Source organism: Streptomyces sp. NPDC058008, from assembly GCF_042886395.1.
Taxonomy (GTDB): domain Bacteria; phylum Actinomycetota; class Actinomycetes; order Streptomycetales; family Streptomycetaceae; genus Streptomyces.
Genome location: NZ_JBHVQX010000010.1, coordinates 1 through 57,671, shown reverse-complemented (window position 1 = coordinate 57,671; position 57,671 = coordinate 1). Strand labels below are relative to the sequence as shown.

Here is a 57,671-nt window from a genome sequence, read left to right as displayed (position 1 = left end):
CCGGACGATCGGGGGCATGTACGCCACCGTCAAGGAGATTCAGGACGACACGGTTCTCCTCGAGGTCGCGCCCGGCGTCCACGCCGTCTACGCGAAGAACGCCATCGGTGCCGTCCTGGACGACGCGGAGTACAACCGCATCGTCCACGGCGACGACGAGACCGAGGGCACGATCGTGCCCGACGACGCCTCCTCGCTCACCGACGGTGAGCCCGCGGCGGCCGGCGACGACGCGAAGATCGACCTGGGCAAGAAGGCCGAGGACGACGCCGCGCCGGAGGGCACCGAGACCGAGGCCGCCGAGGCCAAGGGCGCCGACGTCAAGGACGCCAAGGCCGACGGCGAGGGCGACGCGAAGTAGTTCCACGTACCCCGGACGCCGGATGCCTGCGGGTGTCCGGCGTCTCGCGGGCCGTGGGCCCTTCTGCGGGGTCGGGTCCCCACATCACTCAGTGGCCGCTCGGGCGCGCACCCGGCGCGGGGCGGTTGGACAGGGAGAAACGAAAAGGTGGCAGCACCGAAGAAAGGCCGGGGCTCAACCGGTGGACAGGGCAGGCCGGGCCGTGCCCTGGCACTGATCCTCATCGCCATGGTCGCCCTGACCGGCGGGATGTTCCTGTCCGGTCACACCACGCCCCGGCTCGGTATCGACCTGGCCGGCGGCACATCGATCACGCTCAAGGCGAAGAACCAGCCCGGTAAGCCTGACGCGATCAACGAGACCAACATGAACACCGCGGTCAGCATCATCGAACGCCGTGTCAATGGTCTGGGTGTCTCCGAGGCCGAGGTTCAGACCCAGGGCGCATCGAACATCATCGTCAACATCCCCAAGGGGACGAATTCGGCGCAGGCCCGGGAGCAGGTCGGCACGACCGCCCAGCTCTACTTCCGGCCCGTGCTGACGGTCACCGGCGGTGGACCGACGCCCGAAGGCTCCGCCAGCCCGTCCGCGAGCGGGTCCGGGACGCCGAGCGCCACGCCCAGCGCCCCGGAGACGGCCTCCGATTCGAAGGCGACGCCCTCGCCGAGCGCCACCACCCAGGGCCGCGCGGTCACCGACGGCCTGAAGAAGGACGCGACGCCGACCCCCTCCGCCGACGCCACCGGTGCGGCGGACTCCTCCGGCGCCCCCGCGGCGAGCGAGACGCCCGACGCCGCCACCGCGGCGCTCGAGAAGAAGTTCGCCGCGCTGGACTGCACCGACGAGAAGGCCCGCGTGGCGGCCGGCGACGGCGTCAAGCCCACGGACCCCACGGTCGCGTGCAGCTCCGAGGGCGACGCCAAGTACCTCCTCGGCCCGGCCGAGGTCTCCGGCACGGACGTCGACGACGCGAAGGCCCAGTTCGACCAGCAGCGCGGCATCTGGCTCGTCTCCATGGACTTCACGGACCAGGGTTCCAAGAAGTTCCAGACGATCACCAAGAAGCTGTCGGCGCAGCAGTCCCCGCAGAACCAGTTCGCGATCTCCCTCGACGGTGAGGTCGTCTCCGCCCCCCAGGTGAACCAGGCCCTCAGCGGCAGCGCCGAGATCTCCGGCAGCTTCGACCAGCAGTCGGCGGAGGACCTGGCCAACGTGCTGTCCTACGGCGCGCTCCCGCTGTCCTTCAGCGAGGACACCGTCACCACCGTCACCGCCGCCCTCGGCGGCGAGCAGCTCGAGGCCGGTCTCATCGCCGGTGCCATCGGGCTGGCGCTGGTCGTCATCTACCTGGTGGCCTACTACCGCGGCCTGGCGCTCATCGCCCTCCTCAGCCTGCTGGTCTCCGGCATCCTGACCTACACGATCATGGCCCTGCTCGGACCGGCCATCGGCTTCGCGCTGAACCTCCCGGCCGTGTGCGGCGCGATCGTGGCGATCGGTATCACGGCGGACTCGTTCATCGTGTACTTCGAACGCATCCGGGACGAGATCCGTGAGGGCCGCACCCTGCGTCCGGCCGTCGAGCGCGCCTGGCCCAGGGCCCGGCGCACCATCCTGGTCTCCGACTTCGTGTCGTTCCTCGCGGCGGCCGTGCTCTTCCTCGTCACCGTCGGCAAGGTCCAGGGCTTCGCCTTCACGCTGGGTCTCACGACCCTGCTCGACGTCGTCGTGGTGTTCCTCTTCACCAAGCCGGTCATGACGCTGATGGCCCGCACGAAGTTCTTCGGCGGCGGGAACCCGTGGTCCGGCCTGGACCCGAAGCGGCTCGGCGCCAAGCCGCCGCTGCGCCGCTCGCGCCGCGTCAACGCCCGTACCGACCACCCGAAGGAGGCGTGAGATGTCGCGACTCGGCAATCTCGGCGCCCGGCTCTACCGTGGCGAGGTCGGATACGACTTCATCGGCAAGCGCAAGATCTGGTACGGCGTCTCGATCCTGATCACCATCACGGCCATCCTCGGCCTGGCGGTCAGCGGCCTGAACATGGGCATCGAGTTCAAGGGCGGTGCCGTCTTCACCACGGACACCAAGGCCAAGGTGTCCGTCTCCCAGGCCCACGAGGACGCGGTCGCGGCCTCCGGCCACGAGGCGATCGTCCAGGAGCTCGGCAACGGCGGGCTCCGGATCCAGATCACCGAGGTCGACACCGCCAAGGCCGACCAGATCAAGACCCAGCTCTCCAAGGACCTCGGTGTCCCCGAGTCGAAGATCAACGCGGACCTCGTGGGCCCCAGCTGGGGTGAGCAGATCGCCAACAAGGCCTGGGCCGGCCTCGGCATCTTCATGGTCCTCGTGGTGGTCTACCTCGCCATCGCCTTCGAATGGCGGATGGCCGTCGCCGCGCTCATCGCGCTGATCCACGACATCACCATCACCGTCGGTGTCTACGCCCTCGTCGGCTTCGAGGTCACCCCCGGCACCGTGATCGGTCTGCTGACCATCCTCGGTTACTCCCTCTACGACACGGTCGTCGTCTTCGACAGCCTCAAGGAGGGCACGCACGGGATCACCAAGCAGACCCGCTGGACCTACAGCGAGATCGCCAACCGGTCGATCAACGGCACGCTGGTGCGCTCCATCAACACCACCGTCGTCGCGCTGCTGCCGGTCGCCGGTCTGCTGTTCATCGGCGGCGGTGTCCTCGGCGCGGGCATGCTGAACGACATCTCCCTGTCGCTCTTCGTCGGCCTCGCCGCCGGTGCGTACTCCTCGATCTTCATCGCCACCCCGCTGGTCGCCGACCTCAAGGAGCGCGAGCCGCAGATAAAGGCACTGAAGAAGCGGATCCTCGCCAAGCGGGCCGCAGCGGCGGCCAAGGGCGAGTCCGTCGAGGACGAGGGTGACGACCAGGCCTACGACGACGGTGACGCCGAGCCCGCCGGAGCGGTCGTCGGCCAGCGCCGGCAGCCCGGCGGCCACGGCCGGAGCCCGAGGAACCGGCGATGACCAGCACGAGTGTCACCGACGCGACCCGGGAGCTGATGCTCGGCCGGATCCGCGACGTACCGGACTATCCCAAGCCCGGAGTGCTGTTCAAGGACATCACGCCGCTGCTCGCGGACCCGGTGGCCTTCACGGCGCTCACCGACTTCTTCGCGGAGCTGTGCCGGCGGCACGGAGCCACCAAGATCGTCGGCCTGGAGGCGCGCGGCTTCATCCTGGCGGCGCCGGTCGCGGTCCGTGCCGGGCTCGGGTTCGTCCCCGTCCGCAAGGCCGGGAAGCTGCCCGGGGCCACCCTGGGCCAGGCGTACGAGCTGGAGTACGGCACGGCGGAGATCGAGATCCACGCCGAGGACCTGTCCGCCGACGACCGCGTCATGGTCATCGACGACGTCCTGGCCACCGGCGGCACCGCCGAGGCCTCGCTGGAGCTGATCCGGCGGGCCGGCGCGGAGGTCGCGGGGGTGTCGGTCCTCATGGAGCTCGGCTTCCTCGCCGGCCGCGCCCGGCTCGGGGCGGGGCTGAGGGGCGCCCCGCTGGAAGCGCTGATCACCCTCTGACCCGGGCCGCGGCGGCGCGGCACGTTCAGGGACGTACAGGACGGGTACCCGGGAACATCCGGGTACCCGTCCCGCGTTGTCAAGGGTTCCGCCCTCCCCGGGCGAGGACCTGCCCGAGGGTCGATACCATGGGCTTTCCGGTAGCCCGGATCCGTACGAGGAGCGCTCTTGCCAGACGAGGCCCAGCCAGTCTCCGCCCCGCAGCCCGAAGGGCCCGCGGCGGCCTCAGCCACGCCCGGGGAGACGCGGCCCGACGGGGAGGGCACGTCCGGCCCCGCCGGCGAGCACACGCGGGGACCCGCACCGGCTCCGGAGCCCTCGGCACCCGACGCCCCGGCCAAGCCCGCCCCGCCCCGGGGGGCGAAGCCGGCACCCCCTCCCGGGACGAAGGCCGCGCCGGCCCCCGGGACGAAGCCGGCCGCCCCGGCGAAGCCCGCCGACGGATCCACCGAGCCCAGGTCCCCGGCACCCGCTCCCGCCGCCAGGCCCCCGGCCCGGCCCGCCGCCGCTCCCGCGGCGGCGCCCGCCCGCTCCGGCGGCTCCTCGAGCCGGGTCAGGGCCCGCCTCGCCCGACTGGGCGTACAGCGCTCCAGCCCGTACAACCCGGTCCTCGAGCCCCTCCTGCGCACCGTCCGCGGCAACGACCCCAAGATCGAGTCGGCCACGCTGCGCCAGATCGAGAGCGCCTACCAGGTCGCCGAGCGCTGGCACCGGGGGCAGAAGCGCAAGAGCGGCGACCCCTACATCACGCATCCGCTCGCCGTCACCACGATCCTCGCCGAGCTCGGCATGGACCCCGCGACGCTGATGGCCGGGCTGCTGCACGACACGGTCGAGGACACCGAGTACGGCCTCGACACCCTGCGCAAGGACTTCGGCGACCAGGTCGCGCTGCTGGTCGACGGCGTCACCAAGCTCGACAAGGTCAAGTTCGGCGAGGCCGCGCAGGCCGAGACCGTGCGCAAGATGGTCGTCGCCATGGCCAAGGACCCCCGGGTCCTCGTCATCAAGCTCGCCGACCGGCTGCACAACATGCGCACGATGCGCTACCTCAAGCGGGAGAAGCAGGAGAAGAAGGCCCGCGAGACCCTGGAGATCTACGCTCCGCTGGCCCACCGCCTGGGCATGAACACCATCAAGTGGGAGCTGGAGGACCTCGCCTTCGCGATCCTCTACCCCAAGATGTACGACGAGATCGTCCGCCTCGTCGCCGAGCGCGCGCCCAAGCGCGACGAGTACCTCGCCATAGTGACGGACGAGGTCCAGGCCGACCTGCGCGCCGCCCGGATCAAGGCCACCGTCACCGGACGGCCCAAGCACTACTACAGCGTCTACCAGAAGATGATCGTGCGGGGCCGCGACTTCGCCGAGATCTACGACCTGGTGGGCATCCGCGTCCTCGTCGACACCGTCCGCGACTGCTACGCGGCGCTCGGTACCGTCCACGCCCGGTGGAACCCGGTGCCGGGGCGGTTCAAGGACTACATCGCGATGCCCAAGTTCAACATGTACCAGTCGCTGCACACCACGGTGATCGGTCCCAGCGGCAAGCCCGTCGAGCTCCAGATCCGCACGTTCGACATGCACCGCCGCGCCGAGTACGGCATCGCCGCGCACTGGAAGTACAAGCAGGAGGCCGTCGCGGGCGCCTCCAAGGTCCGCACCGACGTCCCCCGGAACACGGGCGGCCGGGGCCAGGACACCGTCAACGACATGGCGTGGCTGCGCCAGCTCCTGGACTGGCAGAAGGAGACCGAGGACCCCAGCGAGTTCCTGGAGTCCCTGCGCTTCGACCTGTCGCGCAACGAGGTCTTCGTCTTCACGCCGAAGGGCGACGTGATAGCGCTGCCCGCCGGCGCGACGCCGGTCGACTTCGCGTACGCCGTCCACACGGAGGTCGGCCACCGGACCATAGGAGCGCGGGTCAACGGGCGGCTCGTGCCGCTGGAGTCGACCCTCGACAACGGCGACCTGGTCGAGGTCTTCACCTCCAAGGCCACCGGCGCCGGGCCCTCGCGCGACTGGCTCCAGTTCGTCAAGTCGCCCCGGGCACGCAACAAGATCCGCGCCTGGTTCTCCAAGGAGCGCCGCGACGAGGCGATCGAGCAGGGCAAGGACGCCATCGCGCGCGCCATGCGCAAGCAGAACCTGCCGATCCAGCGCATCCTGACCGGCGACTCCCTGGTCACGCTGGCCCACGAGATGCGCTACCCCGACATCTCGTCGCTGTACGCGGCGATCGGCGAAGGGCATGTCGCCGCGGCGGGCGTCGTCCAGAAGCTCGTCCAGGCGCTCGGCGGCGAGGACGCGGCGAACGAGGACCTGGCGGAGAGCTCGCCGCCCTCGCACGGCCGCGGCAAGCGCCGGGCCAAGGCCGATCCCGGTGTCGTCGTCAAGGGCGTCGAGGACGTCTGGGTCAAGCTGGCGCGCTGCTGCACGCCCGTGCCCGGCGACCCGATCATCGGATTCGTCACCCGGGGCAGCGGCGTCTCCGTGCACCGCGCGGACTGCGTCAACGTCGACTCGCTCTCGCAGCAGCCGGAGCGGATCCTGGACGTCGAGTGGGCGCCCACCCAGTCGTCCGTCTTCCTCGTCGCCATCCAGGTCGAGGCGCTCGACCGGTCGCGGCTGCTCTCCGACGTCACCCGCGTCCTGTCCGACCAGCACGTGAACATCCTGTCGGCGGCCGTGCAGACCTCCCGGGACCGGGTGGCCACCTCGCGCTTCACCTTCGAGATGGGCGACCCGAAGCACCTGGGGCACGTCCTGAAGGCCGTACGCGGCGTCGAGGGCGTCTACGACGTCTACCGGGTCACCTCGGCCCGCCGGCCGTAGCGGCGCCCGTCAGGGGCGGTCCGGCCGGACCGCCCCTGACACCCGGCCCGGCAGACGCCGGTGCTCGCGCGTCCGCGCACCACGGCGGACCCGCGCAGGCCCGCGCTCCCCGTCGGCGTCCGGCCACGGGCAACGCACCCGGGGCGCGGGCCGTCCCCGGTGATCCCCACGGCAGCCGTCGGGCACGGCTCCTCGCCGCCGTCCACACGCGAGAGGGGCTTCCCGTACGCGGCGAAGCGCACGGAAAGCCCCTCTCGCGGCGGGAGAGCGCGGCTCAGCCGCCGAACTCCTCCAGGCCCTTCAGCGCCTGGTCCAGCAGCGCCTGCCGGCCCTCGAGCTCCCGGGAGAGCTTGTCGGCCCTGGCGTTGTTGCCCGAGGCGCGCGCCGTGTCGATCTGCGTACGCAGCTTGTCGACGGCGGCCTGGAGCTGGCCGGTCAGACCCGCGGCGCGTGCCCGCGCCTCGGGGTTCGTCCGGCGCCACTCGGACTCCTCGGCCTCCTGGAGCGCGCGCTCCACCGCCTGCACCCGGCCCTCGACCTTCGGGCGGGCGTCACGCGGGACGTGGCCGATGGCCTCCCAGCGCTCGTTGACGGAGCGGAACGCGGCGCGGGCCGCCTTCAGGTCCGTCACCGGGACCAGCTTCTCGGCCTCGGCCGCGAGCTCCTCCTTGAGCTTGAGGTTCTCGCCCTGCTCGGCGTCACGCTCGGCGAAGACACCGCTACGGGCGGCGAAGAACACGTCCTGGGCGCCGCGGAAGCGGTTCCACAGTTCGTCCTCGGCCTCGCGCTGGGCGCGGCCCGCCGCCTTCCACTCCGTCATCAGGTCGCGGTAACGCGCGGCCGTCGCACCCCAGTCGGTCGAGCCGGAGAGCGACTCGGCCTCGGTGACCAGCTTCTCCTTGACCTTGCGGGCCTCCTCGCGCTGGGCGTCCAGCGCGGCGAAGTGGGCCTTGCGGCGCTTGGAGAAGGCGGAACGGGCGTGCGAGAAGCGGTGCCACAGCTCGTCGTCGGACTTGCGGTCCAGACGGGGCAGCCCCTTCCACGTGTCGACCAGCGCCCGCAGGCGCTCACCCGCCGACCGCCACTGCTCGCTCTGCGCCAGCTCCTCGGCCTCGACGACGAGCGCCTCCTTGGCCTGCCGGGCCTCGTCGGCCTGCTTCGCCTTCTGGACCTTCCGCTCCTCGCGGCGCGAGTCGACCGTCGCGACGAGCGCGTCCAGCCGCTTGCCGAGCGCGGCGAGGTCACCGACGGCGTGGTGCTCGTCGATCTGCTGACGCAGGTGATCGATCGCCGCCGTGGCGTCCTTCGCCGACAGGTCGGTGGTCTTCACCCGCCGTTCGAGGAGGCCGATCTCGACCACCAAGCCCTCGTACTTGCGCTCGAAATAGGCCAGGGCCTCCTCGGGCGTGCCGGCCTGCCACGATCCGACGACCTGCTCGCCCTCGGCCGTACGCACGTACACGGTGCCCGTCTCGTCGACGCGGCCCCACGGGTCGCTGCTCACAGCGCCTCCTCCACCTGATGCATCGAGGAGGTTCACCCCCCGTGCATCGTCCACAGTTTCCTGGGGCGGGCAGCGCCCGCCCTGCACAACGCCAATCTAGGCGACCGGCCGCCCGGCTGTCCGCACTCAGCGCGGCTGAAATTCTCCGGTGCTCCCCGGGAACCCCTCGGCGGGCGGCCGTCCGCGGTGTCAGGCCTTGTCGACCGTCACCTTCTCGACCGTGACGGCCTTCTTCGGAGCACCGTCGCCCGCGCCCTCGGCGACGCCCGCCTCGGCGACCTTCTCGACCGCCTTGAGGCCCGCGTCGTCCATGGTGCCGAACGGCGTGTAGCTCGGCGGCAGTTTGGTGTCCTTGTAGACCAGGAAGAACTGGCTGCCGCCCGTCCCCGGCTGGCCCGTGTTCGCCATCGCGACGGTGCCCGCCGGGTATGTCACCGAGCCGTCGTCGCCCGCCTTGCCCAGCGCGGTCAGGTTCTCGTCCGGGATCGTGTAGCCGGGGCCGCCGGTCCCGTCGCCCTTGGGGTCACCGCACTGGAGGACGAAGATGCCCTCCGTGGTCAGCCGGTGGCACTTCGTGTTGTCGAAGTACCCCTTGTCCGCGAGGGCCTTGAACGAGTTCGTGGTGTGCGGGGTCTTCGCCGCGTCCATCTCGATGCCGATGTCGCCCTGGCTGGTCTTGAGCGCCATGGCGTACCGGGCCTTCTTGTCGATCTCCATCGCGGGCTCCGGAGCGCTGCTCTCGCTCTCGGAGGGCGACGCCGACGGGCTGGCGGTCGCGCCCGCCTCCGCGGTGGTCTTCGAGTCGTCGCCGTCGAGGGCGACGTACGCGCCCGCCCCGACGACCGCCACCACGGCCACGGACGAGGCGATGATCACCGTGAGACGCCTGGTCCTCCGGCGCGCTTCCTCCCGGCGCTGCTGCTGCCGCTCGAACTTCTCCCGGGCGAGCTGCCGTCGCCGCTGATCGCTGCTGACCACCGGATGGTCTCCTTGTACGTCGTGTGATCGGACCTGGAATGCCCGTACGGTATATGGGTTAGCTGTGGAATGAGGAGCGCCGGTAGTCTCTGGTCTGCCGCATTTCCCTTTTCGCGGCCCTCCCCGTCGGACGAACACTAAGGACGATCGTGCTCATTGCCGGGTTCCCCGCCGGGGCCTGGGGGACCAATTGCTACCTGGTCGCCCCCGCCGCCGGCGAGGAGTGCGTGATCATCGACCCGGGCCACCAGGCCGCCCAGGGCGTCGAGGAAGCGCTGAAGAAGCATCGGCTCAAGCCCGTCGCCGTCGTGCTCACCCACGGCCACATCGACCACGTCGCCTCCGTCGTCCCGGTGTGCGGTGCCCACGACGTCCCCGCCTGGATTCACCCCCGGGACCGCTACATGATGAGCGACCCCGAGAAGGCCCTGGGCCGTTCCATCGGGATGCCGCTCATGGGCGAGCTGGCCGTCGGCGAGCCGGACGACGTGAGGGAGCTGTCCGACGGTGCCGCGCTGAAGCTGGCGGGCATGGAGTTCGGCGTCGCGCACGCGCCCGGCCATACGAAGGGGTCGGTGACGTTCCGGATGCCCGAGGCCGCGGATGTCCCGCAGATCCTCTTCTCGGGCGACCTGCTCTTCGCCGGCTCCGTCGGACGCACCGACCTGCCCGGCGGCGACCACGCCGAGCTGCTCGAGTCGCTGGCCCGTGTGTGCCTGCCGCTCGACGACTCGACCGTGGTGCTGTCCGGCCACGGCCCCCAGACGACCATCGGCCGCGAGCGCGCCTCCAATCCGTACCTGCACGGACCGGACGCTCCCCGCCGAGGAATGTGACGAGAGAAAAAACCTGTGAGCACCTTCCAGGCCCCCAAGGGCACGTACGACCTGACCCCGCCCCGCTCCGCGACGTTCCTCGCGGTGCGCGAGGCGATCTCCTCGCCCCTGAGGAACTCCGGCTACGGCTACATCGAGACGCCCGGCTTCGAGGACGTCGCCCTGTTCGCCCGGGGCGTCGGCGAGTCCACCGACATCGTGTCCAAGGAGATGTACGCCTTCGAGACCAAGGGCGGCGACAAGCTCGCCCTGCGCCCCGAGGGCACCGCCTCCGTGCTGCGCGCCGCGCTGGAGGCCAACCTCCACAAGGCGGGCAACCTCCCCGTCAAGCTCTGGTACTCGGGCTCGTACTACCGCTACGAGCGCCCCCAGGCAGGGCGCTACCGCCACTTCTCCCAGGTCGGCGCCGAGGCCATCGGCACCGAGGACCCGGCCCTGGACGCCGAGCTGATCATCCTCGCCGACCAGGCGTACCGCTCCCTCGGCCTCAGGCAGTTCCGCATCCTGCTGAACTCGCTGGGCGACAAGGAGTGCCGTCCCGTCTACCGGGAGGCCCTCCAGACCTTCCTGCGCGACCTCGACCTCGACGAGGAGACCCGCCGCCGCATCGAGATCAACCCGCTGCGGGTCCTCGACGACAAGCGGTCCGACGTCCAGAAGCAGCTGACCGGCGCGCCGATGCTGCGCGACTTCCTCTGCGACGCCTGCAAGGCGTACCACGAGGAGGTCCGGGACCTGCTGACGGCGGCCGGCGTCGCGTTCGAGGACGACGAGAAGCTGGTCCGCGGCCTCGACTACTACACCCGCACCACCTTCGAGTTCGTCCACGACGGTCTGGGCTCCCAGTCCGCGGTGGGCGGCGGCGGGCGGTACGACGGCCTGTCCGAGATGATCGGCGGCCCCGCGCTGCCGTCCGTCGGCTGGGCCCTCGGCGTGGACCGCACGGTCCTCGCCCTGGAGGCCGAAGGCGTCGAGCTGGACATCCCCGCTTCGACCAGCGTCTACGCGGTGCCGCTCGGCGAGGAGGCGCGGCGGCTGCTCTTCGGGCTGGTCACCGAACTGCGCAAGGCCGGCGTCGCGACCGACTTCGCGTTCGGCGGCCGCGGCCTCAAGGGCGCGATGAAGAGCGCGAACCGCTCCGGTGCCCGCTACACGGTCGTGGCCGGTGAGCGTGACCTCGCCGAGGGCAACGTCCAGCTCAAGGACATGGAGTCGGGCGAGCAGGAGGCCGTGGCCGTCGGCGACCTGGTGGCCGTGCTCCGGGCCAAGCTGGCCTGAACCGGGCCGGATCGCCCGCCCCGCGTGCCCGCCCGGTCCCACCGGGCGGGCACGCCGCGTCTCAGCGCCTGCCGTGCCACCGGAAGGTCAGCAGGCACAGGACCAGCCCGCCCAGGCACCAGGCGCCCAGCACCAGCGCGATCCTGCCCAGTTCCCAGGCGCCCGCCTGTTCGAGCACGACGGCGGAGTCGGGCAGGAACACCGAGCGGAAGCCCTGGCACATCCACTTCAGGGGGAACAGCGCCCCGATGCCGGCCAGCCAGCCGGGCAGCTGGTTCACCGGGATGTAGACGCCGGAGACGAACTGCAGGACCAGGAAGGGCAGCACGACCACCGAACTCGCGCTCCGGCCCGACCTCGGCAGACTGCTGATCGCGATCCCCAGCAGGGCGCACCCCGTGATGCCGAGCAGGAAGACCCAGGCGAAGGTCAGCCAGCCGGCGACCTCTCCGGGAAGGGCGACGTCGAACGCCGTGACGCCGATCAGCAGGAGTACGGCCGCCTCCAGCAGACAGGTCACCAGGACCAGCCACACCTTGCCGAGGAAGTAGGCGGCGGCCGGCATCGGGGTGCCGCGCAGCCTGCGCAGCACCTTCTCGTCCCGCTCGATCGCTATCGAGATGCCCAGCGACTGGAAGCTCGTCGACATGACGCCCGAGGCGAGCATCGAGGCGACGTACAGCTGGGCGGCGGTGATGCCCGCGCCCTCGACGGCGCCGCCGAAGATCGACGCGAACAGTGTCAGGAAGACCACGGGGAACGCGAACGTGAAGATGACCTGGTCGCGTTGGCGGAAGAACTGCTTGAGTTCCAGCGCCCCGCGCAGCAGGCCCAGCCCCCAGGCCCCGGGCAGCGGAGCCGTGCTCCGCGCGGTGGCGTCCGTCGCGCTCACCGGTCCGCCGCCTGTCCGGTCAGCCGGAGGTAGATGTCCTCCAGGGTCGGGCGGGTGACGCGCAGTCCGGGTATCTCCCCGTCGAAGCGGCCGATCAGCCCGGCTACCGTGCGGGTCGGCGTCGCGGTGCGCTCCGAGCGGGGGCTTCCGTCCGGCTCCGTCCACGCGACGGTGGCCTCGGTGCCGAACCGCTCGCGCAGGGCAGCGGGTTGCCCCTCGGCGACGACGCGCCCCGCGGCGATCACGACGATCCGGCCGGCCAGCGCCTCGGCCTCCTCCAGGTAGTGCGTGGTGAGCACGATCGTCGTGCCCTCCTGGGCGAGCAGCCGCACGAGCTCCCGGAACTGCCGCCGGGCGGCGGGGTCGAACCCGGTCGTCGGCTCGTCGAGGAGCAGGAGTTCGGGGGAGCCGATCACCCCGAGGGCCACGTCCAGCCGCCGCCGCTGGCCGCCCGACAGTTCCTTCACCCGGGAGCCGGCCTTCCGGTCCAGACCGACCAGCGAGATCACGTCACCGGGGTCGCGGGGGCTCGGGTAGTACCGGGCGAAGTGCTCCACCGTCTCCCTGACCGTCAACTCGGCGGGAGCCGATTCATCCTGCCAGACGACCCCGATCCGGGAACGCCACCGGCGGCCCGCGGTGGCGGGGTCGGCCCCCAGCACGCGGACCGTGCCGTCGTCGCGGCTGCGGTGCCCCTGGAGGATCTCCACCGTGGTGCTCTTGCCGGCGCCGTTCGGCCCGAGGAGCCCGACCACCTCTCCGGGACGGATCCGCAGGTCGAGGCCGTCCACGGCGGTCAGATCGCCGTATCGCTTGCGTAGTCCCTGCACGTCCACCGCGAGTTCCGTCATGCCGGAGATGATCTCCCGGAGCACGCCGTTCCGGGCTCCACCCGGGCACACCTTTATGTCCATCGAACAGATGGGCCCGCCGCGGGTGCGGCACAATGACCGTGCCCGGCTGGCTACTCAGTGATGGAACGGCGATATGACGATGGCAGCGGTAGATCACCCCTCCTCCCGGCAGGACGAGGACCACGGGGACAGGACCTTCGGCGGCAGCCGCGCGCTCGCGCTGCTGCTGGTGATCACCGGCGCGGCCGGGCTGCTCGCCGCCTGGGTCATCACGATCGACAAGTTCAAGCTGCTGGAGGACCCCAGCTTCACCCCGGGGTGCAGCCTCAACCCCGTCGTCGCGTGCGGCAACATCATGAAGAGCGAGCAGGCGTCGGCCTTCGGCTTCCCCAACCCGATGCTCGGCATCGCCACCTACTCGGTGGTCATCGGCATCGGCATGGCGCTCCTCGCGGGTGCCCGCTTCCGCTCCTGGTACTGGCTGGGGCTCAACGCGGGCACACTGTTCGGCGTCGGCTTCTGCACCTGGTTGCAGTACCAGTCGCTGTACAACATCAACTCGCTGTGCCTGTGGTGCTGCCTGGCCTGGGTCGCCACGATCGTCATGTTCTGCTACGTCACCACGCACAACATCAAGCACGGCATCCTGCCCGCCCCGGCCTGGCTGCGGAACGCCCTCACCGAGTTCCACTGGGTGCCGCCGGTCCTGTGGATCGGGATCATCGGCATGCTGATCCTGACCCGCTGGTGGGACTTCTGGACCAGCTGACGCTCCCGGCGGTCCTGTCGGTGGGGTGGCATAGGCTTCCTGCGTGGAGCCCGACCTCTTTACCGCAGCAGCCGAAGACCGCCAGGAGAAGGACCCGTCCGCCAGCCCCCTCGCTGTCCGGATGCGTCCCCGAACGCTGGACGAGGTCGTCGGCCAGCAGCACCTGCTCAAGCCGGGCTCGCCGCTGCGCCGTCTGGTGGGGGAGGGTGGCGGAGGCCCGGCGGGACCCTCGTCGGTGATCCTCTGGGGCCCGCCCGGCACCGGGAAGACGACCCTGGCGTACGTGGTCAGCAAGGCCACCAACAAGCGCTTCGTCGAGCTCTCCGCGATCACCGCGGGCGTCAAGGAGGTCCGGGCCGTCATCGAGGGCGCGCGCCGCGCCACCGGCGGTTTCGGCAAGGAGACCGTCCTCTTCCTCGACGAGATCCACCGCTTCTCCAAGGCCCAGCAGGACTCGCTGCTGCCCGCCGTGGAGAACCGCTGGGTCACGCTGATCGCGGCCACCACGGAGAATCCGTACTTCTCGATCATCTCCCCGCTGCTGTCGCGCTCCCTGCTCCTCACCCTGGAGCCGCTGACCGACGAGGACCTGCGCGCGCTCCTGCGCCGGGCGCTGACCGACGAGCGCGGGCTCCAGGGCGCGGTGACCCTGCCCGAGGACGCCGAAGCGCATCTGCTGCGCATCGCGGGAGGTGACGCGCGGCGGGCGCTGACCGCGCTGGAGGCGGCGGCCGGGGCGGCCCTGGCCACGCAGGAGCGGGAGATCACGCTCACGACGCTCGAGGAGACCGTCGACCGCGCCGCGGTGAAGTACGACCGCGACGGCGACCAGCACTACGACGTGGCCAGCGCCCTGATCAAGTCGATCCGCGGGTCGGACGTGGACGCGGCGCTGCACTACCTGGCCCGGATGATCGAGGCGGGGGAGGACCCGCGGTTCATCGCCCGCCGGCTGATGATCTCCGCGAGCGAGGACATCGGGCTGGCCGATCCGACGGCACTGCCCACGGCGGTAGCGGCGGCCCAGGCGGTCGCCATGATCGGCTTCCCCGAGGCGGCGCTGACCCTCAGCCACGCCACGATCGCGCTGGCGCTCGCCCCCAAGTCGAACGCGGCCACGCTGGCGATCTCCGCCGCGCAGGAGGACGTGCGCCGGGGTCTCGCGGGCCCTGTCCCGGCCCACCTGCGCGACGGCCACTACAAGGGCGCCGCCAAGCTGGGCCACGCGCAGGGCTACGTCTACCCGCACGACGTGCCCGGCGGTATCGCCGCCCAGGAGTACGCCCCGGACGCCGTGCGCGGCAGGCGCTACTACGAACCCACGCGGTACGGCGCGGAGGCGCGCTACGCCGACGTGGCGGAGCGGGTCCGCGAGCGGCTCGGCCGTGCCGAGCAGGGCGGCCGGGCGTCGTCGTGACGGCGGCGGCTCAGCAGGCCGCCGCCTCGAAGAGGGTGTGCATCGCGCGGCGCAGCTCGCCGATGTCGCGTACGGGATCCGGAAACTCGAACCGCGCGTCGAAGCACGCGTCGCCGTCCTCGACGAACCGCACCCGCAGGCCGAAGCGGTCGACCGCGACCGGCACGGCGTCGAGCCGGTGCTCGGCGCAGCCGCACTCGCCGCGGTCGCCGAGCAGCGCGGACAGGGTCGCCATCTGCGCGCCGTGGGCGGCGTGCAGATGCTGGAGCAGTTCGGCCTCGTGGTCGACCAGCGGGTCGGCGACGGCGTCCCGGAAGTCCTCCGGTTCCACCTCCTCGAATCCCCACAGGTCGTCGACCGACGCCTCCCCGGTCTCCAGCCGCAGCATCATCCGGCCGGGCTGCGCCAGCCCGGGTACGGCGGTGAGCCACCCGGCGATCCGGGCGCGGCCGCGGATCCGGTGCGGTACGGACACCGGCGCGACGTCGGTGATCTCCAGCACGGCCGTCAGCTCGTCGCCCTGGGCGCGCGTCGCGGCCCGTACGACGGGGGAGTCGGCGGGGAAGCCGAGGAAGAGGTCCCCCTCGGGGCCGATGCTCCTGCTGTCGGGCATCAGCTGGTCCGGATGGATGACCGACAGCCCTGGTACGAGCAGCACGGCGGAGCAGGTACTCTGTACGAGAGTTCGTGTGCGCTCGGCTGCTGACGGCATCCGAGTGATTTCAAGCCCGCTGGGACGCGGCTGACCACGATCAGATCGGCCTTCCGTCGTAGCAGCACCTTCTGGTGTGCTGCCGCTGTCTGTGCTGTCCGTGACGTGTGTGGTGTTCCCAGGGCGAGACATGCGATCTCCTTGAGTAAGGTAAGCCTAACCTAACCTACAACGGAGGTCTGGAGAACGTGCCTAACCAGTCGCGTCCCAAGGTCAAGAAGTCGCGTGCCCTCGGCATCGCCCTGACGCCGAAGGCTGTCAAGTACTTCGAAGCCCGCCCCTACCCGCCGGGCGAGCACGGCCGTGGCCGCAAGCAGAACTCGGACTACAAGGTCCGTCTGCTCGAGAAGCAGCGTCTGCGTGCGCAGTACGACATCAGCGAGCGCCAGATGGCGCGCGCCTACGACCGCGCCCGTAAGGCCGAGGGCAAGACGGGCGAGGCGCTGGTCGTCGAGCTCGAGCGCCGCCTCGACGCCCTGGTCCTGCGTTCGGGCATCGCCCGCACCATCTACCAGGCCCGCCAGATGGTCGTCCACGGCCACATCGAGGTCAACGGTGGCAAGGTCGACAAGCCGTCCTTCCGCGTGCGCCCCGACGACGTCGTGCAGGTCCGCGAGCGCAGCCGCGCCAAGGTGCCCTTCCAGGTCGCCCGTGAGGGTGGCTACGACACCGACGGCGAGACCCCGCGCTACCTCCAGGTGAACCTGAAGGCCCTGGCCTTCCGCCTGGACCGGGACCCGAACCGCAAGGAAATCCCGGTCATCTGCGACGAGCAGCTCGTCGTCGAGTACTACGCCCGCTGACGCAGGCGCGGCTCTCAACCGAGCTCGGGCCCGCCCCTTCCCGTCGTACGGGAGGCGGCGGGCCTTCGCGTTTCCCCGGCCTTCCCCGCCGCCCCGGGCGCCCCCTCTGAAGGCGCGCCCCCGTCCTCGGCGCCGGTGCGGCCGTCCGCCGGAGCCACGCCGTCCCGCGCGCCCGCCCGGAGCGCCCGCGCCACCGCCGTCCCGGTGTCCAGACGGCGGCCCGAGCGCCGTCCGGTCTCGTACCGGGCGTCCCCCAGCTGCGCCCTCGCCCGCTCCTCGCACTCGGCCCTGGGCCTGCCGTAGTGGGCGGAGCCGAACAGCGGCAGGCCCACCGAGGGCCAGATCCGGTCCGCCGCCCCCTGCATCACCGCCGCCTCGGCCGCGTCGCCCTCGGCCGTGGTGACGAGGGCCAGCAGTTCGAGCGAGAGGACCGTGCCGAGCAGGTCGTCGAAGGTGTGCGCGATGGACAGGGACCGCTCCAGCAACCGGCGCGCCCGCCCGTGCAGGCCGGAGCGCAGCGAGGTGTACCCCAGGACGTACAGCGCGTAGGCCAGGGTCCACCGCTCGCCGTGGTCCTCGCAGACCTCACGGACCTCGTCGCAGATCGCCGCGGCCGATTCCAGGTCCCCGCGGAACGCCACGGCCATGCCGAGCTCGACCTGGGCCATCAGCACGTTGCTGTTCAGCTCGCCGATCTCCCGGTAGCGGCCGACCGCCTCGCGCAGCAGTTCCTCGGCGCGTACCGGGTCGTCCGTGACGATCGAGAGGCAGCCCGTGCGGTGCACGGCGTAGGCGACGGCGGTGGCGTCCCCCGAGCGCTCCCCCTCCTCCCGGCACTCCTGGAGGGCCGACACCGCGCCGGCCGGATCGCCCTGCAGCACCGCGACGTAGCCGAGCACCCACAGTGCCTTGAGCCGTGCGTGGTCGTACGGCGACTCCTCCTCCAGCACGTGCTCCAGCCAGTGGCGGCCCTCCGAGAGGCGCCCGCAGCCCACCCAGTAGAACCAGAGCGTGCCCGCCAGGTACTGGGCGAGGTGCACCTCCTCCGGGCTCTCCATCGAGCACTCCATCGCGCGGCGGAGATTGGGCAGCTCGTCCTCGATCCGGGCCGCGGCCTCCGCCTGCCGGGGGCTGAACCAGTCCAGTTCGCACCATGTCGCCAGCCCGAGGTACCAGTCCCGGTGCCTGCGGCGCAGCCGCTCCGCGTCCCCGGCCGCCCGCAGCCACTCGGCGCCGTACTCCCGCACGGTGTCCAGGAGCCGGTAGCGGCAGCCCGTGGCGGACTCCTCGCGCAGCACCACGGACTGCGCCAGCAGTTCGTCCAGTACGTCGAGCACGGCATCGGCCGGCAGCCCCCGGCCGCCGCAGACGTACTCGACGGCCTCCAGGTCGAACGGCCCGGCGAACACCGAGAGCCGGGCCCACAGCAGCCGTTGCCCGGGAGCGCACAGCTCGTGGCTCCAGCCGATGGCCGTACGCAGCGTCCGGTGGCGGGGGAGCGCGCTCGGACTGCCTCCGGTCAGCAGCCGGAAGCGGTCGTCGAGGCGGTGCAGCACCTGCTCCACGGACAGGGCGCGCAGCCGTCCCGCGGCGAGTTCCAGGGCCAGCGGGATGCCGTCGAGCCGGCGGCAGAGTTCCCGCGTGGCCTCCAGCTCGCCGCCGGCCGGCCGGAATCCCGGCCGTACCGCGCGGGCGCGCCGGGTGAAGAGTTCCAGCGCGTCGTCGTCCGTCATCGGAGCCAGCGGGAAGGTGAGTTCGCCGTCCACCCGCAGCGGCCGGCGGCCGGCCGCGAGCACCTGGAGGTGCGGCGCCCGGCGCAGCAGTTCGCGTACGAGCTCGGCGCACGGGCCGGCGAGATGCTCGAACCCGTCGATCACGAGCAGGAGCCGCCGCCGCGCGCAGTGCTCGATCAGCACGGTACGGGGCAGCCTGCTGGTGTGGTCGGTGAGCCCCAGGGCGCCGGCCAGCGCGTGTTCCAGCAGGCCGGGATCGTGGACGGAGGACAGCTCGGCCACCCACACGCCATCGCAGTACCGTTTCTCCACCAGGGCCGCGAGCCGCAGGGCGAACCGGCTCTTGCCGACGCCCGCGACCCCGGCCACGGTGACGAGCCTGGACTCGCCCAGGAGCGGAGCGAGTTCGGCCAGCTCGGCGTCGCGCCCCACGAAGGTGCTCAGCTCCGCCGGGAGGTTTCCGCGTACGGGAGCGGGCTCCGCGCCGTCGGGGGTGGGGGAGGGGGGCTGAGGGTGTCGCATGAAACACGCAGAGTACTGGCACATAAGCTCTCCGTACAATCTCCCCGCCCCGGGCCCCGCGCCACCCGCCCGTAATGCGGTACGGCGCGTGACGCCCGGCGCGATAGGCTCGGGGGACGACGATCGGCAGTGGCGGCAGGACGCGCCGGCCGACCGGTGACAGGCAGACACCGGCGGGGAGAGGTCCCCGCCGATGCGGGCGACGAGCAGAGAGCGGTGCACTGTGTCCGGTGGAGAGGTGGCCGGCATCCTGGTGGCTGTCTTCTGGGCGATCCTGGTTTCCTTCCTCGCCGTGGTACTGGTGAGACTGGCCCAGACGCTCAGGGCGACCACCGCGCTGGTGGCGGACGTGACGGAGCAGGCGGTCCCGCTCCTCGCCGACGCCTCCGCGACGCTGCGCTCCGCGCAGACCCAGCTGGACAAGGTCGACTCCATCGCGAGCGACGTCCAGGAGGTCACCTCCAACGCCTCCGCGCTCTCCACCACCGTCGCGTCGACGTTCGGCGGCCCGCTCGTGAAGGTCGCGGCGTTCGGCTACGGGGTGCGGCAGGCGATCGGCCGCCGCAACGCCGCCGAGCCGGAACCGGCCCGCCGCGCCTCGCGCCGCGCCGTGATCGTCGGCCGAACCGTGCCGTCCGCCCGCGACCGGAAGCGGAACGGCCGAAGCTCCCGCGGACAGAAGGACTGACGCAGCGATGTTCCGCCGAACCTTCTGGTTCACCGCCGGCGCGGCCGCCGGCGTCTGGGCCACCACCAAGGTCAACCGCAAGATCCGTCAGCTGACCCCCGAGAGCCTCGCGGCGCAGGCCGCCGACAAGGCGCTCGAAGCGGGCCACAGACTGAAGGACTTCGCCCTCGACGTGCGCGAGGGCATGGTCAGGCGCGAGGCCGAACTGGGCGGGGCGCTCGGCATCGAGCGGGCCGACGACCCCGGACTCGTCACCTACCGATCACTTCCCTACAACTCGAACAACCGGAATGAGGACCACTGATGGAGTCGGCTGAGATTCGCCGCCGCTGGCTGAGCTTCTTCGAGGAGCGCGGTCACACCGTCGTCCCTTCGGCGTCGCTCATCGCGGACGACCCGACTCTGCTCCTCGTCCCCGCGGGCATGGTCCCCTTCAAGCCGTACTTCCTCGGCGAGGTCAAGCCGCCCGCCCCGCGCGTCACCAGCGTGCAGAAGTGCGTGCGTACGCCGGACATCGAAGAGGTCGGCAAGACCACCCGGCACGGCACGTTCTTCCAGATGTGCGGCAACTTCTCCTTCGGCGACTACTTCAAGGAAGGCGCCATCGAGTTCGCCTGGGCGGCGCTCACGAACTCCCTGGAGGACGGCGGCTTCGGGCTCGACCCCGAGCGGCTGTGGATCACCGTCTACCTGGACGACGACGAGGCCGAGCAGATCTGGCGCGACAGGATCGGCGTCCCCGCCGAGCGCATCCAGCGCCTGGGCAAGAAGGACAACTTCTGGTCCATGGGCGTTCCCGGACCCTGCGGCCCGTGCTCCGAGATCAACTACGACCGCGGCCCCGAGTTCGGCGTCGAGGGCGGTCCCGCCGTCAACGACGAGCGGTACGTGGAGATCTGGAACCTCGTCTTCATGCAGTACGAGCGGGGCGCGGGTGACGGCAAGGAGGACTTCCCGATCCTGGGCGACCTGCCGTCGAAGAACATCGACACGGGCCTCGGCCTCGAGCGCCTCGCCATGATCCTCCAGGGCGTACAGAACATGTACGAGACCGACACCCTGCGCGTGGTCATGGACAAGGCCACCGAGCTCACCGGTGTGCGCTACGGCGCCGACCACGGCTCCGACGTCTCGCTGCGCGTGGTCGCCGACCACATCCGCACCTCGGTGATGCTCATCGGCGACGGCGTCACCCCCGGCAACGAGGGCCGCGGCTACGTGCTGCGCCGCATCATGCGCCGTGCCATCCGCAACATGCGCCTGATGGGCGCCACCGGTCCGGTCGTCCGCGAGCTCGTCGCCACCGTCGTCGACACGATGGGGCAGCAGTACCCGGAGCTGATCACCGACCGCAAGCGCGTCGAGACCGTCGCGCTCGCCGAGGAGGCCGCGTTCCTCAAGGCCCTCAAGGGCGGCACGAACATCCTCGAGACCGCCGTCACGGAGACCAAGGCCGCCGGCGGCAGGGTCCTGGCCGGCGACAAGGCGTTCCTGCTCCACGACACCTGGGGCTTCCCGATCGACCTCACCCTGGAGATGGCCGCCGAACAGGGCCTCTCCGTCGACGAGGACGGCTTCCGCCGGCTCATGCAGGAGCAGCGGGACAAGGCCAAGGCCGACGCCAAGGCCAAGAAGACCGGCCACGCCGACCTGTCCGCCTACCGCGAGGTCGCCGACACCGCAGGCGCCACCGAGTTCACCGGATACGCCTCCGTCGAGGGCGAGTCGAAGATCGTCGGTCTGCTCGTCGACGGCGTGCCCTCGCCGGCCGCCACCGAGGGCGACGAGGTCGAGGTCGTCCTGGACCGCACCCCGTTCTACGCCGAGGGCGGCGGCCAGCTCGCCGACCAGGGGCGCATCCGGCTCGACACCGGAGCCGTCATCCAGGTCCGCGACGTGCAGCAGCCGGTCCCGGGCGTCTCCGTCCACAAGGGCTCGGTCCAGGTCGGCGAGGTGACCGTCGGCGCCTCCGCCTACGCCGCCATCGACAACACGCGCCGCCGCGCCATCGCCCGCGCCCACAGCGCCACGCACCTCACGCACCAGGCCCTGCGCGACGCGCTCGGCCCGACCGCCGCCCAGGCCGGCTCGGAGAACTCCCCCGGCCGCTTCCGCTTCGACTTCGGCTCGCCCGCCGCCGTACCCGGCACGGTCCTCACCGACGTCGAACAGAAGATCAACGAGGTCCTCGCCCGGGAACTCGACGTCCAGGCCGAGGTCATGTCCATCGACGAGGCCAAGAAGCAGGGCGCCATCGCCGAGTTCGGCGAGAAGTACGGCGAGCGGGTCCGTGTCGTCACCATCGGTGACTTCTCCAAGGAGCTGTGCGGCGGCACGCACGTCCACAACACCGCCCAGCTCGGTCTGGTGAAGCTGCTCGGCGAGTCGTCGATCGGCTCCGGGGTCCGGCGCATCGAGGCCCTCGTGGGCGTGGACGCGTACAACTTCCTGGCCAAGGAGCACACGGTCGTCGCCCAGCTCCAGGAGCTGCTCAAGGGACGCCCCGAGGAGCTCCCCGAGAAGATCTCCGGCATGCTCGGCAAGCTGAAGGACGCCGAGAAGGAGATCGAGAAGTTCCGCGCGGAGAAGGTCCTCCAGGCCGCCGCCGGGCTCGTGGAGTCGGCCAAGGACGTACGCGGTGTCGCCCTGGTCACCGGACAGGTGCCGGACGGCACCTCGGCCGACGACCTGCGCAAGCTCGTCCTGGACGTGCGCGGGCGGATCCAGGGCGGCCGGCCGGCCGTCGTGGCCCTGTTCACCACGGCCAACGGCCGACCGCTCACGGTCATCGCCACCAACGAGGCGGCCCGCGAGCGCGGCCTCAAGGCCGGTGACCTGGTGCGCACCGCGGCCAAGACCCTCGGCGGCGGCGGTGGCGGCAAGCCGGACGTCGCCCAGGGCGGCGGTCAGAACCCGGACGCCATCGGCGACGCCGTCGCCGCTGTCGAACGCCTCGTCACCGAGACGGCGTGACGCCGGGCATGCCGCAGATGCGCCGTGGACGCCGACTCGCCATCGACGTCGGTGACGCGCGTATCGGGGTCGCCTCGTGCGACCCCGACGGGATCCTCGCCACGCCGGTGGAGACCGTGCCGGGACGCGACGTCCCGGCCGCCCACCGGCGGCTCGGCCGGATCGTGGAGGAGTACGAGCCGATCGAGGTCATCGTCGGCCTGCCGCGGTCCCTGGGCGGCGGTGAGGGCCCGGCCGCCGAGAAGGTCCGTGCCTTCGCCCAGGTGTTCGCCCGCGCGATCGCACCGGTCCCGGTGCGCCTCGTGGACGAGAGAATGACCACGGTCACGGCCACCCAGGGGCTGCGCGCTTCGGGCGTGAAGTCCAAGAAGGGCCGCTCCGTCATCGACCAGGCCGCCGCCGTGGTGATCCTCCAGAATGCTCTGGAGTCCGAACGGGCGTCAGGCAGTGCCCCTGGTGAGGGCGTCGAAGTGGTTGTCTGATCGCGATACGGTAACGTTCCGCGCGATGCGGCGGTGTTCGAACAGAGACCGCACAGCAAAGCGAAGAGACGGAGCGTCGTCTCGCGGCTCAAGGGGATCGATGACTGAGTATGGCCGGGGCCCCGGCTCCGAACCGTGGCATCCCGAGGACCCCTTGTACGGGGACCAGGGATGGGGAGGCCGGCAGGCTGCCCACGGCCAGGGCCAGTACGACGGCCAGCAGCAGCCCTATGCGCAGGACCCGTACGCCCAGCAGGGCTACCAGCAGGACCCGTACGGGCAGCAGCAGGAGCCGTACCCGCCGCAGCAGCATCCGCAGGACCCGTACGCGCAGCAGCAGTACCAGCAGCAGTACGGCGCCCCGCAGGCCCCGCACGACCCGTACGCGCCGCAGCACCCGCAGGACCCGTACGCCCAGCATCCGCAGGACCCGTACGCGCAGCAGCCGCAGCAGCAGTCCCAGCCGCAGTACGACGGCGGCTGGGACACCGGCCAGCAGGCGGCGATGCCGTACGGGGCGCAGCAGGCGCAGTACGGCGACACCCCCGGCGGCGGCTACGGCGAACAGGGCGACCACTACGGGACGCCCGAGGCCTACCCCCCGCCGCAGCCCCCGGGGCGCCGCGAGGAACCGCAGCGGCAGCAGAGCCCGGACTGGGACCCGGACGCGCCTCAGGAGGAGACCCACCCTTTCTTCACGGGCACGGACGAATCCTCCGAGAGACCCGGCACCCGCTCCCGGCCCCGTGAGGACGACGAGAGCGACGACGACCCGCGCGAGTCCCGCCGTGGCGGCGGCGAACGCCGGGGCAAGGGCAAGAAGAAGAGCCGCAACGGCTGCGCGTGCCTCGGTGTCGCGGCCGTCCTCGTCGGCGGCCTCGGCGGGGTGGCCTACCTCGGCTACTCGTACTACCAGAGCCAGTTCGGCGCGGCGCCCGACTTCGCGGGCGACGGCACGGGGTCGGTCGAGGTCGAGATCCCCGAGGGCGCCTACGGGAACGAGATCGCGAGCATCCTGAAGAAGGCCGGCGTCGTGAAGTCGTCGGGTGCCTTCATCTCCGCCCAGAACGGAAAGTACAAAGGGAAGTCCATCCAGGCCGGTGTCTATCTCCTGAAGAAGGAGATGTCCGGCGAGAGCGCCATGGCTCTGATGCTCAACCCGAAGAGCCAGAACGGACTGGTCGTTCCGCCCGGCACGCGCAACGCCGCCGTGTACGAGAAGATCGACACGAGGCTGGACCTCAAGCCGGGGACGACCGAAGAGGTCGCCAAGAAGAACGCCGGCAGTCTGGGTCTGCCCGCATGGGCAAACAACGACCCGGCCATAAAGGATCCGCTGGAGGGCTTCCTCTATCCGGCCACCTATTCGGTCGCCAAGGGGACGAAGCCCGAGGTCGTCCTGAAGAAGATGGTCAGCCGGGCGGATGCCGAGTACGCGAAGCTCGACCTGGAAGGCGCTGCCAAGAAGTACGACCTCGACGGCCCCTGGCAGGTGCTCACGGTGGCCAGCCTGGTGCAGGCGGAGGGACTCACCCACGATGACTTCCGCAAGATGGCGGAGGTCATCTACAACCGCCTGAAGCCGGACAACACGGTGACCAACCGTAAACTCGAATTCGACTCGGCCTTCAATTATCTGAAGAAGCAGAGCGAAATCAAGATCCTGTCGAAGGAGATCCGGACCAACGACGACCCCTACAACACCTATTACCACGCGGGTCTGACTCCGGGGCCGATCGGCAATCCGGGCGACGACGCCCTGCGGGCCGCCCTCGACCCGACGGGTGACGGGTGGATGTTCTTCATCTCGCTCGACGGAAAGAAGACCGACTTCACCAAGACGGCGGCCGAGCACGAGAAGCTCAACGAGAAGTTCAAGGAGCAGCATGACCTCGGCTGAGGGCCGTCGCCGGGCGGCCGTGCTGGGCTCGCCCATCGGCCACTCCCTGTCCCCGGATCTGCACCGGGCCGCGTATGCGGAGCTCGGCCTCCGGGACTGGTCCTACGAGCGCTTCGACGTGGACGAGGCGGCGCTCCCCGGCTTCTTCGAGGGGCTGGATCCCACCTGGGCGGGTCTCTCCCTGACCATGCCGCTCAAGCGGGCCGTCATCCCCCTGCTGGACGGGATCAGCAACACGGCGGCGTCGGTCGGGACGGTGAACACGGTGGTGTTCTCCGAGGGCGGCCGGCGGACCGGGGACAACACCGATATCCCCGGCATGGTCGCCGCCCTGCGTGAACGCGGAGTGGAGAAGGCGGAGTCCGCCGCCGTCCTGGGCGCCGGCGCCACGGCGTCCTCCGCGCTGGCGGCGCTCGCCGAGATCTGCACGGGCCCGGTCACGGCCTATGTCCGCAGCGCGGCGCGGGCCGACGAGATGCGCGGCTGGGGGGAACGCCTCGGCGTCGATGTGAGGACCGCGGACTGGGCCATGGCCGCCGAGGCCTTCCGCGCGCCGCTGGTGATCGCCACGACTCCCGCCGGTACCACGGACGCCCTCGCCGACGACGTCCCCGCGACGCCCGGCACCCTGTTCGACGTGCTGTACGAGCCCTGGCCCACCCGGCTGGCCTCGCGCTGGGCGGAGGCCGGCGGTCCCGTGGTCGGCGGCCTCGACCTCCTCGTCCACCAGGCCGTGCTCCAGGTGGAGCTGATGACGGGCTGCGCGGAAGCGCCGCTGGCGGCCATGAGGGCGGCGGGCGAGGCGGCGCTCGGCGGGCGGGGGCCGGACGCTCGCGCGTGACACGGGCCCCGCGTGGGGCGCGGTAGGGCGGCAGCCGGAGGGGCGGACGGGACGGAGGGTCCGCCCGCCCGCCGGCTTCCGGAAGGCCTAGGCGGCCTCGGACACCCAGCAGGTCTTGTACGTCACGATCGCACTGCCCTCCTTGTTCGCGATCTGGATTCCGATGCCGTACAGGCCCGCGTCGCTCTGCGCGGTCGTGTACCAGGTCCGGCCGCCGGGCGCGCCGCCGGAGTACGAACGCCAGCCCCAGTACTTGATCGTGCCGCTGTAGTTGCGGGACACGAAGCGGATCTCGGGGTGGTGGCCGTCCGAGGCGATGTCGAGGGCGGTCAGCCCCAGGTCGATCGAGGTCGTGGTGCCCTTGCTCCACCAGCGGTATCCCAGCTCACCCTCGGCGCCGCCCGACGTGCAGCTGATGTAGCGCCAGTCCGAGTTGCCGACCCCGGCGTGCGCGGTGCCTCCGAGGGTGACCGACAGGGCCAGTGCCGCGCCGAGGCTGAGCGGTATCAGGGATTTACGCATGCTGCACGTCCTCATAAATTGTTTACCGAAATTTCAGTGTCGCGATTCTTGCGTCCCCCTGATGAAGCGTCAAGCACGTTTTCTTCACTTGATGCAAATAGCATGCATGGTGCCTGAATCAGTAGTAGGTGAAGCTTTATCCGGCAGGTCTGTTGCGCCCGATGAGTGAGGACCGGTGCCCGATGGTCCTTTTGTGCTGAGCGGCGTGCGGGCCGGATTCTCCGTCCGGGCGGCCCCGTGACGCGTCCGTCTGCTGGACCGGCGGCGGGCCGGTCCCCCCGACCGTGGGAGGATCGGAGGCGGCGGGCCAGGGCCGCGCACCCGGTCGCGCCGTCGCAGTTACAGGCGCGAGCATGAGGAGCACCGTTGAGCAGGTTGCGCTGGCTGACCGCCGGAGAGTCGCACGGCCCCGCACTGGTGGCGACGCTGGAGGGTCTTCCCGCCGGTATCCCCGTCACCACGGAGATGGTGGCGGACGCGCTCGCCAGGCGACGGCTCGGTTACGGGCGCGGCGCCCGCATGAAGTTCGAGAGGGACGAGGTCACCTTCCTCGGCGGCGTCCGGCACGGCCTCACCATGGGTTCGCCCGTCGCCGTGATGGTGGGCAACACGGAGTGGCCCAAGTGGGAGCAGGTCATGTCGGCCGACCCGGTCGACCCCGACGTGCTGGCCGAGCAGGCCCGTAACGCCCCGCTGACCCGCCCCAGGCCCGGTCACGCCGACCTGGCCGGGATGCAGAAGTACGGCTTCGACGAGGCCCGGCCGGTCCTGGAGCGCGCCAGCGCCCGGGAGACCGCCGCCCGTGTCGCCCTCGGCGCCGTCGCCCGCTCCTACCTCAAGGAGACCGCGGGCATCGAGATCGTCTCCCACGTCGTCGAGCTGGCCGCGGCCAAGGCGCCCTACGGCGTCCACCCCAAGCCCTCCGACGTCGAGCGGCTCGACGCCGACCCCGTGCGCTGCCTGGACGCCGAGGCGTCGAAGCAGATGGTCGCGGAGATCGACCAGGCCCACAAGGACGGCGACACGCTCGGCGGTGTCGTCGAGGTGCTCGCCTACGGCGTCCCCGTCGGCCTCGGCTCGCACGTGCACTGGGACCGCAGGCTCGACGCACGGCTCGCCGCCGCGCTCATGGGCATCCAGGCCATCAAGGGCGTCGAGGTCGGCGACGGCTTCGACCTCGCCCGGGTGCCGGGCTCCGAGGCCCACGACGAGATCGTGGCCACCCCGGACGGGATCAGGCGCACCTCCGGCCGCTCCGGCGGCACCGAGGGCGGGCTGACCACCGGTGAGCTGCTGCGCGTCCGCGCCGCGATGAAGCCCATCGCCACGGTGCCGCGCGCGCTCGCCACCGTCGACGTGGTGACCGGCGAGGCGGCCAAGGCCCATCACCAGCGGTCCGACGTGTGTGCCGTCCCGGCCGCCGGGATCGTCGCCGAGGCGATGGTGGCCCTCGTGCTGGCCGACGCGGTCGCGGAGAAGTTCGGCGGCGACAGCGTGGCCGAGACCCGCCGCAACGTGCGGTCGTACCTCTCCCACCTCCAGATCCGGTGAGCGCCCCGCTGATCGTCCTGGTCGGCCCGATGGGGGTCGGCAAGTCGACCGTGGGCGAACTGCTCGCCGACCGGCTCGGGACCACCTATCGCGACACCGACGCGGACGTCGTGGCCGAGGCCGGCAAGTCGATCGCGGAGATCTTCTTCGACGAGGGCGAGGAGCGCTTCCGCGCCCTGGAACGCCAGGCGGTCCGGGACGCGGTCGCCGAGCACCCGGGTGTCCTCGCGCTCGGCGGAGGGGCCGTGCTCGACGCCACGACGCGCGGGCTGCTGGCCGGCCACCGGGTCGTCTACCTGTCGATGGACGTCGACGAGGCGGTGCGGCGGGTCGGGCTGAACACCGCCCGCCCCCTGCTCGCCGTCAACCCGCGGCGGCAGTGGCGTGAGCTCATGGACGCCAGGCGCCATCTGTACGAGGACGTGGCGGGCGCGACCGTCGCGACCGACGCCCGCACCCCCGACGAGGTCGCCCAGGCGGTCCTCGACGCAACAGGACTGCCGGACCGGACGGCCGCGGCCGTGCCGGACGGCCAGGAGAACCCCACGATGACCGAGCAGGGCACCACCCGTATCCAGATCGCCGGCACCGCGGGCACCGACCCCTACGAGGTGCTCGTCGGCCGCCAGCTCCTCGGCGAGCTGCCGAACCTCATCGGTGACCGGGCCGCGCGGGTCGCCGTCCTGCACCCCGAGGCGCTCGCCGAGACCGGTGAGGCGGTCCGCGAGGACCTCGCGGCCCAGGGCTACGAGGCCATCGCGATCCAGCTGCCCAACGCCGAGGAGGCCAAGACCGTCGAGGTCGCCGCCTACTGCTGGAAGGCGCTCGGCCAGACCGGCTTCACCCGCACCGACGTCATCGTCGGCGTGGGCGGCGGCGCCACCACCGACGTCGCCGGCTTCGTGGCCGCGTCCTGGCTGCGCGGGGTCCGCTGGATCGCCGTCCCGACGACCGTCCTCGCCATGGTCGACGCGGCGGTCGGCGGCAAGACGGGCATCAACACCGCCGAGGGCAAGAACCTCGTCGGCGCCTTCCACCCGCCGGCCGGGGTGCTCTGCGACCTCGCCGCGCTGGACTCGCTGCCCGTCAACGACTACGTCTCCGGCATGGCCGAGATCATCAAGGCGGGCTTCATCGCCGACCCGGTGATCCTCGACCTGGTCGAGGCCGACCCCCAGGGCGCGCGTACCCCCGCCGGACCGCACACCGCGGAGCTGATCGAGCGCTCCATCAGGGTCAAGGCCGAGGTCGTCTCCAACGACCTCAAGGAGTCCGGCCTCAGGGAGATCCTCAACTACGGGCACACCCTGGCCCACGCCATCGAGAAGAACGAGCGCTACAAGTGGCGCCACGGCGCGGCCGTCTCCGTCGGCCTGGTCTTCGCCGCCGAGCTGGGCCGGCTCGCCGGACGCCTCGACGACGCCACCGCCGACCGGCACCGCGCCGTCCTGGAGTCCGTCGGGCTGCCGCTCACCTACCGCGGTGACCAGTGGCCCAAGCTCCTGGAGAACATGAAGGTCGACAAGAAGTCCCGCGGCGACCTGCTGCGCTTCATCGTCCTGGACGGCATCGGCAAGCCCACCGTCCTGGAGGGCCCCGACCCGGCCGTCCTGCTCGCCGCCTTCGGGGAGGTCTCCGCGTGACGGCCCGCAGGGTGCTCGTGCTCAACGGTCCGAACCTCGGGCGCCTCGGCTCGCGTGAGCCCGACGTGTACGGGGCGACGTCGTACGCCGGTCTCGTGGAGGCCTGCCAGGTCCTCGGCAAGGAACTCGGCTTCGACGTCGAGGTCCGCGAGACCAACGACGAGGGCGAACTGATCCGCTGGCTCCACGAGGCGGCGGACGGTTCGGTTCCGGTCGTCCTCAACCCCGGTGCCTTCACGCACTACTCGTACGGGATGCGTGACGCGGCGGCCCAGCGCACCGCCCCGCTGATCGAGGTCCACATCTCGAACCCGTACGCGCGTGAGGAGTTCCGCCACACCTCGGTGGTCGCCCCGGTGGCCACCGGCACGGTGGCGGGGTTCGGCATCGGCTCCTACCGGCTGGCCCTGCGGGCCCTGGCCGGCGAACTGGCCGACTGACACCGGGCACTTCGCGCCTTCCCCGCCCGTTCACCGCGTGGCGGCCGGGGAAGGTACGGTTGCCGTCGACCAGCGCCAGTTGCCTGCACGAGACGGAGTGGCACCGGATGCAGCACGCAGTGGGGGCCCCGCTGCCGCCGCCCCACGGTCCCGGAAACGGACCGTGGACGCACCAGGCCCAGCACTCAGGCCACCCCGGCCCAGCGGGGCCGCCTCCTCCTCCCATGGCCCCCGGGCCCCAGCACGGGACGCCCGTGCCCCGACACGTCCCGGTTCCGCCGTCCAGGGAGACCACCGGGCACGTCCAGCTGCCGCCCGGCGGACCCGTGCCGCTGCCCGCGCCGCCCGCCGAGCCGGGGACCGGCGCCGCGACCCTGGCCGTGCTCCTGATCGGACCGGCCGGAGCGGGCAAGACCACGGTCGCCAAGCTCTGGGCCGGCCGCCGCCGCGTCCCCACCGCGCACGTCTCGCTGGACGACGTCCGTGAATGGGTCTGCTCCGGCTTCGCCGACCCGCAGGCCGGGTGGAACGACCACTCCGAGGCCCAGTACCGCCTGGCACGGCGCACCTGCGGCTTCGCGGCCCGTAACTTCCTGGCCAACGGCATCTCCTGCATCCTCGACGACGCCGTCTTCCCCGACCGGCCCGTCGTCGGTCTCGGCGGGTGGAAGCGCCACGTGGGTCCCGGGCTGCTCCCGGTGGTCCTCCTGCCCGGCCTGGAGGTCGTCCTGGAGCGCAACGCGGCGCGCAGCGGGAACCGCAGGCTCTCCGACGAGGAGGTCGCCCGGATCCACGGCCGCATGGCCGGCTGGTACGGCTCGGGCCTGCCGATCATCGACAACTCCACCTACGACGTCGAGACGACCGCGCGGGTCCTCGACGACGTCCTGGCGCGCTCCATAGCCAGCCCCCCGGCCTGGTAGCGGCCGTGCCGTTCCCGGTCGGGTGCGCTGACCGGGCGGGGCCCGGGACCCGCTCGTAGGCTCGGAAACATGTCAGAGGTGTACGCCGTCCGACGCGGGCTGCTGCGCGACCGGTTCGCCGCCGCCGGATCCGCGGCAGCCCTGGTCTCCCGCCCCGCCAACGTCCGCTATCTCGCGGGCGGGGCCCCGCCCGGCTCCGTGCTGCTGCTCGGTCCCGGCGAGGACGTCCTGCTCTGCCCCCGGGCACCGACCGGGGCCTCCGCCCACGGGCGCCCCGACGACCGGCTGCGGCTGACCGTCCTGCCCCAGCCCGACGGGGACCCGGTGGTGGCCGCCGCCGGCCTCGCCGGAAGCCGGAGCGCCGACTCCCTGGCCGTCGAGGAGCACGACCTGACGGTCTCCCGCCACCGCGCCATGGGCGCGGTCGCACCGCGTCTGCGCCTGCGCGACCTCGGCAGCACCGTCGAGCAGCTGCGTCTGGTGAAGGACGAGGAGGAGATCGCCTGCCTGCGGATCGCGGCGGAGATCACCGACCAGGCCCTGGGCGAACTCCTCGAATCCATCCTCGTGGGGCGTACCGAGCGCCACCTCGCCCTGGAACTGGAGCGCCGGCTGGTGGACCACGGCGCGGACGGACCGGCCTTCGCCACCTCCGTGGGAACGGGCCCGCACTCGGGGCAGGGCCGTCACCGGCCCACCGACCGCAGGGTCGAGGAAGGCGATTTCCTCTCCGTCTGCCTGGGGGCGAACTACCGCGGGTACCGGTGCGAGATCGGCCGGACGTTCGTCATCGGCACCAGCCCGGCGGACTGGCAGATCGAGCTCTACGACCTCGTTTTCGCCGCTCAGCGGGCCGGACGGGAGGCTCTCCTGCCCGGCACCGCCTACCGTGACGTGGACCGTGCCGCCCGCCATCTCCTGGACTCCGCGGGCCACTCGGACTGCCTCCCGCCGAGCACCGGGCACGGGGTCGGGCTCGAAATCGACGAGGACCCGCAGTTGGCACCGGCAGCCATGGGTAAACTGGACGCTTGCGTGCCGGTCACCGTCGAACCGGGGGTCCACCTCCCGGGCCGGGGCGGTGTCCGGATCGATGACACGCTCGTCGTGCGCCCCGAGGCGGACGGCGGACCCGAGCTACTCACCATTACGACCAAGGAGCTGCTCGCGCTCTAGGGGAACTCCTCGCGGAGGCTCCGGCGCGCATCCTTGGCCGTCCACCAGCTTCAGTCCAGGAGATTCCGCAACCGTGGCTTCCACGAACGACCTCAAGAACGGCCTGGTGCTCAAGCTCGACGGAGGCCAGCTCTGGTCCGTCGTCGAGTTCCAGCACGTCAAGCCCGGCAAGGGCCCCGCCTTCGTGCGCACCAAGCTCAAGAACGTGCTCTCCGGCAAGGTCGTCGACAAGACGTTCAACGCCGGCGTGAAGGTCGAAACGGCCACCATCGACCGCCGGGACATGCAGTTCTCGTACATGGACGGCGAGTACTTCGTCTTCATGGACATGGACACGTACGACCAGCTCATGGTCGACCGCAAGTCCGTCGGTGACGCCGCCAACTTCCTGATCGAGGGCTTCACCGCCTCCGTCGCCCAGCACGAGGGCGAGGTGCTCTACGTCGAGCTGCCCGCCGCGGTCGAGCTGACCATCAAGCACACGGACCCCGGTGTCCAGGGCGACCGCTCCACCGGTGGCACCAAGCCCGCCACGCTGGAGACCGACTACGAGATCGGTGTGCCGCTCTTCATCACCACCGGCGAGAAGATCAAGGTCGACACCCGTACGGGCGACTACCTCGGCCGGGTGAACAGCTAACCGTGGCTGCCCGGAACAAGGCCCGCAAGCGCGCCTTCCAGATCCTTTTCGAGGCCGACCAGCGCGGTGAGTCCGTGCAGACGGTCCTCGCGGACTGGGTACGGCTCTCGCGGACCGACGACCGTCAGCCGCCGGTCGGTGAATTCACGATGGAACTGGTCGAGGGGTACGCGCAGTACGCGGACCGGATCGACGACCTCATCGTCACCTACGCCGTGGACTGGGAGATCGACCGCATGCCGGTCGTCGACCGGAGCATCCTGCGGCTCGGCGCGTACGAGCTGGTCTGGATGGACTCGACCCCGGACGCCGTGGTGATCGACGAGGCGGTCCAGCTGGCCAAGGAGTTCTCCACGGACGACTCCCCGGCCTTCGTGAACGGCCTGCTGGCCCGGTTCAAGGACCTCAAGCCGAATCTCCGCCGGGAGCAGTGATCCTCCGGCGGCGTTGAGCCGAACGAAGGGCCCACGGTCGACACGACCGTGGGCCCTTCGGCGTACCGGGTCGGCCGCGGGGGAGCGGCCGGGGAACGACGCAGGGCCGGCGGGGATCCTGGAGATCCCCGCCGGCCCTGCGGTACTTCCTGGGAAGGGTCGGGTCAGCCCTCGTCGTGGGCGACCGCGCGGCGCGCGTCGGCGTCCAGCACACCCCAGCTGATCAGCTGCTCCGTGAGCACGGACGGCGACTGGTCGTAGATCACGGCCAGCGTGCGCAGGTCGTCCTGGCGGATCGAGAGCACCTTGCCGTTGTAGTCGCCGCGCTGGCTCTGGATCGTCGCCGCGTAGCGCTGGAGCGGTCCGGCCTTCTCCGGCGGCACGTGGGCCAGCCGCTCCAGGTCGAGGACCAGCTTCGGCGGCGGCTCGGCCGCGCCGCCGGGGGTCGTGCCGGGCAGGAGCTCCTGCACCGGAACGCCGTAGAAGTCGGCCAGCTCGGCAAGGCGCTGCACCGTCACGGCGCGGTCACCGCGCTCGTAGGAACCGACCACGACGGCCTTCCAGCGGCCCTGCGACTTCTCCTCCACGCCGTGGAGGGAGAGGCCCTGCTGGGTGCGGATGGCGCGGAGCTTGGCCCCGAGCTGCTTTGCGTATTCGCTGGACATAAGGCTCCCCGGACGCTGGAACATTCTGCGGCTGGGCCGCGTGGCTGGTAACTCACTGTGAGGTTACGCAGCGTTACTTGGCTGCGTCAAGCCGAAAGGTCCGGACTGCCACCTCCTGGGGGCGGGGCCAGGGCCTCGCGCAAGCCCTGGTAACGTGGATGACGCAATTTCGACGTCCTTTAACATCCGTCCAGTGAGGCGGAGAAGGAGGTCCGTTTCTTATGGACGCACAGCATGACCGGACCGGCAATGCGGCACGGCCCGTTCTCGAGGCCCCCGACATCGCCCGGGTACTGACCCGGATCGCCCACGAGATCGTCGAACGCGCCAAGGGCGCCGACGACGTGGTGCTGCTCGGCATCCCGACACGGGGGGTCTTCCTCGCCCGTCGGCTCGCCGGAAAGCTCGAAGAGATCACCGGCCGGAAGACGCCGGTCGGGTCGCTCGACATCACGATGTACCGCGACGACCTGCGGATGCGCCCCGCGCGTGCGCTCGGGCGCACGGAGATCCCCGGTGAGGGCATCGAGGGCAGTCTCGTCGTCCTGGTCGACGACGTGCTCTTCTCCGGGCGCACGATCCGCGCCGCACTCGACGCGCTCGGCGACATCGGACGGCCGCGCGCCGTACAGCTCGCGGTGCTCGTCGACCGGGGCCACCGCGAACTCCCGATCCGCGCCGACTACGTCGGCAAGAACCTCCCCACGTCGCTGCGGGAGACGGTCAGGGTCCAGCTCGCCGAGGAGGACGGCCGCGACGCGGTCCTGCTCGGCGTCAAGCAGCCCGCCCCGGCGGGCGAGCAGTAGCGGATTCCCCTTCCGTGCGCCCCTCCGGCCGCACGGCTGCTTCCGCACGCCCGCCTGCCTGATCCCTCCACCCTTCACGGAGACCCCCAGATGCTGCGCCCTCCCGGGGAGAACCCCCGGACCCCCCGTCACCTCATCTCGGCCGCAGACCTCACCCGCGACGACGCCGTCCTGATCCTCGACACCGCCGAGGAGATGGCCCGGGTCGCGGACCGGCCGATCAAGAAACTCCCCACCCTGCGTGGACGAACGGTCGTCAACCTGTTCTTCGAGGACTCGACCCGGACGCGGATCTCCTTCGAGGCCGCCGCCAAGCGCCTCTCCGCCGACGTCATCAACTTCTCCGCGAAGGGGTCGTCCGTCTCCAAGGGCGAGTCGCTCAAGGACACCGCCCTCACCCTGGAGGCCATGGGCGCCGACGCCGTCGTCATCCGGCACGGCGCCTCCGGAGCCCCCTACCGCCTCGCGACCTCGGGCTGGATCGACAGCGCGGTCGTCAACGCCGGTGACGGCACGCACGAGCACCCCACCCAGGCCCTGCTCGACGCCTTCACCATGCGCCGCCGCCTGGTCGGCCCCGACGCCGGGATCGGCCGGGACCTCGAAGGCCGCCGGATCACGATCGTCGGCGACATCCTGCACAGCCGCGTGGCCCGCTCCAACGTCCACCTGCTGCACACGCTCGGCGCGCACGTGACACTGGTGGCCCCGCCCACCCTCGTGCCCGTCGGCGTCGAGCGGTGGCCCTGCGACGTCAGCTACCGGCTCGACGACGTACTGCCGAAGTCGGACGCCGTGATGATGCTCCGCGTGCAGCGCGAGCGGATGAACGCCGCCTACTTCCCGACCGAGCGCGAGTACTCCCGGCGCTACGGCCTGGACGGCGAGCGCATGGCGCGGATGCCGGAACACTCCATCGTGATGCACCCCGGCCCGATGGTCCGCGGCATGGAGATCACCGCCCAGGTCGCGGACTCCGACCGCTGCACCGCCGTCGAGCAGGTCGCGAACGGCGTCTCCACCCGCATGGCCGTCCTGTACCTGCTGCTGGGCGGCTCCGAGACCGCCCTGCCGTCCGCCGCCGCCCGTACCGAGGAGAACAAGTAACCATGAGCAAGATCCTGATCCGCGGTGCGAAGGTCCTCGGCGGCGAGCCGACGGACGTCCTCATCGACGGCGAGAACGTGGCCAGGACCGGCACCGGCATCGAGGCCGGGGACGCCACCGTCGTCGAGGCGGCCGGCCAGATCCTGCTGCCGGGCCTCGTCGACCTGCACACCCATCTCCGCGAGCCCGGCCGCGAGGACTCCGAGACGGTCCTGACCGGTACCAGGGCGGCCGCGTCCGGCGGCTTCACCGCCGTCCACGCCATGGCCAACACCTTCCCCGTCGCCGACACCGCCGGTGTCGTCGAGCAGGTCTGGCGCCTCGGCAAGGAGTCCGGATACTGCGACGTGCAGCCCGTCGGCGCCGTCACCGTCGGCCTGGAGGGCAAACAGCTCGCCGAGCTCGGCGCCATGCACGACTCCGCCGCCGGGGTGAAGGTCTTCTCCGACGACGGCAAGTGCGTCGACGACGCCGTGATCATGCGCCGCGCCCTGGAGTACGTGAAGGCCTTCGACGGAGTCGTCGCCCAGCACGCCCAGGAGCCCCGCCTCACCGAGGGCGCCCAGATGAACGAGGGCGTCGTCTCGGCCGAGCTCGGTCTCGGCGGCTGGCCCGCCGTCGCCGAGGAGTCCGTCATCGCCCGCGACGTCCTCCTCGCCGCCCACGTCGGCTCCCGGGTGCACATCTGCCACCTGTCGACCGCCGGCTCCGTGGAGATCATCCGCTGGGCCAAGTCCAAGGGGTGGAACGTCACCGCCGAGGTGACCCCGCACCACCTGCTGCTCACCGACGAGCTCGTACGGACCTACAACCCGGTCTACAAGGTGAACCCGCCGCTGCGCACCGAGGCCGACGTGATGGCCCTGCGCGAGGCCCTCGCCGACGGCACCATCGACTGCGTGGCCACCGACCACGCGCCGCACCCGCACGAGGACAAGGACTGCGAGTGGGCCGCCGCCGCCATGGGCATGGTGGGCCTGGAGACCGCGCTCTCCGTGGTCCAGCAGACGATGGTGGACACCGGGCTGCTCGACTGGGCGGGCGTCGCCGACCGCATGTCGGTCCGCCCCGCGGCCATCGGCCGGCTCGAAGGACACGGCCGGCCCGTCTCGGCCGGTGAGCCCGCCAACCTCACTCTGGTCGATCCGTCATACCGTGGAGCAGTGGACCCCGCGGGCTTCGCCTCCCGCAGCCGCAACACTCCGTACGAGGGTCGCGAGCTGCCCGGCCGAGTGACCCACACCTTCCTGCGGGGCCGTGCCACGGTCGTAGACGGGAAGCTCGCGTGACAACACCTCACCCCAACCATCAGCTCTACCAGCTGGCCGCCGACCAGAGGTCGGCCGAAGTGACGGACTGGTCCGCCCGCATCAGCTGGGTCCTCGGTCTGGCCGTCTTCATCGCGTTCGTCTACTGGCTGATGCGCCAGGGATGGAAGTGGCGGGGGAGCCTCCAGTCCGGCCTGCCGCCGCTCGCGACGGCCCCCGAGGGCTTCGCGGACGACGAGGTACTGCTCACACTCACCGGCCGCTACCACGCCTCGACGACCGCCGGGCAGTGGCTCGACCGGATCGTGGCGCACGGCCTCGGCACCCGCAGCCGGGCCGAGCTGACCCTGACCGCGCGCGGACTCGACGTCATACGCCCCGGCGCGGCCGGCTTCTTCGTCCCGGCCGCCGCACTGCGCGAGGCCCGGCTCGACAAGGCGCTCGCCGGCAAGGTCCTCCCCGAGGGCGGCCTGCTCGTCATCACCTGGGCACACGGCGACCGGCTGATCGACTCCGGCTTCCGCTCGGACCGCGCCGCCGAACACCAGGCGTGGGTAGACACCGTCGCCCGCCTCGCCGGTACGCCCGGCGACCACCTCACCAGCACCACCACCAGCACGACGGAAGGCACCGCACGATGACGATCTCCACCCGGGGGGCCGCGAAGGCTCCCGCCGTACTCGTCCTGGAGGACGGCCGCTCCTTCCGCGGCCGCGCCTACGGGGCCGTGGGGGAGACCTTCGGCGAAGCGGTGTTCTCCACCGGCATGACCGGCTACCAGGAGACGCTGACCGACCCCTCGTACCACCGCCAGGTCGTCGTCATGACCGCCCCGCACGTCGGCAACACCGGTGTGAACGACGAGGACCCCGAGTCCGGGCGCATCTGGGTCTCCGGCTACGTCGTCCGCGACCCCGCCCGGGTGCCCTCCAACTGGCGCTCCCGCCGGTCGCTGGACGAGGAACTCGCCGAGCAGGGCGTCGTCGGTATCAGCGGCGTCGACACCCGCGCGCTCACCCGCCACCTGCGCGAGCGCGGCGCGATGCGCGTCGGGATCTTCTCCGGCAACGCCGTCCAGGACGAGGGCATGCTGCTCGCCAAGGTGCGCCAGGCCCCCGAGATGTCCGGCGCCGACCTCGCGGCCGAGGTCGCCACCAAGGAGGCGTACGTCGTCCCCGCGGTCGGCACCAGGAAGTTCACCGTCGCGGCGATCGACCTCGGCATCAAGGGCATGACCCCGCACCGCATGGCCGAGCGCGGCATCGAGGTGCACGTCCTGCCCGCCACCGCCACCCTGGAGGACGTCTACGCCGTCGAGCCGGACGGAGTCTTCTTCTCCAACGGCCCCGGCGACCCCTCCACCGCCGACCACCCGGTCTCCGTCATGCGCGGTGTGCTGGAGCGGAAGACCCCGCTCTTCGGCATCTGCTTCGGCAACCAGATCCTGGGCCGCTCGCTCGGCTTCGGCACCTACAAGCTGAAGTACGGCCACCGCGGCATCAACCAGCCCGTGCAGGACCGCACGACCGGCAAGGTCGAGGTCACCGCGCACAACCACGGCTTCGCCGTCGACGCCCCGCTCGACAAGGTCTCCGACACCGAGTTCGGCCGCGCCGAGGTCTCCCACGTATGCCTGAACGACCAGGTCGTCGAAGGCCTCCAGCTGCTCGACCAGCCGGCGTTCAGCGTCCAGTACCACCCCGAAGCCGCCGCGGGCCCGCACGACGCCGCATACCTCTTCGACCGTTTCGTCACCCTGATGGAGGGCCAGCGTGCCTAAGCGCTCCGATATCCAGTCCGTCCTGGTCATCGGCTCCGGCCCGATCGTCATCGGGCAGGCCGCCGAGTTCGACTACTCCGGGACCCAGGCCTGCCGCGTGCTCAAGGCCGAGGGCCTGCGCGTCATCCTGGTGAACTCCAACCCGGCCACGATCATGACCGACCCGGAGATCGCCGACGCCACGTACGTCGAGCCGATCACCCCCGAGTTCGTCGAGAAGATCATCGCCAAGGAGCGCCCCGACGCGCTGCTGCCGACCCTGGGCGGCCAGACCGCGCTCAACACCGCCATCTCCATGCACGGGAACGGTGTCCTGGAGAAGTACGGCGTCGAGCTCATCGGCGCCAACGTCGAGGCCATCAACAAGGGCGAGGACCGCGACCTCTTCAAGGGCGTCGTCGAAGCCGTGAAGGCCAAGATCGGATACGGCGAGTCCGCCCGCTCCGTCATCTGCCACACCATGGACGACGTCATCGCCGGCGTCGACACCCTCGGCGGCTACCCCGTCGTCGTCCGCCCCTCCTTCACCATGGGCGGCGCCGGCTCCGGCTTCGCCCACGACGAGGAGGAACTGCGCCGCATCGCCGGACAGGGCCTCACGCTCTCGCCGACCACCGAGGTGCTCCTGGAGGAGTCCATCCTCGGCTGGAAGGAGTACGAGCTGGAGCTGATGCGCGACAAGAACGACAACGTCGTGGTCGTCTGCTCCATCGAGAACTTCGACCCGATGGGCGTCCACACCGGCGACTCCATCACGGTCGCCCCCTCCATGACCCTCACCGACCGCGAGTACCAGCGGCTGCGCGACATCGGCATCGCGATCATCCGCGAGGTGGGCGTCGACACCGGCGGCTGCAACATCCAGTTCGCCATCGACCCCGCCGACGGCCGGGTCATCGTGATCGAGATGAACCCGCGCGTCTCCCGCTCCTCCGCGCTCGCCTCCAAGGCCACCGGCTTCCCGATCGCCAAGATCGCCGCCAAGCTGGCGGTCGGCTACACGCTGGACGAGATCCCCAACGACATCACCGAGAAGACCCCGGCCTCCTTCGAGCCGACCCTCGACTACGTCGTCGTCAAGGCCCCGCGCTTCGCCTTCGAGAAGTTCCCCTCCGCCGACTCCACCCTCACCACCACCATGAAGTCGGTCGGCGAGGCCATGGCGATCGGCCGCAACTTCACCGAGGCCCTTCAGAAGGCCCTGCGCTCCCTGGAGAAGAAGGGCTCGCAGTTCGCCTTCACCGGCCGCACCGGCGACAAGGACGAGCTGCTCGCCCAGGCGGTCCGCCCCACGGACGGGCGCATCAACACCGTGATGCAGGCCATCCGCGCGGGCGCCACCCAGGAAGAGGTCTTCGACGCCACGAAGATCGACCCCTGGTTCGTCGACCAGCTCTTCCTGATCAAGGAGATCGCCGACGAACTGGCCGCCGCCGACCGCCTGGACACCGAGCTGCTCGCCGAGGCGAAGCGGCACGGCTTCTCCGACGCGCAGATCGGCGAGATCCGCGGCCTGCGCGAGGACGTCGTGCGCGAGGTCCGGCACGCCCTCGGCATCCGCCCGGTCTACAAGACGGTGGACACCTGCGCGGCGGAGTTCGCCGCCAGGACGCCGTACTTCTACTCCAGTTACGACGAGGAGAGCGAGGTCGCGCCCCGCACCAAGCCCGCGGTGATCATCCTCGGCTCCGGTCCGAACCGCATCGGCCAGGGCATCGAGTTCGACTACTCCTGCGTCCACGCCTCCTTCGCGCTGAGCGACGCGGGCTACGAGACCGTGATGGTCAACTGCAACCCGGAGACCGTCTCCACGGACTACGACACCTCCGACCGGCTGTACTTCGAGCCGCTCACCCTGGAGGACGTCCTGGAGATCGTGCACGCGGAGTCGCTGGCGGGCCCGATCGCCGGCGTCATCGTGCAGCTCGGCGGCCAGACCCCGCTCGGCCTCTCGCAGGCGCTCAAGGACAACGGCGTGCCCGTCGTGGGCACCTCCCCCGAGGCGATCCACGCCGCCGAGGACCGCGGCGCCTTCGGCCGGGTGCTCGCCGAGGCCGGGCTGCCCGCCCCGAAGCACGGCACCGCCACCACCTTCGCCGAGGCCAAGGCCATCGCCGACGAGATCGGCTACCCCGTCCTCGTACGCCCCTCGTACGTGCTCGGCGGCCGCGGCATGGAGATCGTCTACGACGAGACCCGCCTCTCCGCCTACATCGCCGAGTCCACCGAGATCAGCCCCACCCGGCCGGTCCTGGTCGACCGCTTCCTCGACGACGCGATCGAGATCGACGTCGACGCGCTCTACGACGGCACCGAGCTCTACCTCGGCGGCGTCATGGAGCACATCGAGGAGGCCGGCATCCACTCCGGCGACTCGGCCTGCGCGCTGCCCCCGATCACGCTCGGCGGCTTCGACATCAAGCGGCTGCGCGCCTCCACCGAGGGAATCGCCAAGGGCGTCGGCGTCCGCGGACTCATCAACATCCAGTTCGCCCTCTCCGGCGACATCCTGTACGTCCTGGAGGCCAACCCGCGCGCCTCGCGGACCGTCCCCTTCACCTCGAAGGCGACCGCGGTCCCGCTCGCGAAGGCCGCCGCCCGCATCTCGCTGGGCGCGACCGTCGCGGAACTGCGCGCGGAGGGACTGCTGCCGAAGCACGGCGACGGCGGCACCCTGCCCCTGGACGCGCCGATCTCCGTCAAGGAGGCCGTCATGCCGTGGTCGCGCTTCCGCGACATCCACGGCCGCGGCGTCGACACCGTCCTCGGCCCGGAGATGCGCTCCACCGGCGAGGTCATGGGCATCGACTCGGCCTTCGGCACGGCGTACGCCAAGTCGCAGGCCGGCGCGTACGGTCCGCTTCCCACCCAGGGCCGCGCCTTCATCTCCGTCGCCAACCGGGACAAGCGCTCGATGATCTTCCCGGCGCGTGAGCTCGTCGCCCACGGCTTCGAACTGTTCGCGACCTCCGGCACCGCCGAGGTGCTCAAGCGCAACGGCATCAACGCCACCGTCGTGCGCAAGCAGTCCGAGGGCGAGGGCCCCGACGGACAGAAGACCATCGTCCAGCTGATCCACGACGGCGAGGTCGACCTCATCGTCAACACCCCCTACGGGACGGGCGGCAGGCTCGACGGCTACGAGATCCGCACCGCGGCCGTCGCCCGGTCCGTGCCGTGCCTGACCACGGTCCAGGCGCTCGCCGCCGCCGTCCAGGGCATCGACGCGCTCAACCACGGCGGTGTCGGCGTACGTTCCCTCCAGGAACACGCGGAACATCTGACCGCGGCCCGCGACTGAGGCCCAGCCGCCCCCAGGGGGACACCGGAAACGGTGTCCCCCTCTTCATGAGGACACCGTGATGTACAAACTCTTCTTCCAGCTGGTCTTCAAGCGGATGGACCCGGAACAGGCCCACCACCTGGCCTTCCGCTGGATCCGCCTCGCCGCCCGCGTCCCCGTGCTGCGCACCTTCCTCGCCGCCGCGCTCGCCCCGCGCCACGAGGAGCTGCGCACCGAGGCACTCGGCCTGCGGATGCACGGCCCCTTCGGCCTCGCCGCGGGCTTCGACAAGAACGCCGTCGCCGTCGACGGCATGTCCATGCTCGGGTTCGACCACGTCGAGATCGGTACCGTCACCGGCGAGCCGCAGCCCGGCAACCCGCGCAAGCGGCTGTTCCGCCTCGTCGCGGACCGGGCCCTGATCAACCGCATGGGCTTCAACAACGAGGGCTCGGCGGCCGTGGCGGAGCGCCTGGCCGCCCGCAACCCCGTCTTCCGCACCACCGTCGGCGTCAACATCGGCAAGACCAAGACCGTCCCCGAGGCCGAGGCCGTCGGCGACTACGTGAAGTCGACCGAGCGGCTCGCCGCCCACGCCGACTACCTCGTGGTGAACGTCTCGTCCCCCAACACGCCCGGTCTGCGCAACCTCCAGGCGACCGAGGCGCTGCGCCCCCTGCTGACCGCGGTGCGCGAGGCCGCCGACCGCACCGTCACCGGGCGGCGGGTGCCCCTGCTCGTCAAGATCGCCCCGGACCTCGCGGACGAGGACGTCGACGCCGTCGCCGACCTCGCGGTCGAGCTCGGCCTGGACGGCATCATCGCCACCAACACGACCATCGCCCGCGAGGGCCTCGGCCTGACGTCCGACGCCTCCCTGACCGCGGAGACCGGCGGACTGTCCGGCGCGCCGCTCAAGGAGCGCTCCCTGGAGGTCCTGAGCCGGCTGTACGCCCGCGTGGGCACCAGGATCACCCTGGTGGGCGTCGGGGGCATCGAGAACGCCGAGGACGCCTGGCAGCGCATCCTGGCCGGCGCCACCCTCGTCCAGGGCTACAGCGCCTTCATCTACGAGGGCCCGTTCTACGCCCGCGCCGTCCACAAGGGCCTGGCGGCCCGGCTGGCCGCCTCCCCGTACGCCACCCTCGCCGAAGCCGTCGGCGCCGAGACACGGAAGGCCACCCGGTGACCCCCGAACCCTTCGGCGCGCGCCTGCGCCGCGCCATGGACACCCGCGGGCCGCTCTGCGTCGGCATCGACCCGCACGCCTCCCTGCTCACCTCCTGGGGCCTGAACGACGACATCACGGGTCTGGAGCGCTTCACCCGCACGGTCGTCGAGGCGCTGGCCGACCGGGTCGCCGTGCTCAAGCCGCAGTCCGCGTTCTTCGAACGCTTCGGCTCGCGCGGTGTCGCGGTCCTGGAGAAGGCCGTCGAGGAGGCCCGCGCGGCGGGCGCCCTCGTGCTCATGGACGCCAAGCGCGGCGACATCGGCTCCACGATGGGCGCGTACGCCGCGACCTACCTCGACCCGGACTCGCCGCTGTTCTCCGACGCCGTCACCCTTTCGCCGTACCTCGGCTTCGGGTCGCTGCGCCCGGCGCTCGACGCGGCCGCCGCCTCCGGCGCGGGCGTCTTCGTGCTCGCCCTCACCTCCAACCCGGAGGGCGCCGAGGTCCAGGGCGCCACCGCGGCGGACGGACGGCCGCTGGCCCAGCTGATGCTGGACCACATGGCCGCCGAGAACGCGGGCGCGACCCCGCTGGGCTCCGTCGGCGCCGTGGTCGGCGCCACGCTCGGGGACACCGGCGCCGACCTGGCGATCAACGGTCCGCTGCTCGCTCCGGGCATCGGCGCGCAGGGCGCCACCCCGGCGGATCTTCCGCGTGTCTTCGGCGCCGCGGTGGGCAACGTGGTGCCGAGCGTGAGCCGGGGTGTGCTGCGTCACGGACCGGACGCGTCAGGGCTGCGCGAAGCCGCCGGACGGTTCGCGGACGAGGTCCGAGCGGCCGTCCCGGAAAGCTGACCATGCCACGTAACAGGCTGTTGACGGAATCCTGACCAAAATTCCGGGTTGTTATGGCCGAAATGTCCGGGTCGGCGTCAGCTGACCAGGACTTTTCGTCTGTTCTCGCTGACTCAGGCGCCCGTGGCCGCTAGTCTCCGTCGAGAGCCAACGAGTACACGTTGTTCGTTGCTCACCAGGTGTGGAGCCACCCAGGGTCCGCACCGGTCCGTATCCGACAGATCGACATCCGAGGTGACGTAGGCGTGGCTCTTCCGCCCCTTACCCCTGAACAGCGCGCAGCCGCGCTCGAAAAGGCCGCCGCGGCTCGCCGGGAGCGGGCCGAGGTCAAGAATCGACTCAAGCACTCCGGCGCCTCGCTCCATGAGGTCATCAAGCAGGGCCAGGAGAACGACGTCATCGGCAAGATGAAGGTCTCCGCTCTTCTGGAGTCCCTGCCGGGCGTGGGCAAGGTCCGCGCCAAGCAGATCATGGAGCGGCTCGGCATCTCCGAGAGCCGCCGGGTCCGGGGTCTCGGCTCCAACCAGATCGCATCCCTGGAGCGAGAGTTCGGCGGCAGCGCCGTCTGACGTTCTCAGGCACTCCTGAGAACGGGGATAATCGCCCCATGGCTGCAACATCCCGGGGGACGTCCCCCGTACCCCCGGACGCACGTCCGCGGCTGACCGTGCTCTCCGGCCCCTCAGGGGTCGGCAAGAGCACGGTCGTCGCTCATATGCGCAAGGTCCACCCCGAGGTCTGGCTCTCGGTGTCCGCGACGACCCGTAAGCCCCGCCCCGGCGAGCGCAACGGCGTCCACTACTTCTTCGTGGACGACGAGGAGTTCGACAAGCTGATCGCCAACGGCGAGCTGCTGGAGTGGGCCGAGTTCGCCGGCAACCGCTACGGCACGCCCCGCCGTGCCGTGCTCGACCGCCTGGAGGCGGGCGAGCCGGTGCTGCTGGAGATCGACCTCCAGGGCGCCCGGCTGGTCCGCCAGTCGATGCCCGAGGCGCAGCTCGTCTTCCTCGCGCCGCCCGGCTGGGACGAGCTGGTGCGCCGGCTCACCGGCCGGGGGACCGAGGCGCCCGACGTGATCGAGCGGCGGCTCGCCGCGGCGAAGGTCGAGCTGGCCGCGGAGGCGGAGTTCGACACGACGCTCGTCAACACCTCCGTCGAGGACGTGGCGCGCGAGCTGCTAACGTTGATGCTGCAGGCTTCCGGCCTCCGCGGCAGCGACGACTGACCCACGAGTCCTCACCCGTCCGCGGACGCAGAGCATCACCACTGCGGAACCAGCACGGTCAAAGATCTCTTTGACCTCTATCCCCTTCGGAAGGCAGAGAGTGTCCTCTTCCATCACCACGCCCGAGGGCATCATCAACCCGCCGATTGATGAGCTCCTCGAGGCCACCGACTCGAAGTACAGCCTCGTGATCTACGCCGCCAAGCGCGCGCGCCAGATCAACGCGTACTACTCGCAGCTCGGTGAAGGCCTCCTCGAGTACGTCGGTCCGCTCGTCGACACCCACGTGCACGAGAAGCCGCTCTCGATCGCGCTCCGCGAGATCAACGCGGGCCTGCTGACCTCCGAGGCCATCGAGGGCCCCGCGCAGTAGGCAGGCGGCACGCAGGAAACGCACCTTCACCCCAGGCCCGGCGGTCGGTATCCGCCGGGCCTGCGGTGTGTCCGGCCCCGGGCCCGCCGGAACGGATCCGGGGCGGTGAGGGAGCATGGGTACGTACGCCACGAGGCGGCACGCGGGTGCGCGGAGACACGAGTGCGGGGAGACGCAGTGGAGAAGCCGAGGGTCGTCCTGGGGGTCAGCGGGGGCATCGCCGCGTACAAGGCGTGCGAACTGCTGCGCAGGCTGTCCGAGTCAGGCCATGACGTACGGGTCGTGCCGACCGAGGCGTCGCTGAACTTCGTCGGGGCGGCCACCTGGTCCGCCCTGTCCGGGAACCCCGTGTCGACCGAGGTCTGGGAGAGCGTCCACGAGGTGCCGCACGTCCGGATCGGACAGGGGGCCGACCTCGTCGTGGTCGCCCCCGCGACCGCCGACCTGCTGGCCAGGGCCGCCCACGGCCTGGCCGACGACCTCCTCACCAACACCCTGCTGACCGCACGCTGCCCGGTCGTGTTCGCGCCCGCGATGCACACCGAGATGTGGGAGCACCCCGCCACCCGGGAGAACGTCGCCACCCTGCGCCGCCGTGGCGCCGTCGTCATCGAGCCCGCCGTCGGCCGGCTCACCGGCGCGGACACGGGCAAGGGCAGGCTGCCGGACCCGGGGGAGATCTTCGAGGTCTGCCGGCGCGTCCTCACCCGGGGCCCCGGCGCCGGGGACCTCGCGGGCCGCCACGTGGTGATCAGCGCGGGAGGCACCCGCGAGCCGCTCGACCCGGTGCGCTACCTGGGCAACCGGTCCTCGGGCAAGCAGGGCTACGCCCTGGCCCGCACCGCCGTGGCGCGCGGCGCCCGCGTGACCCTGGTCGAGGCCAACACCGGCCTCCCCGACCCCGCCGGAGCCGACGTCCTGCGCGCCGGGACCGCCGTACAGCTGCGGGAGGCCGTCCTGAAGGCCGCGGCCGACGCGGACGTGGTGGTGATGGCGGCGGCGGTCGCCGACTTCCGGCCCGCCGAGTACGCCACCGGGAAGATCAAGAAGAAGGACGGCCTGGAACCCGCCCCCGTCGCGCTCGTCCGCAATCCCGACATCCTCGCCGAGGTGTCCGCGGACCGGGCCCGGCCGGGGCAGCTCGTCGTCGGATTCGCCGCCGAGACCGACGACGTCCTCGCCAACGGGCGCGAGAAGCTCCGCCGCAAGGGCTGCGATCTGCTCGTCGTGAACGAGGTGGGGGAGCGCAGGACCTTCGGGTCCGAGGAGAACGAAGCGGTCGTGCTCGGGGCCGACGGCAGCGAGACCGCTGTGCCGTACGGGCCGAAGGAAGCACTCGCCGACACGGTATGGGACCTGGTGGCGGCGCGTTTCGGTTAGATTGCGTAGACGCCGCCCCGGCGGCGGGAAAGCCACGACGAACGGCCGTGTCCCGGCCCCGTGAAGGAGGGATTGTCGTACTGCCGTCAACAGTGCCGCAGGTCACAGACCTCCCAAGGGGCGAGACGCGTGACCCAATCACCGGAAGCGACCGATAAACTGGTCGACGGAATGTGCCGGGCGCAGCTCCCGGAGTTCCATCAATGATCAGCCAGCAGCCGCTGCAACCCCAGGGAGCGATGTGTCCCGCCGTCTCTTCACCTCGGAGTCCGTCACCGAGGGCCACCCCGACAAGATCGCTGACCAGATCAGCGACACGATTCTCGACGCGCTCCTGACCGAGGACCCCTCCTCGCGTGTCGCCGTCGAGACCTTGATCACCACTGGTCTGGTGCATGTCGCGGGTGAGGTCACGACCAAGGCCTACGCCGACATCCCCAACCTCGTGCGCAACAAGGTCCTGGAGATCGGCTACGACTCCTCCAAGAAGGGCTTCGACGGCGCCTCCTGCGGCGTCTCGGTGTCCATCGGGTCCCAGTCCCCGGACATCGCCCAGGGTGTCGACACCGCGTACGAGAAGCGGGTCGAGGGTGCCTCCCGAGGGGAGGAGGACGAGCTCGACAAGCAGGGCGCGGGCGACCAGGGCCTGATGTTCGGCTACGCCTGCGACGAGACGCCCGAGCTGATGCCCCTGCCGATCCACCTCGCGCACCGCCTCTCGCGCCGGCTCTCCGAGGTCCGCAAGAACGGGACCATCCCGTACCTGCGCCCCGACGGGAAGACCCAGGTCACCATCGAGTACGACGGCGACAAGGCCGTCCGCCTCGACACCGTCGTCGTCTCCTCGCAGCACGCCTCCGACATCGACCTGGACTCGCTGCTCGCACCCGACATCCGCGAGTTCGTCGTCGAGCACGTCCTCAACCAGCTCATCGAGGACGGCATCAAGCTGGACACCGAGGGCTACCGCCTGCTGGTGAACCCGACCGGCCGCTTCGAGATCGGCGGCCCGATGGGCGACGCCGGCCTCACCGGCCGCAAGATCATCATCGACACCTACGGCGGCATGGCCCGCCACGGCGGCGGCGCGTTCTCCGGCAAGGACCCGTCCAAGGTCGACCGCTCGGCCGCCTACGCCATGCGCTGGGTCGCCAAGAACGTCGTGGCGGCCGGGCTCGCCTCCCGCTGCGAGGTCCAGGTCGCGTACGCGATCGGCAAGGCCGAGCCGGTGGGCCTGTTCGTCGAGACCTTCGGCACCGCCGCGGTCGACACGGAGAAGATCGAGCACGCCATCGGCGAGGTCTTCGACCTCCGCCCGGCCGCGATCATCCGCGACCTCGACCTGCTCCGCCCGATCTACGCCCAGACCGCGGCGTACGGCCACTTCGGCCGCGCGCTCCCCGACTTCACCTGGGAGCGCACCGACCGGGTGGACGCGCTGCGCGAGGCGGCGGGGCTGTAGCACGCCCGCACTCCGTCACGCCGGGGCCCGGACACCGCACGAGGTGTCCGGGCCCCGGCGTGTGCGGCCCCCGCGCACGGCCGGGCCGTGTCAGTGGCGTCTGGTAGGAAGGTGGCTGTGAGCAGCGACGACGAGCGGTCCGAGGAGCCCGGGTCCGGGGCGCCGGAGCAGCTTGCGCTGATCCGGGAGACGGTGCGCCGTGCCAAGGTGCCGCGCGCCAAGCCGCGTACCTGGCGGGGTGCCCCGCTCGCCGCCGAGCTTCCGGTCGCCCGCGTCCTGGTGAACAAGGGCGCCCTCCACCTCGACCAGTACTTCGACTACGCCGTCCCCGAGGAGCTCGACGCGGAGGCGCGGCCCGGCGTCCGCGTCCGGGTGCGGTTCGGCGCCGGGGGACGTCAGGTCCGCGGCGGGCGACGCGAGGGCGGCGGGCTGATCGACGGCTTCCTCATCGAGCGGCGGGCCTCGTCGGACTACCAGGGAGCCCTGGCGGCCCTCGCCTACGTCGTCTCGCCCGAGCCGGTGCTCGGCCCGGAGCTGCTGGAGCTCTCGCGGGCCGTGGCCGACCGTTACGCCGGCAGTCTCGCGGACGTGCTGCAGCTCGCCGTGCCGCCGAGGAACGGCCGCGCCGAGGGCAGGCCGTCGCCCCCGCCCCTGCCGCCGCCCCCCGCACCGTCCCCCGGTTCCTGGGAGCGGTACGCCCAGGGCCCAGGCTTCCTGCGGGCGCTGGCCGGCGGCGGGGCGCCCCGGGCCGTCTGGACCGCGCTGCCCGGCCCGCACTGGCCCGAGGAGATCGCCCGTGCCGTGGCGGCCACCCTGGCCTCGGGCCGGGGCGCGCTCGTGGTCGTACCGGACGGGCGGGCCGCCGGGCGGGTCGACGCCGCGCTGACCGAGGTGCTGGGGGAGGGCCGCCACGCGCTGCTGACCGCCGACTCCGGGCCGGAGAAGCGCTACCGGCAGTGGCTGGCCGTCCGACGCGGTTCCGTCCGCGCGGTGGTGGGGACCCGGGCGGCGATGTTCGCGCCGGTCGCCGATCTGGGCCTGGTGGCCCTCTGGGACGACGGGGACTCCAGCCACAGCGACGACAACGCCCCCTTCCCGCACGTCCGGGAGGTCCTGGAGCTGCGGGCCGCGCACGGCCGCTGCGCGTTCCTGCTGGGCGGCACCAGTTGCACGGTGGAGGCCGCCCAGCTGGTCGAGAACGGCTGGGCCCTGCCCCTGCGGGCGGACCGGGAGCAGCTGCGGATCGCGGCCCCCCTCGTGCGTACCGTCGGCGACGGGGAGCTGGCGCGGGACGGCGCCGCCCGCTCGGCGCGGCTGCCCAGCCTGGCCTGGCAGACCGTGCGGGACGGCCTGCGCAGCGGTCCCGTGCTGGTCCAGGTGCCCCGCCGGGGTTACGCGCCCCGGCTGGCCTGCGAGCGCTGCCGTGAACCCGCGCGGTGCCGGCAGTGCGCGGGGCCCCTGCAAGCGCCGGACCAGCGGGAACTCGACTGCGCCTGGTGCGGGCGGGCCGAGACGGCCTGGAGCTGTGCCGCCTGCGGTGGAGTGCGGCTGCGCGCCCGGATCGTCGGTGCCCGCAGGACCGCCGAGGAGCTGGGGCGCGCGTTTCCCGCCGTCCCGGTGCGGACCTCGGGGCGGGACCACGTGCTGGACTCCGTGCCCGGCGAGCCCGCCCTCGTCGTCAGCACCCCCGGCGCGGAACCGGTCGCCGAAGGCGGTTACGCGGCGGCGCTGCTGCTCGACGGCTGGGCGATGGTCGGGCGGCCCGACCTGCGGGCGGGCGAGGAGGCGCTGCGGCGCTGGACCGCCGCCGCGGCGCTGGTGCGGGGCCAGCCGGAGGGCGGCACGGTGGTGATCGTCGCCGAGCCGACCCTGCGGCCCGTGCAGGCCCTGGTCCGCTGGGACCCCGTCGGTCACGCCCGCCGCGAACTCGCCGAACGCGCGGAGCTCGGCTTCCCGCCGGTCTCCCGCATGGCCTCGGTGACCGGCCCGCCGGAGGCGGTGGCCGCCTGTCTCGCCGGCGCGGAGCTGCCGCCCGAGGCGGAGGTCCTGGGCCCGGTTCCGGTGCCCGGAGCCACTCCCGGTACGCCTCGCAGACAGGGGGACGCGCCGCCGGGCGTGACCTGGGAGCGGGCGCTGGTCAGGGTCCCGCCGGGCCGGGGAGCGGCCCTGGCCGCCGCTCTGAAGACCGCGCAGGCGGCACGGACGGCCAGGGGCACCGGCGATCCCGTGCGGATCAGGATCGACCCGCCGGACATCGGCTGAGCCACCGGGGCGGAGCGCCGGGCCGTCCGGCGGACGTCCTCAGCCGCCGGACGGCCCGTCAGGACCCCGCCCCAGGGCCTCAGCCGTTGCGGGGGCCGGGGAACGCGCCAGGGCGCTCCGACGGCTGCGGCGGCATGGAGCGGGCCGCGGGCACGGCCGGCAGGGCGGGGGAGGCACCCTGTACGGCGGGCACCGCGCGGGCCGTGTTCTCGGGGGCGGGCTCGGCCGCCGCCGGCTGCGGGGTGGCGCGGCGGGCGCCGTAACGGCGGTGCACCGCCTGTTTGGTGACCCCGAGGGCGGAGCCCACCGCGTCCCACGAGAAGCCCAGCGAGCGGTCGAAGTCCACCGCGGCGGTGACCAGCGTCTCGACGCTGTCCCGCAGTTCCTGGGCGAGCCGGACCGTCGGGGCCGGCGCCCTGCCGTAGACGACGAAGCCCGCGGAGGGACCGGAGCGGCGTGGACGGTAGACGTTGCCCAGCTGCGCAGTGAGGGTACGCAGTGCGTCCACCTGCCGCCGGACCCGCTCGATGTCCCGCACCAACAGGTGCAGACTGGCACGCGCTTGGGCGTCGTGGGTTGCGTGGTCGGCCATGAACAAGCCTCTCGAACCGGCGTTGAAAGGGAATCGGACCGCGCGGAGCGGTCCACTTCGGTCAATCTCACTTGACCAACGCGTCACCCGGCCATGTGGTCACGCAAGAGGGGCGTATGTGCCCATGCGCGGGGCGCACGGACCTGCGTACGCCCGGCGCACGCCGGGCCCGGGCGGGCTCGGCGCGGCCAGGGGGCGTGCCCGGGCGGTCCGACAGCCCGGTTCGACAGCCCGGTCCGACGGCCCGGGTCCGACGGTCGGGTCCGGCGCCGTGGCCGTCGTCGTGCGTCCTGCGGGCGGCGGCCGCCGCCCGGACGGTGCCCGGGCGCGTTCCGGGCGGGTCCGTGGTCCCGCGGGTCCGTGGTCCCGCGCCCGCCCTGGCCGGTGCCGCGCGCCCGGCGGGGACCACGGGGCAGCCCTTAGACTGGTGTGCTGCTCGCCACGTACGTTCCGCCCCGAGAGGCAGTGCGCCACCCATGAAGCTCGTCTTCGCAGGCACCCCCGAGGTCGCCGTTCCCGCTCTGGACGCCCTGATCGCATCCGGCCGCCACGAAGTGGCCGCCGTGGTGACCCGCCCCGACGCACCCGCCGGACGGGGACGCCGGCTGGTCGCCAGCCCGGTGGCCGAACGGGCCGAGGAGGCGGGCATCGAGGTCCTCAAGCCGGCCAGGCCGCGCGACGAGGAGTTCCTGGCACGGCTGCGGGAGATCGCGCCGGACTGCTGCCCCGTCGTCGCGTACGGCGCGCTGCTGCCCAAGGTGGCGCTGGACGTCCCCGCGCGCGGCTGGGTCAACCTGCACTTCTCCCTGCTGCCCGCCTGGCGCGGGGCCGCGCCCGTGCAGCACGCGGTGATGGCCGGGGACGAGGTCACCGGCGCCTCGACCTTCCTGATCGAGGAGGGGCTGGACTCGGGACCGGTGTACGGCGTGCTGACCGAGGAGGTCCGGCCCACCGACACCAGCGGCGACCTGCTGACCCGGCTCGCCTTCGCGGGCGCGGGGCTGCTCGCGGCGACCATGGACGGCATCGAGGACGGCACCCTGCACGCCGTCCCGCAGCCCGTCGAGGGCGTCACCCTCGCCCCCAAGCTCACCGTCGAGGACGCCCAGGTGCGGTGGTCCGCGCCCGCGCTCCGGGTGGACCGGGTGGTGCGCGGCTGCACCCCCGCGCCGGGCGCGTGGACCCTCTTCCGTGGGGAACGCCTCAAGCTGGTCCAGGCCGCACCCGTCCTGGACCGCACCGACCTCGCCCCCGGCGAGCTCTCCGCGGCCAAGAACAACGTGTACGTGGGAACCGGCTCGCACGCCGTGGAGCTGCTCTGGGTCCAGCCCCAGGGCAAGAAGCCGATGAGGGCCGCCGACTGGGCGCGCGGGGTGCGCATCGCCCACGGCGAACTCCTGGGCCCCTGAGGTACGGGGGCGGGCCGCCCCGGGGCCCGCGACGGCCTGGGACGGGCACCCGGTGACCGGCGACGTACGCTGGACGGGTTCGCCCCCTCACCCCCAGCGGAGCACCTTTCACGTGAACGACCAGCAGCGTCGCCGTCCCGCCAAGCCCCATCGCCGGCCCAAGAAGGACCCGGTCCGGTTCCTCGCCTTCGAGGTGCTCAGGGCCGTCGACGAGCGTGACGCCTACGCCAACCTCGTCCTGCCCCCGCTGCTGAAGAAGGCGCGCGCCAAGGGCGACTTCGAGGGCAGGGACGCGGCACTGGCGACCGAGCTGGTCTACGGCACCCTGCGCCGTCAGGGCACCTACGACGCCATCGTCGCGGCCTGCATCGACCGGCCGCTGCGCGAGGTGGACCCGCCCGTGCTCGACGTGCTCAACATGGGCGTCCACCAGCTGCTCGGCACCCGCATCCCCACCCACGCCGCCGTCTCGGCGAGTGTGGAGCTGGCGCGGGTGGTGCTCGGCGAGGGGCGTGCCAAGTTCGTCAACGCCGTACTGCGCAAGGTCTCCGCGCACGACCTCGACACGTGGGTGGAGCGCGTCGCGCCCTCCTACGACGAGGACGCCGAGGAGCACCTCTCCGTCGTCCATTCGCACCCCCGCTGGGTGGTCTCGGCGCTCTGGGACGCCCTCGGCGGCGGACGCGCCGGGATCGAGGACCTGCTCGAGGCGGACAACGAGCGGCCCGAGGTGACGCTGGCCGCCCGCCCCGGCCGCTCGACCACCGACGAGCTGCTGGAGGCACTCGGCGAGGAGAGCGGCCTTCCCGGCCGCTGGTCCCCGTACGCCGTGCGGATGGCCGAGGGCGGCGAGCCCGGAGCGCTCGCCGCCGTACGGGACGGCAGCGCCGGTGTGCAGGACGAGGGCAGCCAGCTCGTGGCCGCCGCCCTGGCCGCGGCACCGGTCGAGGGCGAGGACACCCGGTGGCTCGACGGCTGCGCCGGCCCGGGCGGCAAGGCCGCGCTGCTGGCCGCGCTCGCCGCCGGGCGCGGCGCCACCCTGCTCGCCGCCGAGAAGCAGCCGCACCGCGCCCGGCTCGTCGAGCGCGCCCTGGCGGGCAACCCGGGGCCCTACCAGGTGATCACCGCCGACGGGACCCGGCCTCCGTGGCAGCCCGCCTCCTTCGACCGGGTCCTCATGGACGTGCCCTGCTCCGGCCTCGGCGCGCTGCGCCGGCGCCCCGAATCCCGCTGGCGCCGCCGCCCCGAGGACCTGGAGAGCTTCGCCCCCCTCCAGCGCGGTCTGCTGCGCGAGGCGTTGAAGGCGGTACGGGTCGGCGGGGTCGTCGGCTACGCCACCTGCTCCCCGCACCTCGCGGAGACCAGGGTCGTCGTCGAGGACGTGCTCAAGGGGCGCGGCGGATCACCCTTCGAGGCGGAGTGGATCGACGCCCGGCCGCTCCTGCCGGGTGTGCCCGCGCTGGGCGACGGGCCCGACATCCAGCTCTGGCCGCACCTGCACGGCACGGACGCGATGTACCTCGCCCTGCTGCGCCGCACGGCCTGACACCTCGCCGCACCCCGCGGGGGCCGTCCGTCAGCGCGGACGGTCGCCCGCGACGGCGACCCGCTCGGCCACCCTGCGGTGCGGGGCGTAGTCGTTCACCGCGTAGTGCTGCGTCGCCCGGTTGTCCCAGAACGCGACGTCCCCCGCTCGCCAGCTGAAGCGCACCTGGTACTCGGGGACGTGCGCCTGCTGGAACAGCAGGCGCAGCATCCGGTCGCTCTCCTCCCGGTCCCAGCCCACGATCCGGGTGGTGAACGAGGTGTTGACGAAGAGCATCCGGCGGCCGGTGCCGGGATGCGTCCGCACCACCGGGTGCTCGACCGGCGGGAAGCGGTCCTGGAAGGGGACCAGCCGCTCCGCGGGCGTGAACCGCGCGAACCCCGGCACGAAGTCGTGCACCGCGCGCGCCCCCTCCAGCCGCGCCCGCACCTCCGGCGGGAGGTTGTCGTACGCGGCCGCCATGTCGGCCCACATCGTGTCCCCTCCGTACGGGGGCACCTCGCGCAGGTGCAGCACCGCACCGAGCGCGGGCCGCTCGCGGAACGTGACGTCGGTGTGCCAGACGTTCTCGAAGCTCGGTGCGGACGAGCGGTCGAAGCGCGCCACCTCCGGATCGTCCCCGGCGGCCAGCAGCGGATTGGTCTCCAGCTCACCCCAGTTGCGGGCGAAGGCCCGCTGCTCGGCCGAAGTGGGGTGCTGCCCACGGAAGAAGAGCACCTTCCACTCCAGCAGCGCCCGGTCCAGCTCCTCGCGTACGGCGGGCGCGAGCGGACGGATCAGGTCGACGCCGCCGATCTCGGCCCCGATCAGCGGGCCCAGCGGAACGACGTCGAACAGCGTGTAGGGCCGGTCGGGCTGTCCCGGCGCCAGCCTGCGCAGCTCGCGGGAGCCTTCGTACAGCCCGTCCGGAGGAAGCCGGGAGGCGCGCAGCGCGGGGGCGGAACCGAGGGACGTGGTCAGGGACATGGGGACTCCTGTCTGCGTGGGGGTGGGTACGGGGCCGCCCGCCGGGACGGGCGGCCCCGGCCGGCTCAGCGGGCCACGTCGCGCACCGCCGCACCGATCTCGGCGCGCAGCGCCGCGTACGCGGGCAGTCCCCGCAGCCCGTCCGGGTCCTCGTTCCCGGTGCGGGGCAGGGGGATCGGTACGTCCAGGGCGACGGTGCCCGGACCGGCGCTCAGGACGACCGCGCGGGTACCGAGGAAGACGGCCTCGTCCACGCTGTGCGTGACGAGGACCGAGGTGATCCCCGTGCGGGAACTGACGGTGCGCAGATCCTCCTGGAGCCGCTCACGGGTCAGCGCGTCCAGGGCGGCGAACGGCTCGTCCAGGAGCAGCAGGTCCTTGCCGCCCGCCAGGGCGCGCGCGATGGCCACCCGCTGCTGCTGGCCGCCCGATATCTGCCAGGTCCTGCGCCGCGCGGTGCCCGCCAGCCCGACCCGCTCCAGCAACTCCTCGACCCGTGCGGGCCGTTCGGCCCGGGGGACTCCCGCGTAGCGCAGCGCCAGGGAGATGTTCTCCCCGACGGTGCGCCAGGGGAACAGCCGCGGCTGCTGGAAGACGACACCGGCCTGACGGCCCGGCTCCGGCGTCCCGCCGTGCACGGCGACCTCGCCGGACGAGGCCTGCTCGAAGCCGGCGATCAGTCGCAGCAACGTGCTCTTCCCGCTCCCGGACGGGCCGACGAGCACCAGGAACTCGCCGGCCGGGACGTCGAGCGACAGCGGACCCAGGGCCGTCACGGCGTCCGGGCCGCGACCGTAGCGGTGGGTCACCTCGCGTACGGACACGGCGGGCGTGACGGTGGCCGTCGCGGGCTCCCGGACGCCGGCCCGGGCACCGGCCCTTCGGTCATCCGGAGACGGCATCGCTCAGTCCTTCCACGTACACGGCCTTCTCCAGCTCGGAGAGCTCGGGCGCGGCCGGGATCTGCTTCTGTCCCGCCAGGAACTCTGCCGCACTGTGCAGGTTCCGCGCCAGGCCGCCCACCCGGCCGGGGGTGCCCAGCCATGTGTCGCCGGCCTGCTCGGCGGGTTCGAGGAAGATGCCCTGCTTCAGCTGGGCGGCGGCGTCCTCGGAGCCGATCCCGAGCTGCTTGCCGACGGCCTCCGCCGCAGCTGACGGGTCGTCATGGATCAGGTCCAGCGCCTGGGCCTGGGCCTTGCGCCAGGCGGCGATCACCTCGGGCTGCTTCTCGATGAAGGCGGTGGAGGCCACCCCCAGATCGAGCGTGGGCTTCCCGGCGGCGGCCAGCTCCCTGCTGGAGACCAGGGTCTTGCCCGACCGGGCGAGTTCGTCGAGCGTGGGCAGCCAGACGTAGGCGGCGTCGATGTCCCCGCGCGACCAGGCCGCGACGATGTCCTGCGGTTCGAGGTCGAGCAGATCGACCTTCGCGGGGTCCACGCCCGCCCGGTCCAGCGCGGCGAGCAGGCTGTAGTGCGAGGTGGAGCTGAAGGGCGTGGCGACCTTGCGGCCCGCCAGATTCCGGACGTCCTCGACGCCGGAGCCGTCCCGCGCCACCAGGGCCTCGTTGTCACCGGCGACGTCCAGCACCCAGGTGACCTTGTACGGGATGTTCAGCGGCTCGGACAGACCGCGTGCCACCGGACTGGAGCCGATCGCGGCCAGATCGACCGAGCCGGCGACGAACGCGGTGTTGATGCTCGCGCCCGAGTCGAACTTGATCCACTTGACGGTGTGGTCGGGGAGGGCCTTCTCCAGCAGCCCCTTCTCCTTGACGATCAGGTCGCCGCTGGGGAAGGCCTGGTAGCCGATCCGTATCGTGCTGCCGCCGCCCTGGCCGCCGTCACCACCGCCTCCGCCGCTGCCGCAGGCCGTGACGGTGAGGAGCGCTCCCAGGGCCGCGACGAGCAGGGGGATGCGGCGCGGACCGCGTGTTCCGGGCATGGCGTAGTCCTTCGTTCGTTGATCGGGGGAGCTGAGGGGAACCGAGGGGACCGGCACGGGAGCCGGAGGGTCGGGGCGCGGGTCACGTGAGCCCGCGCCAGGGCGCGAGCCGGTTCTCGGCACCCCGGAGCAGGCCGTCGATCAGCAGACCGGAGACACCGATCGCGAAGAGCCCGAGGACGACCACGTCGGACTGGTTGTAGCGCTGCGCGTCGCGGATCATGCCGCCGATGCCGGGCAGTCCGTTGACGGTCTGGGAGGCGACCAACGTGGTGTAGGCGATGCCGATCGCCAGCCGTACGCCGTAATGTAT

51 protein-coding genes and 1 pseudogene (1 of these 52 running past the window's edge) are annotated in these 57,671 nt (G+C 71.9%); 39 read left to right on the top strand and 13 right to left on the bottom strand.

Annotation, left to right across the window (positions count from 1 at the left end):
• The 5 genes from yajC to ACFVS9_RS12405 form a co-directional block, all read left to right on the top strand.
• Positions 1-361: the 3' portion of a preprotein translocase subunit YajC gene (gene yajC, locus ACFVS9_RS12425; RefSeq protein WP_389931717.1), read on the top strand. The gene continues 128 nt to the left of window position 1, outside the view; only the last 361 of its 489 coding nucleotides appear in the window; the start codon falls outside the window, past its left edge; the stop codon is at positions 359-361.
• Positions 362-508: 147 nt separating this feature from the next.
• Positions 509-2,260 carry a protein translocase subunit SecD gene (gene secD, locus ACFVS9_RS12420; protein WP_389931716.1) on the top strand — a complete coding sequence of 584 codons (1,752 nt, stop codon included), beginning with the start codon at positions 509-511 and terminating at the stop codon, positions 2,258-2,260.
• A gap of 1 nt (position 2,261) precedes the next feature.
• Positions 2,262-3,368, top strand: a complete 1,107-nt coding sequence (gene secF / locus ACFVS9_RS12415; RefSeq protein WP_389931714.1) for a protein translocase subunit SecF — start codon at positions 2,262-2,264, stop codon at positions 3,366-3,368.
• Positions 3,365-3,922 carry an adenine phosphoribosyltransferase gene (locus tag ACFVS9_RS12410; RefSeq protein ID WP_383116263.1) on the top strand — a complete coding sequence of 186 codons (558 nt, stop codon included), beginning with the start codon at positions 3,365-3,367 and terminating at the stop codon, positions 3,920-3,922. Before secF ends, ACFVS9_RS12410 begins: the two co-directional genes overlap by 4 nt.
• Before the next feature lie 168 nt (positions 3,923-4,090).
• Positions 4,091-6,757, top strand: coding sequence for a RelA/SpoT family protein (locus tag ACFVS9_RS12405; RefSeq protein ID WP_389931712.1), 2,667 nt, complete (start codon positions 4,091-4,093; stop codon positions 6,755-6,757).
• Positions 6,758-7,031: 274 nt separating this feature from the next.
• Here the strand turns inward: ACFVS9_RS12405 and ACFVS9_RS12400 are convergent, their stop codons facing one another.
• A complete protein-coding gene (locus tag ACFVS9_RS12400; RefSeq protein ID WP_383116261.1) occupies positions 7,032-8,261 on the bottom strand; it encodes a DUF349 domain-containing protein in 1,230 nt (409 codons plus the stop codon).
• 189 nt (positions 8,262-8,450) lie between these two features.
• Positions 8,451-9,239 (bottom strand): peptidylprolyl isomerase, encoded by a 789-nt coding sequence (locus tag ACFVS9_RS12395; RefSeq protein ID WP_383116260.1) that lies wholly within the window; start codon positions 9,237-9,239, stop codon positions 8,451-8,453.
• A gap of 149 nt (positions 9,240-9,388) precedes the next feature.
• Between ACFVS9_RS12395 and ACFVS9_RS12390 the strand changes: the two genes are divergently transcribed.
• Positions 9,389-10,075, top strand: coding sequence for an MBL fold metallo-hydrolase (locus ACFVS9_RS12390; RefSeq protein ID WP_389931710.1), 687 nt, complete (start codon positions 9,389-9,391; stop codon positions 10,073-10,075).
• A 15-nt stretch (positions 10,076-10,090) separates the two neighbouring features.
• Positions 10,091-11,353, top strand: a complete 1,263-nt coding sequence (gene hisS, locus ACFVS9_RS12385; protein WP_389931709.1) for a histidine--tRNA ligase — start codon at positions 10,091-10,093, stop codon at positions 11,351-11,353.
• A 61-nt stretch (positions 11,354-11,414) separates the two neighbouring features.
• Here the strand turns inward: hisS and ACFVS9_RS12380 are convergent, their stop codons facing one another.
• The gene (locus ACFVS9_RS12380; protein WP_383116257.1) at positions 11,415-12,245 is read right to left on the bottom strand and encodes an ABC transporter permease; all 831 of its coding nucleotides are present in this window, start codon (positions 12,243-12,245) and stop codon (positions 11,415-11,417) included.
• Positions 12,242-13,096: an ABC transporter ATP-binding protein gene (locus tag ACFVS9_RS12375; RefSeq protein ID WP_389931707.1), complete on the bottom strand. Its 855-nt coding sequence runs from the start codon at positions 13,094-13,096 to the stop codon at positions 12,242-12,244. The genes ACFVS9_RS12380 and ACFVS9_RS12375 overlap by 4 nt, the downstream gene beginning before the upstream one ends.
• Before the next feature lie 136 nt (positions 13,097-13,232).
• Here ACFVS9_RS12375 and ACFVS9_RS12370 point away from each other — a divergent pair, with 136 nt between their 5' ends.
• On the top strand, positions 13,233-13,868 hold the full coding sequence (locus ACFVS9_RS12370) for a vitamin K epoxide reductase family protein (RefSeq protein WP_383116255.1): 636 nt from the start codon (positions 13,233-13,235) through the stop codon (positions 13,866-13,868).
• A 43-nt stretch (positions 13,869-13,911) separates the two neighbouring features.
• The gene (locus tag ACFVS9_RS12365) at positions 13,912-15,285 is read left to right on the top strand and encodes a replication-associated recombination protein A (protein WP_383116254.1); all 1,374 of its coding nucleotides are present in this window, start codon (positions 13,912-13,914) and stop codon (positions 15,283-15,285) included.
• A gap of 10 nt (positions 15,286-15,295) precedes the next feature.
• Here the strand turns inward: ACFVS9_RS12365 and ACFVS9_RS12360 are convergent, their stop codons facing one another.
• Complete coding sequence (locus ACFVS9_RS12360; RefSeq protein WP_383116253.1) at positions 15,296-15,997, bottom strand: DUF2470 domain-containing protein; 702 nt, start codon at positions 15,995-15,997, stop codon at positions 15,296-15,298.
• A 188-nt stretch (positions 15,998-16,185) separates the two neighbouring features.
• Between ACFVS9_RS12360 and rpsD the strand changes: the two genes are divergently transcribed.
• The gene (gene rpsD / locus ACFVS9_RS12355) at positions 16,186-16,800 is read left to right on the top strand and encodes a 30S ribosomal protein S4 (protein ID WP_099176856.1); all 615 of its coding nucleotides are present in this window, start codon (positions 16,186-16,188) and stop codon (positions 16,798-16,800) included.
• A gap of 14 nt (positions 16,801-16,814) precedes the next feature.
• Here the strand turns inward: rpsD and ACFVS9_RS12350 are convergent, their stop codons facing one another.
• The gene (locus ACFVS9_RS12350) at positions 16,815-19,055 is read right to left on the bottom strand and encodes an ATP-binding protein (RefSeq protein ID WP_389931704.1); all 2,241 of its coding nucleotides are present in this window, start codon (positions 19,053-19,055) and stop codon (positions 16,815-16,817) included.
• Between the two features lie 238 nt (positions 19,056-19,293).
• On the opposite strand from ACFVS9_RS12350, the gene ACFVS9_RS12345 reads away from it, so the two are divergent.
• From ACFVS9_RS12345 to ACFVS9_RS12320, 6 genes are all read left to right on the top strand, one after another.
• On the top strand, positions 19,294-19,743 hold the full coding sequence (locus tag ACFVS9_RS12345) for a DUF948 domain-containing protein (RefSeq protein WP_383116280.1): 450 nt from the start codon (positions 19,294-19,296) through the stop codon (positions 19,741-19,743).
• Between the two features lie 7 nt (positions 19,744-19,750).
• Positions 19,751-20,047, top strand: coding sequence for a hypothetical protein (locus ACFVS9_RS12340; RefSeq protein ID WP_383116251.1), 297 nt, complete (start codon positions 19,751-19,753; stop codon positions 20,045-20,047).
• Positions 20,047-22,716: an alanine--tRNA ligase gene (gene alaS, locus ACFVS9_RS12335; RefSeq protein ID WP_383116250.1), complete on the top strand. Its 2,670-nt coding sequence runs from the start codon at positions 20,047-20,049 to the stop codon at positions 22,714-22,716. The genes ACFVS9_RS12340 and alaS overlap by 1 nt, the downstream gene beginning before the upstream one ends.
• A complete protein-coding gene (gene ruvX, locus ACFVS9_RS12330; RefSeq protein WP_383116249.1) occupies positions 22,713-23,198 on the top strand; it encodes a Holliday junction resolvase RuvX in 486 nt (161 codons plus the stop codon). Before alaS ends, ruvX begins: the two co-directional genes overlap by 4 nt.
• Before the next feature lie 100 nt (positions 23,199-23,298).
• On the top strand, positions 23,299-25,098 hold the full coding sequence (gene mltG, locus ACFVS9_RS12325; RefSeq protein WP_389931701.1) for an endolytic transglycosylase MltG: 1,800 nt from the start codon (positions 23,299-23,301) through the stop codon (positions 25,096-25,098).
• Complete coding sequence (locus tag ACFVS9_RS12320; protein WP_389931699.1) at positions 25,085-25,939, top strand: shikimate dehydrogenase; 855 nt, start codon at positions 25,085-25,087, stop codon at positions 25,937-25,939. The genes mltG and ACFVS9_RS12320 overlap by 14 nt, the downstream gene beginning before the upstream one ends.
• An 87-nt stretch (positions 25,940-26,026) precedes the next feature.
• On the opposite strand, the gene ACFVS9_RS12315 is transcribed toward ACFVS9_RS12320, so the two are convergent.
• Entirely contained in the window at positions 26,027-26,461 is a 435-nt protein-coding gene (locus ACFVS9_RS12315) for a hypothetical protein (protein WP_389931698.1), read from the bottom strand.
• A 366-nt stretch (positions 26,462-26,827) separates the two neighbouring features.
• Here ACFVS9_RS12315 and aroC point away from each other — a divergent pair, with 366 nt between their 5' ends.
• The 7 genes from aroC (at position 26,828) to nusB (ending at position 33,268) form a co-directional block, all read left to right on the top strand.
• On the top strand, positions 26,828-28,012 hold the full coding sequence (gene aroC, locus ACFVS9_RS12310; protein ID WP_383116245.1) for a chorismate synthase: 1,185 nt from the start codon (positions 26,828-26,830) through the stop codon (positions 28,010-28,012).
• Positions 28,009-29,655: a 3-dehydroquinate synthase gene (gene aroB, locus ACFVS9_RS12305; RefSeq protein ID WP_383116244.1), complete on the top strand. Its 1,647-nt coding sequence runs from the start codon at positions 28,009-28,011 to the stop codon at positions 29,653-29,655. The genes aroC and aroB overlap by 4 nt, the downstream gene beginning before the upstream one ends.
• A complete protein-coding gene (gene aroQ / locus ACFVS9_RS12300) occupies positions 29,652-30,095 on the top strand; it encodes a type II 3-dehydroquinate dehydratase (protein ID WP_383116243.1) in 444 nt (147 codons plus the stop codon). The genes aroB and aroQ overlap by 4 nt, the downstream gene beginning before the upstream one ends.
• 107 nt (positions 30,096-30,202) lie before the next feature.
• Positions 30,203-31,018 (top strand): Pro-rich N-terminal domain-containing protein, encoded by an 816-nt coding sequence (locus ACFVS9_RS12295; protein ID WP_383116242.1) that lies wholly within the window; start codon positions 30,203-30,205, stop codon positions 31,016-31,018.
• A 69-nt stretch (positions 31,019-31,087) separates the two neighbouring features.
• On the top strand, positions 31,088-32,194 hold the full coding sequence (locus ACFVS9_RS12290; protein ID WP_389931696.1) for a M24 family metallopeptidase: 1,107 nt from the start codon (positions 31,088-31,090) through the stop codon (positions 32,192-32,194).
• Between the two features lie 73 nt (positions 32,195-32,267).
• A complete protein-coding gene (gene efp / locus ACFVS9_RS12285; protein ID WP_383116240.1) occupies positions 32,268-32,834 on the top strand; it encodes an elongation factor P in 567 nt (188 codons plus the stop codon).
• 2 nt (positions 32,835-32,836) lie between these two features.
• Positions 32,837-33,268, top strand: coding sequence for a transcription antitermination factor NusB (gene nusB / locus ACFVS9_RS12280; RefSeq protein WP_015576379.1), 432 nt, complete (start codon positions 32,837-32,839; stop codon positions 33,266-33,268).
• A gap of 164 nt (positions 33,269-33,432) precedes the next feature.
• Here the strand turns inward: nusB and bldD are convergent, their stop codons facing one another.
• The gene (bldD, locus tag ACFVS9_RS12275; protein WP_014157378.1) at positions 33,433-33,933 is read right to left on the bottom strand and encodes a transcriptional regulator BldD; all 501 of its coding nucleotides are present in this window, start codon (positions 33,931-33,933) and stop codon (positions 33,433-33,435) included.
• A 221-nt stretch (positions 33,934-34,154) separates the two neighbouring features.
• On the opposite strand from bldD, the gene pyrR reads away from it, so the two are divergent.
• The 14 genes from pyrR to ACFVS9_RS12205 all read left to right on the top strand — a co-directional run bounded on the left by pyrR (position 34,155) and on the right by ACFVS9_RS12205 (position 50,904).
• Positions 34,155-34,739 (top strand): bifunctional pyr operon transcriptional regulator/uracil phosphoribosyltransferase PyrR, encoded by a 585-nt coding sequence (gene pyrR / locus ACFVS9_RS12270; protein ID WP_383118587.1) that lies wholly within the window; start codon positions 34,155-34,157, stop codon positions 34,737-34,739.
• Between the two features lie 90 nt (positions 34,740-34,829).
• Positions 34,830-35,846, top strand: a complete 1,017-nt coding sequence (locus ACFVS9_RS12265; RefSeq protein WP_383118586.1) for an aspartate carbamoyltransferase catalytic subunit — start codon at positions 34,830-34,832, stop codon at positions 35,844-35,846.
• A 2-nt stretch (positions 35,847-35,848) separates the two neighbouring features.
• Positions 35,849-37,135, top strand: a complete 1,287-nt coding sequence (locus ACFVS9_RS12260) for a dihydroorotase (protein WP_389931693.1) — start codon at positions 35,849-35,851, stop codon at positions 37,133-37,135.
• Positions 37,132-37,755: a hypothetical protein gene (locus tag ACFVS9_RS12255; protein WP_389931692.1), complete on the top strand. Its 624-nt coding sequence runs from the start codon at positions 37,132-37,134 to the stop codon at positions 37,753-37,755. The genes ACFVS9_RS12260 and ACFVS9_RS12255 overlap by 4 nt, the downstream gene beginning before the upstream one ends.
• Entirely contained in the window at positions 37,752-38,894 is a 1,143-nt protein-coding gene (gene carA / locus ACFVS9_RS12250) for a glutamine-hydrolyzing carbamoyl-phosphate synthase small subunit (RefSeq protein ID WP_383118583.1), read from the top strand. The genes ACFVS9_RS12255 and carA overlap by 4 nt, the downstream gene beginning before the upstream one ends.
• Positions 38,887-42,195, top strand: coding sequence for a carbamoyl-phosphate synthase large subunit (gene carB, locus ACFVS9_RS12245; protein ID WP_383118582.1), 3,309 nt, complete (start codon positions 38,887-38,889; stop codon positions 42,193-42,195). Before carA ends, carB begins: the two co-directional genes overlap by 8 nt.
• Before the next feature lie 61 nt (positions 42,196-42,256).
• The gene (locus ACFVS9_RS12240; RefSeq protein WP_383118581.1) at positions 42,257-43,366 is read left to right on the top strand and encodes a quinone-dependent dihydroorotate dehydrogenase; all 1,110 of its coding nucleotides are present in this window, start codon (positions 42,257-42,259) and stop codon (positions 43,364-43,366) included.
• A complete protein-coding gene (gene pyrF, locus ACFVS9_RS12235) occupies positions 43,363-44,202 on the top strand; it encodes an orotidine-5'-phosphate decarboxylase (RefSeq protein ID WP_383118580.1) in 840 nt (279 codons plus the stop codon). The genes ACFVS9_RS12240 and pyrF overlap by 4 nt, the downstream gene beginning before the upstream one ends.
• Positions 44,203-44,447: 245 nt before the next feature.
• On the top strand, positions 44,448-44,771 hold the full coding sequence (locus ACFVS9_RS12230; RefSeq protein WP_389931690.1) for an integration host factor: 324 nt from the start codon (positions 44,448-44,450) through the stop codon (positions 44,769-44,771).
• A gap of 38 nt (positions 44,772-44,809) precedes the next feature.
• The gene (gene gmk, locus ACFVS9_RS12225) at positions 44,810-45,427 is read left to right on the top strand and encodes a guanylate kinase (RefSeq protein ID WP_383118579.1); all 618 of its coding nucleotides are present in this window, start codon (positions 44,810-44,812) and stop codon (positions 45,425-45,427) included.
• A 100-nt stretch (positions 45,428-45,527) separates the two neighbouring features.
• The gene (rpoZ, locus tag ACFVS9_RS12220) at positions 45,528-45,800 is read left to right on the top strand and encodes a DNA-directed RNA polymerase subunit omega (protein WP_003970369.1); all 273 of its coding nucleotides are present in this window, start codon (positions 45,528-45,530) and stop codon (positions 45,798-45,800) included.
• Between the two features lie 177 nt (positions 45,801-45,977).
• Complete coding sequence (gene coaBC, locus ACFVS9_RS12215; RefSeq protein ID WP_383118578.1) at positions 45,978-47,180, top strand: bifunctional phosphopantothenoylcysteine decarboxylase/phosphopantothenate--cysteine ligase CoaBC; 1,203 nt, start codon at positions 45,978-45,980, stop codon at positions 47,178-47,180.
• Between the two features lie 241 nt (positions 47,181-47,421).
• The gene (gene metK / locus ACFVS9_RS12210; protein ID WP_383118577.1) at positions 47,422-48,642 is read left to right on the top strand and encodes a methionine adenosyltransferase; all 1,221 of its coding nucleotides are present in this window, start codon (positions 47,422-47,424) and stop codon (positions 48,640-48,642) included.
• A gap of 117 nt (positions 48,643-48,759) precedes the next feature.
• Positions 48,760-50,904, top strand: coding sequence for a primosomal protein N' (locus ACFVS9_RS12205; RefSeq protein ID WP_389931688.1), 2,145 nt, complete (start codon positions 48,760-48,762; stop codon positions 50,902-50,904).
• Positions 50,905-50,983: 79 nt separating this feature from the next.
• Here the strand turns inward: ACFVS9_RS12205 and ACFVS9_RS12200 are convergent, their stop codons facing one another.
• Complete coding sequence (locus ACFVS9_RS12200; protein WP_383118811.1) at positions 50,984-51,496, bottom strand: hypothetical protein; 513 nt, start codon at positions 51,494-51,496, stop codon at positions 50,984-50,986.
• A 476-nt stretch (positions 51,497-51,972) separates the two neighbouring features.
• Here ACFVS9_RS12200 and fmt point away from each other — a divergent pair, with 476 nt between their 5' ends.
• Complete coding sequence (fmt, locus tag ACFVS9_RS12195) at positions 51,973-52,905, top strand: methionyl-tRNA formyltransferase (RefSeq protein WP_383118812.1); 933 nt, start codon at positions 51,973-51,975, stop codon at positions 52,903-52,905.
• 112 nt (positions 52,906-53,017) lie between these two features.
• Positions 53,018-54,451 carry an RsmB/NOP family class I SAM-dependent RNA methyltransferase gene (locus ACFVS9_RS12190; protein ID WP_383118813.1) on the top strand — a complete coding sequence of 478 codons (1,434 nt, stop codon included), beginning with the start codon at positions 53,018-53,020 and terminating at the stop codon, positions 54,449-54,451.
• Between the two features lie 30 nt (positions 54,452-54,481).
• Here ACFVS9_RS12190 and ACFVS9_RS12185 read toward each other — a convergent pair whose 3' ends face one another.
• From ACFVS9_RS12185 to ACFVS9_RS12170, 4 genes and pseudogenes are all read right to left on the bottom strand, one after another.
• Entirely contained in the window at positions 54,482-55,417 is a 936-nt protein-coding gene (locus ACFVS9_RS12185; protein WP_389931686.1) for a TauD/TfdA dioxygenase family protein, read from the bottom strand.
• 65 nt (positions 55,418-55,482) lie between these two features.
• Entirely contained in the window at positions 55,483-56,319 is an 837-nt protein-coding gene (locus tag ACFVS9_RS12180; protein WP_389931684.1) for an ABC transporter ATP-binding protein, read from the bottom strand.
• Positions 56,303-57,358, bottom strand: a complete 1,056-nt coding sequence (locus ACFVS9_RS12175; RefSeq protein WP_389931682.1) for an ABC transporter substrate-binding protein — start codon at positions 57,356-57,358, stop codon at positions 56,303-56,305. Before ACFVS9_RS12175 ends, ACFVS9_RS12180 begins: the two co-directional genes overlap by 17 nt.
• Before the next feature lie 82 nt (positions 57,359-57,440).
• Positions 57,441-57,671 (bottom strand): annotated as a pseudogene (locus tag ACFVS9_RS12170) (ABC transporter permease); the annotation flags it as partial.

Bases quoted from the DNA above. Each gene is read 5' to 3' on its own strand.
- pyrR (WP_383118587.1), top strand. From the start codon at position 34,155: ATGGACGCACAGCATGACCGGACCGGCAATGCGGCACGGCCCGTTCTC.
- ACFVS9_RS12265 (WP_383118586.1), top strand. From the start codon at position 34,830: ATGCTGCGCCCTCCCGGGGAGAACCCCCGGACCCCCCGTCACCTCATC.
- ACFVS9_RS12370 (WP_383116255.1), top strand. From the start codon at position 13,233: ATGACGATGGCAGCGGTAGATCACCCCTCCTCCCGGCAGGACGAGGAC.
- ACFVS9_RS12375 (WP_389931707.1), bottom strand. From the start codon at position 13,096: ATGACGGAACTCGCGGTGGACGTGCAGGGACTACGCAAGCGATACGGC.
- ACFVS9_RS12260 (WP_389931693.1), top strand. From the start codon at position 35,849: ATGAGCAAGATCCTGATCCGCGGTGCGAAGGTCCTCGGCGGCGAGCCG.
- ACFVS9_RS12295 (WP_383116242.1), top strand. From the start codon at position 30,203: ATGCAGCACGCAGTGGGGGCCCCGCTGCCGCCGCCCCACGGTCCCGGA.
- ACFVS9_RS12185 (WP_389931686.1), bottom strand. From the start codon at position 55,417: ATGTCCCTGACCACGTCCCTCGGTTCCGCCCCCGCGCTGCGCGCCTCC.
- carA (WP_383118583.1), top strand. From the start codon at position 37,752: ATGACGATCTCCACCCGGGGGGCCGCGAAGGCTCCCGCCGTACTCGTC.
- secF (WP_389931714.1), top strand. From the start codon at position 2,262: ATGTCGCGACTCGGCAATCTCGGCGCCCGGCTCTACCGTGGCGAGGTC.
- ACFVS9_RS12315 (WP_389931698.1), bottom strand. From the start codon at position 26,461: ATGCGTAAATCCCTGATACCGCTCAGCCTCGGCGCGGCACTGGCCCTG.
- ACFVS9_RS12180 (WP_389931684.1), bottom strand. From the start codon at position 56,319: ATGCCGTCTCCGGATGACCGAAGGGCCGGTGCCCGGGCCGGCGTCCGG.
- ACFVS9_RS12320 (WP_389931699.1), top strand. From the start codon at position 25,085: ATGACCTCGGCTGAGGGCCGTCGCCGGGCGGCCGTGCTGGGCTCGCCC.
- alaS (WP_383116250.1), top strand. From the start codon at position 20,047: ATGGAGTCGGCTGAGATTCGCCGCCGCTGGCTGAGCTTCTTCGAGGAG.
- gmk (WP_383118579.1), top strand. From the start codon at position 44,810: ATGGCTGCAACATCCCGGGGGACGTCCCCCGTACCCCCGGACGCACGT.
- ACFVS9_RS12340 (WP_383116251.1), top strand. From the start codon at position 19,751: ATGTTCCGCCGAACCTTCTGGTTCACCGCCGGCGCGGCCGCCGGCGTC.
- fmt (WP_383118812.1), top strand. From the start codon at position 51,973: ATGAAGCTCGTCTTCGCAGGCACCCCCGAGGTCGCCGTTCCCGCTCTG.
- ACFVS9_RS12200 (WP_383118811.1), bottom strand. From the start codon at position 51,496: ATGGCCGACCACGCAACCCACGACGCCCAAGCGCGTGCCAGTCTGCAC.
- ACFVS9_RS12410 (WP_383116263.1), top strand. From the start codon at position 3,365: ATGACCAGCACGAGTGTCACCGACGCGACCCGGGAGCTGATGCTCGGC.
- ACFVS9_RS12175 (WP_389931682.1), bottom strand. From the start codon at position 57,358: ATGCCCGGAACACGCGGTCCGCGCCGCATCCCCCTGCTCGTCGCGGCC.
- ACFVS9_RS12240 (WP_383118581.1), top strand. From the start codon at position 42,257: ATGTACAAACTCTTCTTCCAGCTGGTCTTCAAGCGGATGGACCCGGAA.
- mltG (WP_389931701.1), top strand. From the start codon at position 23,299: ATGACTGAGTATGGCCGGGGCCCCGGCTCCGAACCGTGGCATCCCGAG.
- ACFVS9_RS12350 (WP_389931704.1), bottom strand. From the start codon at position 19,055: ATGCGACACCCTCAGCCCCCCTCCCCCACCCCCGACGGCGCGGAGCCC.
- bldD (WP_014157378.1), bottom strand. From the start codon at position 33,933: ATGTCCAGCGAATACGCAAAGCAGCTCGGGGCCAAGCTCCGCGCCATC.
- ACFVS9_RS12360 (WP_383116253.1), bottom strand. From the start codon at position 15,997: ATGCCGTCAGCAGCCGAGCGCACACGAACTCTCGTACAGAGTACCTGC.
- ACFVS9_RS12290 (WP_389931696.1), top strand. From the start codon at position 31,088: ATGTCAGAGGTGTACGCCGTCCGACGCGGGCTGCTGCGCGACCGGTTC.